This is a genomic window from Klebsiella sp. 2019SCSN059, assembly GCF_021739525.1.
GTDB classification, from domain to species: Bacteria; Pseudomonadota; Gammaproteobacteria; order Enterobacterales; family Enterobacteriaceae; genus Klebsiella; species Klebsiella quasipneumoniae.
The window spans coordinates 56,358-112,024 of sequence record NZ_JAKKOM010000017.1 but is presented as its reverse complement, the minus strand read 5'-3'; the positions used below and the strand labels follow the sequence as shown (position 1 = coordinate 112,024).

The 55,667-nt window shown below is 57.8% G+C and carries 47 protein-coding genes and 4 pseudogenes (1 of these 51 only partly in view); 33 read left to right on the top strand and 18 right to left on the bottom strand.

The window, feature by feature from the left end:
- The 17 genes from tssC to L2I46_RS17810 all read left to right on the top strand — a co-directional run.
- The coding region (gene tssC, locus L2I46_RS17890; protein WP_236948107.1) for a type VI secretion system contractile sheath large subunit at nt 1–612 on the top strand (612 nt) is incomplete at its 5' end.
- Nucleotides 613–621: 9 nt separating this feature from the next.
- A complete protein-coding gene (gene tssK / locus L2I46_RS17885; protein ID WP_236948106.1) occupies nt 622–1,965 on the top strand; it encodes a type VI secretion system baseplate subunit TssK in 1,344 nt (447 codons plus the stop codon).
- Nucleotides 1,962–2,651, top strand: coding sequence for a type VI secretion system protein TssL, short form (gene tssL / locus L2I46_RS17880; protein ID WP_236948105.1), 690 nt, complete (start codon nt 1,962–1,964; stop codon nt 2,649–2,651). Before tssK ends, tssL begins: the two co-directional genes overlap by 4 nt.
- Nucleotides 2,648–4,354: an OmpA family protein gene (locus tag L2I46_RS17875; protein ID WP_236948104.1), complete on the top strand. Its 1,707-nt coding sequence runs from the start codon at nt 2,648–2,650 to the stop codon at nt 4,352–4,354. Before tssL ends, L2I46_RS17875 begins: the two co-directional genes overlap by 4 nt.
- A 4-nt stretch (nt 4,355–4,358) precedes the next feature.
- Complete coding sequence (gene hcp / locus L2I46_RS17870; RefSeq protein WP_023289393.1) at nt 4,359–4,850, top strand: type VI secretion system effector Hcp; 492 nt, start codon at nt 4,359–4,361, stop codon at nt 4,848–4,850.
- A 265-nt stretch (nt 4,851–5,115) separates the two neighbouring features.
- Nucleotides 5,116–7,770 (top strand): type VI secretion system ATPase TssH, encoded by a 2,655-nt coding sequence (gene tssH, locus L2I46_RS17865; RefSeq protein WP_236948103.1) that lies wholly within the window; start codon nt 5,116–5,118, stop codon nt 7,768–7,770.
- Nucleotide 7,771: 1 nt separating this feature from the next.
- Nucleotides 7,772–10,258, top strand: coding sequence for a type VI secretion system Vgr family protein (locus L2I46_RS17860; RefSeq protein ID WP_236948108.1), 2,487 nt, complete (start codon nt 7,772–7,774; stop codon nt 10,256–10,258).
- A 1-nt stretch (nt 10,259) separates the two neighbouring features.
- Nucleotides 10,260–11,309, top strand: a complete 1,050-nt coding sequence (locus L2I46_RS17855) for a T6SS immunity protein Tli3 family protein (protein ID WP_117132347.1) — start codon at nt 10,260–10,262, stop codon at nt 11,307–11,309.
- Nucleotides 11,299–13,233, top strand: coding sequence for a DUF3274 domain-containing protein (locus L2I46_RS17850; RefSeq protein ID WP_236948102.1), 1,935 nt, complete (start codon nt 11,299–11,301; stop codon nt 13,231–13,233). Before L2I46_RS17855 ends, L2I46_RS17850 begins: the two co-directional genes overlap by 11 nt.
- An 89-nt stretch (nt 13,234–13,322) precedes the next feature.
- Entirely contained in the window at nt 13,323–13,586 is a 264-nt protein-coding gene (locus tag L2I46_RS17845; protein ID WP_044522532.1) for a PAAR domain-containing protein, read from the top strand.
- A complete protein-coding gene (locus L2I46_RS17840; RefSeq protein ID WP_236948101.1) occupies nt 13,586–15,025 on the top strand; it encodes a hypothetical protein in 1,440 nt (479 codons plus the stop codon). The genes L2I46_RS17845 and L2I46_RS17840 overlap by 1 nt, the downstream gene beginning before the upstream one ends.
- Nucleotides 15,022–18,417 (top strand): ImcF-related family protein, encoded by a 3,396-nt coding sequence (locus L2I46_RS17835; protein ID WP_236948100.1) that lies wholly within the window; start codon nt 15,022–15,024, stop codon nt 18,415–18,417. The genes L2I46_RS17840 and L2I46_RS17835 overlap by 4 nt, the downstream gene beginning before the upstream one ends.
- Complete coding sequence (gene tssA / locus L2I46_RS17830; RefSeq protein ID WP_236948099.1) at nt 18,414–20,006, top strand: type VI secretion system protein TssA; 1,593 nt, start codon at nt 18,414–18,416, stop codon at nt 20,004–20,006. Before L2I46_RS17835 ends, tssA begins: the two co-directional genes overlap by 4 nt.
- A gap of 79 nt (nt 20,007–20,085) precedes the next feature.
- A complete protein-coding gene (gene tssF, locus L2I46_RS17825; protein ID WP_236948098.1) occupies nt 20,086–21,840 on the top strand; it encodes a type VI secretion system baseplate subunit TssF in 1,755 nt (584 codons plus the stop codon).
- The gene (tssG, locus tag L2I46_RS17820) at nt 21,804–22,889 is read left to right on the top strand and encodes a type VI secretion system baseplate subunit TssG (RefSeq protein ID WP_236948097.1); all 1,086 of its coding nucleotides are present in this window, start codon (nt 21,804–21,806) and stop codon (nt 22,887–22,889) included. The genes tssF and tssG overlap by 37 nt, the downstream gene beginning before the upstream one ends.
- Entirely contained in the window at nt 22,867–23,409 is a 543-nt protein-coding gene (tssJ, locus tag L2I46_RS17815) for a type VI secretion system lipoprotein TssJ (protein WP_085550776.1), read from the top strand. The genes tssG and tssJ overlap by 23 nt, the downstream gene beginning before the upstream one ends.
- 126 nt (nt 23,410–23,535) lie before the next feature.
- Nucleotides 23,536–24,030, top strand: coding sequence for a hypothetical protein (locus L2I46_RS17810; protein WP_236948096.1), 495 nt, complete (start codon nt 23,536–23,538; stop codon nt 24,028–24,030).
- Between the two features lie 4 nt (nt 24,031–24,034).
- Here the strand turns inward: L2I46_RS17810 and L2I46_RS17805 are convergent, their stop codons facing one another.
- Nucleotides 24,035–24,790: an SDR family NAD(P)-dependent oxidoreductase gene (locus L2I46_RS17805; protein WP_192242384.1), complete on the bottom strand. Its 756-nt coding sequence runs from the start codon at nt 24,788–24,790 to the stop codon at nt 24,035–24,037.
- Between the two features lie 158 nt (nt 24,791–24,948).
- Between L2I46_RS17805 and L2I46_RS17800 the strand changes: the two genes are divergently transcribed.
- Nucleotides 24,949–25,827 (top strand): AraC family transcriptional regulator, encoded by an 879-nt coding sequence (locus tag L2I46_RS17800; protein WP_032452601.1) that lies wholly within the window; start codon nt 24,949–24,951, stop codon nt 25,825–25,827.
- A 50-nt stretch (nt 25,828–25,877) separates the two neighbouring features.
- On the opposite strand, the gene L2I46_RS17795 is transcribed toward L2I46_RS17800, so the two are convergent.
- Complete coding sequence (locus L2I46_RS17795) at nt 25,878–26,084, bottom strand: DUF1471 domain-containing protein (protein WP_085550778.1); 207 nt, start codon at nt 26,082–26,084, stop codon at nt 25,878–25,880.
- A 25-nt stretch (nt 26,085–26,109) separates the two neighbouring features.
- Nucleotides 26,110–27,039 (bottom strand): aromatic alcohol reductase, encoded by a 930-nt coding sequence (locus L2I46_RS17790; RefSeq protein ID WP_236948095.1) that lies wholly within the window; start codon nt 27,037–27,039, stop codon nt 26,110–26,112.
- A 138-nt stretch (nt 27,040–27,177) separates the two neighbouring features.
- Here L2I46_RS17790 and L2I46_RS17785 point away from each other — a divergent pair, with 138 nt between their 5' ends.
- Complete coding sequence (locus tag L2I46_RS17785) at nt 27,178–28,083, top strand: LysR family transcriptional regulator (RefSeq protein ID WP_072420316.1); 906 nt, start codon at nt 27,178–27,180, stop codon at nt 28,081–28,083.
- Nucleotides 28,084–28,104: 21 nt separating this feature from the next.
- Here the strand turns inward: L2I46_RS17785 and L2I46_RS17780 are convergent, their stop codons facing one another.
- The gene (locus tag L2I46_RS17780) at nt 28,105–29,028 is read right to left on the bottom strand and encodes a LysR family transcriptional regulator (RefSeq protein ID WP_065805948.1); all 924 of its coding nucleotides are present in this window, start codon (nt 29,026–29,028) and stop codon (nt 28,105–28,107) included.
- 87 nt (nt 29,029–29,115) lie between these two features.
- Here L2I46_RS17780 and L2I46_RS17775 point away from each other — a divergent pair, with 87 nt between their 5' ends.
- The 3 genes from L2I46_RS17775 (at nt 29,116) to L2I46_RS17765 (ending at nt 31,456) form a co-directional block, all read left to right on the top strand.
- Entirely contained in the window at nt 29,116–29,979 is an 864-nt protein-coding gene (locus L2I46_RS17775; RefSeq protein ID WP_072413104.1) for an MBL fold metallo-hydrolase, read from the top strand.
- Nucleotides 29,979–30,890 (top strand): NmrA/HSCARG family protein, encoded by a 912-nt coding sequence (locus L2I46_RS17770; RefSeq protein WP_236948094.1) that lies wholly within the window; start codon nt 29,979–29,981, stop codon nt 30,888–30,890. Before L2I46_RS17775 ends, L2I46_RS17770 begins: the two co-directional genes overlap by 1 nt.
- 206 nt (nt 30,891–31,096) lie before the next feature.
- Nucleotides 31,097–31,456, top strand: a complete 360-nt coding sequence (locus L2I46_RS17765) for a hypothetical protein (RefSeq protein WP_048334946.1) — start codon at nt 31,097–31,099, stop codon at nt 31,454–31,456.
- A 19-nt stretch (nt 31,457–31,475) separates the two neighbouring features.
- On the opposite strand, the gene L2I46_RS17760 is transcribed toward L2I46_RS17765, so the two are convergent.
- On the bottom strand, nt 31,476–32,651 hold the full coding sequence (locus tag L2I46_RS17760) for an aminotransferase class I/II-fold pyridoxal phosphate-dependent enzyme (RefSeq protein WP_065805951.1): 1,176 nt from the start codon (nt 32,649–32,651) through the stop codon (nt 31,476–31,478).
- A gap of 220 nt (nt 32,652–32,871) precedes the next feature.
- On the opposite strand from L2I46_RS17760, the gene L2I46_RS17755 reads away from it, so the two are divergent.
- The 3 genes and pseudogenes from L2I46_RS17755 (at nt 32,872) to L2I46_RS17745 (ending at nt 35,358) form a co-directional block, all read left to right on the top strand.
- Nucleotides 32,872–33,675: a MetQ/NlpA family ABC transporter substrate-binding protein gene (locus L2I46_RS17755; RefSeq protein ID WP_105491385.1), complete on the top strand. Its 804-nt coding sequence runs from the start codon at nt 32,872–32,874 to the stop codon at nt 33,673–33,675.
- An 8-nt stretch (nt 33,676–33,683) separates the two neighbouring features.
- Nucleotides 33,684–34,697: pseudogene (locus L2I46_RS17750) on the top strand (methionine ABC transporter ATP-binding protein).
- The gene (locus L2I46_RS17745) at nt 34,690–35,358 is read left to right on the top strand and encodes a methionine ABC transporter permease (protein WP_044522560.1); all 669 of its coding nucleotides are present in this window, start codon (nt 34,690–34,692) and stop codon (nt 35,356–35,358) included. The pseudogene L2I46_RS17750 and the gene L2I46_RS17745 overlap by 8 nt, the downstream one beginning before the upstream one ends.
- 44 nt (nt 35,359–35,402) lie before the next feature.
- Here L2I46_RS17745 and L2I46_RS17740 read toward each other — a convergent pair whose 3' ends face one another.
- From L2I46_RS17740 to L2I46_RS17730, 3 genes are all read right to left on the bottom strand, one after another.
- On the bottom strand, nt 35,403–36,602 hold the full coding sequence (locus L2I46_RS17740) for an amino acid aminotransferase (RefSeq protein ID WP_032452610.1): 1,200 nt from the start codon (nt 36,600–36,602) through the stop codon (nt 35,403–35,405).
- A gap of 38 nt (nt 36,603–36,640) precedes the next feature.
- Nucleotides 36,641–37,255 carry a YitT family protein gene (locus tag L2I46_RS17735; protein WP_004176405.1) on the bottom strand — a complete coding sequence of 205 codons (615 nt, stop codon included), beginning with the start codon at nt 37,253–37,255 and terminating at the stop codon, nt 36,641–36,643.
- Between the two features lie 251 nt (nt 37,256–37,506).
- Nucleotides 37,507–37,986, bottom strand: coding sequence for an Lrp/AsnC family transcriptional regulator (locus L2I46_RS17730; RefSeq protein ID WP_023289419.1), 480 nt, complete (start codon nt 37,984–37,986; stop codon nt 37,507–37,509).
- Nucleotides 37,987–38,320: 334 nt separating this feature from the next.
- Here L2I46_RS17730 and L2I46_RS17725 point away from each other — a divergent pair, with 334 nt between their 5' ends.
- Nucleotides 38,321–39,700: an amino acid permease gene (locus L2I46_RS17725; RefSeq protein ID WP_105491384.1), complete on the top strand. Its 1,380-nt coding sequence runs from the start codon at nt 38,321–38,323 to the stop codon at nt 39,698–39,700.
- A 273-nt stretch (nt 39,701–39,973) separates the two neighbouring features.
- Here L2I46_RS17725 and L2I46_RS17720 read toward each other — a convergent pair whose 3' ends face one another.
- The 3 genes from L2I46_RS17720 to L2I46_RS17710 form a co-directional block, all read right to left on the bottom strand.
- Nucleotides 39,974–40,168, bottom strand: coding sequence for a hypothetical protein (locus L2I46_RS17720; RefSeq protein ID WP_004203980.1), 195 nt, complete (start codon nt 40,166–40,168; stop codon nt 39,974–39,976).
- A 236-nt stretch (nt 40,169–40,404) separates the two neighbouring features.
- Nucleotides 40,405–41,523 carry an oxidoreductase gene (locus L2I46_RS17715; RefSeq protein ID WP_236948093.1) on the bottom strand — a complete coding sequence of 373 codons (1,119 nt, stop codon included), beginning with the start codon at nt 41,521–41,523 and terminating at the stop codon, nt 40,405–40,407.
- Nucleotides 41,486–42,229: a DeoR/GlpR family DNA-binding transcription regulator gene (locus L2I46_RS17710; RefSeq protein WP_032452613.1), complete on the bottom strand. Its 744-nt coding sequence runs from the start codon at nt 42,227–42,229 to the stop codon at nt 41,486–41,488. Before L2I46_RS17710 ends, L2I46_RS17715 begins: the two co-directional genes overlap by 38 nt.
- A 278-nt stretch (nt 42,230–42,507) precedes the next feature.
- Here L2I46_RS17710 and zntB point away from each other — a divergent pair, with 278 nt between their 5' ends.
- The 3 genes from zntB to dbpA all read left to right on the top strand — a co-directional run bounded on the left by zntB (nt 42,508) and on the right by dbpA (nt 45,391).
- A complete protein-coding gene (zntB, locus tag L2I46_RS17705) occupies nt 42,508–43,491 on the top strand; it encodes a zinc transporter ZntB (protein WP_032436262.1) in 984 nt (327 codons plus the stop codon).
- A gap of 317 nt (nt 43,492–43,808) precedes the next feature.
- Nucleotides 43,809–44,003 (top strand): proline-rich small protein YnaL, encoded by a 195-nt coding sequence (gene ynaL, locus L2I46_RS29545; protein WP_071592553.1) that lies wholly within the window; start codon nt 43,809–43,811, stop codon nt 44,001–44,003.
- A gap of 14 nt (nt 44,004–44,017) precedes the next feature.
- Nucleotides 44,018–45,391: an ATP-dependent RNA helicase DbpA gene (dbpA, locus tag L2I46_RS17700; protein WP_044522571.1), complete on the top strand. Its 1,374-nt coding sequence runs from the start codon at nt 44,018–44,020 to the stop codon at nt 45,389–45,391.
- Nucleotides 45,392–45,436: 45 nt separating this feature from the next.
- Here dbpA and ttcA read toward each other — a convergent pair whose 3' ends face one another.
- Entirely contained in the window at nt 45,437–46,372 is a 936-nt protein-coding gene (ttcA, locus tag L2I46_RS17695; protein WP_236948092.1) for a tRNA 2-thiocytidine(32) synthetase TtcA, read from the bottom strand.
- A 48-nt stretch (nt 46,373–46,420) separates the two neighbouring features.
- Nucleotides 46,421–46,855, bottom strand: a pseudogene (locus L2I46_RS17690) (tyrosine-type recombinase/integrase); the annotation flags it as partial.
- A 446-nt stretch (nt 46,856–47,301) separates the two neighbouring features.
- Here L2I46_RS17690 and L2I46_RS17685 point away from each other — a divergent pair.
- From L2I46_RS17685 to L2I46_RS17680, 3 genes and pseudogenes are all read left to right on the top strand, one after another.
- Entirely contained in the window at nt 47,302–47,622 is a 321-nt protein-coding gene (locus tag L2I46_RS17685; RefSeq protein ID WP_236948091.1) for a TonB family protein, read from the top strand.
- A gap of 172 nt (nt 47,623–47,794) precedes the next feature.
- Nucleotides 47,795–47,911 (top strand): annotated as a pseudogene (locus L2I46_RS29775) (hypothetical protein); the annotation flags it as partial.
- Between the two features lie 206 nt (nt 47,912–48,117).
- Complete coding sequence (locus L2I46_RS17680; RefSeq protein ID WP_077266838.1) at nt 48,118–48,378, top strand: bacteriocin immunity protein; 261 nt, start codon at nt 48,118–48,120, stop codon at nt 48,376–48,378.
- Between the two features lie 291 nt (nt 48,379–48,669).
- On the opposite strand, the pseudogene L2I46_RS17675 reads toward L2I46_RS17680, so the two are convergent.
- The 5 genes and pseudogenes from L2I46_RS17675 to nifJ form a co-directional block, all read right to left on the bottom strand.
- A pseudogene (locus tag L2I46_RS17675) lies at nt 48,670–48,837 on the bottom strand (SOS response-associated peptidase); the annotation flags it as partial.
- A 326-nt stretch (nt 48,838–49,163) separates the two neighbouring features.
- Nucleotides 49,164–49,598, bottom strand: a complete 435-nt coding sequence (gene uspF / locus L2I46_RS17670) for a universal stress protein UspF (protein WP_023289426.1) — start codon at nt 49,596–49,598, stop codon at nt 49,164–49,166.
- Between the two features lie 81 nt (nt 49,599–49,679).
- Entirely contained in the window at nt 49,680–49,892 is a 213-nt protein-coding gene (locus L2I46_RS17665; protein ID WP_023289427.1) for a KTSC domain-containing protein, read from the bottom strand.
- A 144-nt stretch (nt 49,893–50,036) separates the two neighbouring features.
- Nucleotides 50,037–51,161, bottom strand: coding sequence for a porin OmpK37 (gene ompK37, locus L2I46_RS17660; protein ID WP_044522574.1), 1,125 nt, complete (start codon nt 51,159–51,161; stop codon nt 50,037–50,039).
- Between the two features lie 357 nt (nt 51,162–51,518).
- Nucleotides 51,519–55,046, bottom strand: coding sequence for a pyruvate:ferredoxin (flavodoxin) oxidoreductase (gene nifJ / locus L2I46_RS17655; protein ID WP_049015193.1), 3,528 nt, complete (start codon nt 55,044–55,046; stop codon nt 51,519–51,521).
- A gap of 361 nt (nt 55,047–55,407) precedes the next feature.
- Here nifJ and L2I46_RS17650 point away from each other — a divergent pair, with 361 nt between their 5' ends.
- A protein-coding gene (locus L2I46_RS17650) for a putative hemolysin (RefSeq protein WP_236948090.1) crosses the window boundary here: on the top strand, nt 55,408–55,667 show its 5' portion. The gene runs 4 nt beyond the window's last position; the window shows 260 of its 264 coding nt (coding positions 1–260); it begins with the start codon at nt 55,408–55,410; its stop codon lies off the right edge, out of view.

Here is a 55,667-nt window from a genome sequence, read left to right as displayed (position 1 = left end):
AGCTTTGTCAATAACGGCTGGTGCGTGCAGATCCGCGGCCCGCAGGCCGGCGGCGCGGTGAAAGATCTGCCCATCCACCTGTACGATCTGGGCACCGGCAATCAGGTGAAGATCCCTTCCGAGGTGATGATCCCGGAAACGCGGGAGTTTGAATTCGCCAGCCTGGGCTTCATTCCACTGTCGTACTACAAAAATCGCGATTACGCCTGCTTCTTCTCGGCCAACTCCGCGCAAAAACCGGCGCTGTACGATACCGCCGACGCTACCGCCAACAGCCGCATTAACGCGCGTCTGCCTTATATCTTCCTGCTGTCGCGCATCGCGCACTACCTGAAGATGATCCAGCGCGAAAATATCGGCACCACCAAGGACCGGCGCCTGCTGGAGCTGGAGCTGAACACCTGGGTGCGGAGCCTGGTCACTGAAATGACCGATCCGGGCGACGAGCTGCAGGCCTCCCATCCGCTGCGCGATGCCAGCGTGGTGGTGGAAGATATCGAGGACAACCCGGGCTTCTTCCGCGTGAAGCTGTACGCCGTGCCGCACTTCCAGGTCGAGGGGCTGGACGTCAATCTGTCGCTGGTCAGCCAGATGCCGAAGGCGAAGGCGTAGGGTCGGACGATGATGAAAACCGAACGTCCGTTATGGGGCCGGGGCATTATGGTGTCGCCCCAGCATTTTCAACAGCAGGCTGCGTATGCCGCCTGGGCTGCGGAAGCGATTGCCCGGATGGGCCTCAACCACCCCTGGGGAGTGGTTGGGGCGACCTTCGAACCAGAGATGCTCAAACTGGGCCGCCTGCAGGCTCACAGGCTGCAGGTCCGGTTCCAGGATGGCACGATGATTGATACGGACAATGCCGATGCGCTGCCGCCGGCTTTGTCGCTGGAGGGCGAATCTCGCACGGGAGTGGTGATGCTGGCGCTGCCTCTGATGAAGGCCAATGGCGGCAACTGCCTGAAGCCTGATGATGTGGCCGACAGGCCGGTGCGCTTCCGGCAGCGCTGGCGCGATGTCCGCAACCAGTTCGGGGATGATACCCGGCAGATTGCCGTCATGCAGCCGGAGCTGTCCCTCCGTTTCGCCCATCAGGATAACAGCGATTACCTGACCTGTCCGGTGGTACGCCTGCTGCGGGATTCGCAGGGGGCCTGGCTCATCGACGAGACGTTTCTCCCGCCGCTGCTGCAGATTCAGGGCAGCCGCTGGCTGGCGATGCAGCTTGAACTGCTGCTTACTCAGCTCCGGGCTCGTCTGACGCGCCTGATGGCCATGCGTCGCGAGAGCAATGAACGGATGGCTGATTTTGCCGTGGCCGATGTCTCTCTGTTCTGGTTGCTGAACGCGCTGAACAGCGCTGAGCCGGTGCTGGGTTATTTTCTGCGTTACCGGCAAAGCCCGCCGGAACGCCTCTATCCGGAGCTGGCGCGCCTGGCTGGCAGCCTGCTGACCTTTTCGCTGACCCATCAGGCGAATGCCGTCCCGATCTATCAACATGACCAGCTGAACGCGGTTTTTCCGCCGCTGTTTGATTTACTCAGCGACCTGCTGGAGGCGAGCCTGCCGTCGCGGGTGGTAGCGATTGCCCTGGAGCATGATGCCCGGCTGCACTTCTGGCAGGCGCGTCTGCACGATGCCCGGCTGCGGGAAGGGGCGGATTACTATCTGTCGGTTCGTTCGTCGGTACCGGTCGCTCAGCTGCAGGAACAGTTTCCGCGGCAGTGCAAAGTGGGCAGTCCGGATCATGTCAAAGCCATCGTCAACTCCTCGCGGACAGGGGTGCCCCTGACGCCTTTGCGTCATGTGCCGGCGGCGATCCCGCTGCGTCTGGAAAACCAGTATTTCAGCCTCGATGTGTCCCATCCTCTGGCGACGGAAATGCTGCAGAGCGGTACCTGTATGTTCTACGTCCCGGGGATGCTTGGCGAGCCTGAACTTGAACTTTTTGCGGTACTACGAACGTGAATGAACGTCAACGCGGCAACGCCGCGTCCATTGATATCGATGCGCTGCTGCAAAACACCTGGCTGCAGGTTATCAGCCTGCGCCATGGCCCGCAGTTCCGCGATGAGGAGGGGTACACGCTACGGCAGCGGTGTATTGCTGATGTCGAGCGCGTGCAAACTGAGCTGAAGGCGAGCGGGCTTGATGACGTCAGCTGTCAGCATATTCTCACCGCCCAGTGCGCGCTGCTCGATGAAGTCGTGAAAGGGCGCGGCGTGGAGGATGATGCCTGCCTGCAGTGGTATGACATTCCGCTGCAGGGGCATTTTCTCGGCACCATGGACGCCGGCGACACCCTGTGCGAGCGGATGCGCAAGGTTCTGCATGATCCGACGCCCGACCTGGCTGTGGTCACCTGTTTTCAGCGGGTGATGCTGCTGGGTTTTGTTGGCAGCTTTCGCTCTCTCCACGACCCGGAGCGCCTGAAGCTGGTCAACGCGCTCAGTGAACATGTCCCGCCTTTCCGTTGTCCGCAGGGCGCTCCGGTGCTGATAGAGAGCCGCGCCGGACTGGGGATAAGCGGCTGGTTGGCCTCCTGGCCGGTACGTGCAGGGCTGAGCGTGGCGGTGATCGTGGCTCTGTGGTGGGGATTGAACCACTGGCTCGATCATCTGCTGCTGACCCTGCTGCCGGGGGAGGTGAAATGAGCCCCGCCCAGCAGCGCGGGCTGGCGCTGTGGGCAGGCTTGCTGAGCGCGCTGGTGTGCCTGCTATTTTTGCCGGTTCCCCGCTGGGGGGCGTGGCTCATTCTGCTGGTCACGCTGGCCCTGATTATCGCGATCTGGCGTATTGCCCGTCGTGGTGCCGAACGTCACGTCTCGTCAACCCTGCACGAACTTCCGACGATCGCTTATCGCCAGCCGGTAGTCCTCGTTTGCGGCGATCTGCCGTGTGTCTGGCCGCAGCCGTCCCCGGTGCGGGTCGTCAAACAGGGCTGCTGGATCCGGGTGGAAAAAACGGAGGAGCTGCCGCAGGTCGCGCGCCAGATATTGAGCCAGCGACCGGAGTGGGGGCCTCAGCTGTCGGTGCTGCTCTGCGTCTGCCCGCAGCGGCACGCGCAAAGCGACGCGCTGACCAGCGCCCTGCTGGCCCTGCGCTGGCAAATCAGCCAGCTGCGTCAGCAGACGGGGTATGCCGTACCGCTGGCGCTGCAGGGGCAGGTGGGCAGCGCGATGAGCCCCAGTCTGCTCTGGCAGGCGGCGATCCCGGGTGAGGCGGTGAAAGTCTGGCAGCCCTCCTGCGCCCCCTGTTCTGTGTCGACCTGGTTGAGCGTCGGCGGCGCGGCGGCGCTGCAGCAGCAGGTGTTAATGAACAGTCTGATGGGCTGGTTCGCACGGCACGTCCTTGCCGTGTTAACGGAGGAGAATGCAGACCTGCCACCCCTGACCCCAGCGGCCGTACTTTGGGGGATCGGACCCACCCATGCCGGGAGCCTGGCGTCGTCGGCATGGACGAGGTGGTTATCCCGGCATACCGGCCTGACGCGGGTAGCTGGCTGGCAGCCAGGCGAGACCGACACCCCGGATGCGCCATCCTTGCCGGATTTCATCCTGTCGCAGTTACCGGCGGGACGGGGGCTTACGCCATGGGGCAGGGCCGGGCGCGCGGCGCTCGCTATTTTCACTCTTGCGGCTGTCGCCGCGCTGCTCAGCAGTGGCTGGAACAATCGACAACTGCTGCAGAGCGTGGGCGTTGATATTGCCCGTTATGAGCGTATCGCGATGGATGATTATGGGGCAAAAGCCAGCGCCGTCAGGGTGCTGCGTGAAGATGCCGCGCTGCTGGATAGCTGGGCGCGTAACGGCGTCCCGCTGCGCCTGAGTCTTGGCTTATATCGCGGGGAGCGGATTCGCCTGCCGTTGCTGGAGGCTATTCGCCGCTACGTGCCGCCGCCACCGCCCCCCAGGCCGGTGCAGCGCGTCGCGCCGCACGTCATCCGCCTTGACAGCATGTCGCTGTTCGATACCGGGAAATGGGTACTGAAACCCGGTTCGACAAAGCAGCTGGTCCACTCGCTGGTGGACATTAAGGCCAGGCCCGGGTGGCTGATCGTGGTGGCGGGCCACACCGACAGCGTCGGTGATGAAAAAGCCAACCAGCTATTGTCGCTGAAACGCGCGGAATCGGTCCGCGACTGGATGCGCGATACCGGCGACGTGCCGGATAGCTGCTTTGCCGTTCAGGGCTATGGCGAAAGCCGCCCAATTGCAACAAACGACACGCCGGAAGGCCGGGCGCTGAACCGACGTGTCGAAATCAGTCTGGTGCCACAGGTCGACGCCTGCCGGTTACCGGACAAACCCTCTGCGTCATCCCAGGATGATGGCGCTTCACTACACAATGGAGAGTAATTCCATGGCAATTCCTGTTTATCTTTGGCTGAAAGACGACGGCGGCGCGGACATTAAAGGATCTGTCGACGTTCAGGATCGTGAAGGCAGTATCGAAGTGGTGGCCCAGGAGCATAACCTGTACATCCCGACCGATAACAACACCGGCAAACTGACCGGCACGCGGATCCATACGCCTTTCCTGTTCACCAAGGAGATCGACTCCTCCAGCCCCTACCTGTACAAGGCGGTGACCACCGGTCAGACCCTGAAATCCGCCGAGTTCAAGTGGTACCGGATCAACGATGCTGGCCAGGAAGTGGAGTATTTCAACACCACGCTTGAGAACGTCAAGGTGGTGAAAGTGAATCCCCTGATGCACGACATCAAAGACCCTGCGTACGAGAAGCACAACCATCTGGAACAGATCGAGCTGCGCTACGAGAAGATCATCTGGACCTATAAAGACGGCAACATCATTCATTCCGATAGCTGGAACGAACGCGCTACCGCGTAATTGCCCGTCATTCTTCGCGCCGGAGGCGCGTTGGCGGCGTTCGCTCACCCCGGTCGCATCGTTATCTATGCGACCGGGGAGTAAGGAGGGCCATCGCCTGATGCGGACAGCGTTTCTCTGTCCGCCGTTTTTTGCTGAATGCCTGAGATGCGGGTACTCAGCAAAGAAAAACACAATCTGCCTGCCTGACCCTGTGCGCTATGGGTTCCTGTTGGGGAACAGCGACGGGCGGTAGCGTGTCCGGAACCAATAAAGAGAGGATCTCATGGAAAATCCAGCCAGCCTGTTACGCCGTCTTAATCCCTGCTGTGCCCGCGCGATGGAGGGGGCGGCCTCGCTGTGCCAGTCCCGGGCGCACGCTGAGATCCTGCCCGAGCACTGGCTGCTCAAGCTGCTGGAACAGGGGGAAGGCGATCTGACGGTGCTGGCGCGGCGCTACGAATGGGATATGGATGCGCTATGGCAGGATCTGCTTAGCTGGCTGGATAAACAGCCGCGCTCGGTACGTCATCGTCCTCAGCTATCTGGCGCTATCCTGAAGCTGATGCAGGAGGCCTGGCTGATTGCCTCGCTCAGCGGCGAAGCGCAGATCCGCAGTGTTCATCTGTTGATGGCGCTGGTAGCAAAACAGAATCTGATCCAGTGCGATGGCCTGTGGCCGCTGTTAACCCTGGGCCAGAGCCAGCTGGAACGCCTGCGCCCCCTGCTGGATACCCAGTCCGACGAACGTCCGCAAGCGCAGCAGGAGACTGCGCTGGCGCAGCGTCATGGCGGGGACGTGGAGTTTGTGGGGCGTACTGCGGACGGGGTACCGAACGCGGATGGGCCCAACCCGGCGCTGCAGAACGCCCTCGACAAATTTACTCTCGACGTCACTGCCAAAGCCAGAGACGGGCAGATTGACCCGGTGTTCGGACGTGACACGGAAATCCGCCAGATGGTGGATATTCTCTCCCGGCGTCGTAAAAACAACCCGATCCTCGTCGGTGAACCGGGCGTGGGCAAGACCGCCCTTGTGGAAGGCCTGGCGCTGCGCATTGCTGAAGGCAACGTCCCCGACGCGCTGAAGCCGGTGTCGGTGCGCACCCTGGACCTCGGATTGCTGCAGGCCGGCGCCGGGGTAAAAGGCGAGTTCGAGCAGCGGCTGAAAAATATCATTGAGGCGGTGCAGCAGTCGCCTACGCCGGTGCTGCTGTTTATCGACGAGGCGCACACGATTATCGGCGCGGGCAATCAGGCCGGCGGGGCGGATGCCGCCAACCTGTTAAAGCCGGCGCTGGCCCGGGGGGAACTACGGACCATCGCCGCCACCACCTGGCGTGAATACAAGCAGTACTTCGAGCGCGATGCCGCGCTGGAGCGCCGCTTTCAGATGGTCAAGGTGGATGAGCCGGACGACGACACCGCCTGCCTGATGCTGCGCGGCCTGAAGCCCCGGTATGCCCACCACCACGGGGTGCATATCACGGATGACGCGGTGCGTGCCGCCGTGACGCTGTCACGACGCTATCTCACCGGCCGCCAGCTGCCGGACAAGGCGGTGGATTTACTCGACACCGCCTCCGCCCGCCTGCGCATGAGCCTTGATACCGTGCCAGAGCCGCTGACCCGCCTGAAGGCGCAGCTCACCGCGCTGGCGATGGAGAAGCAGGCGCTGCTGGAGGATATCGCGCTGGGCAACAGCGCCCACGGCGAACGGCTGGCGTTCATTGAGCAGGAGGAGAACCGCCTTATCCTGGCGCTGGATACCCTCGAAACCCAATATGGTCAGGAGCTGCAGCTGACGGAGGCGCTGCGGGCATGTCGTCGCGATATCTCCCGCCAGGGGGAAATCAACGACCTGCAAAACGCGCTTACTGCCGCCCAGCACGGCAATCCGCTACTCGGGCTGGACGTCGACGTCCGCACCGTGGCGACGGTGATTGCCGACTGGACCGGCGTGCCGCTCTCCTCGCTAATGAAGGATGAGCAGACGGAGCTGCTGAGCCTGGAACAGAGTCTCGGCAAACGGGTGGTTGGCCAGGAGGCGGCCCTGAGCGCTATTGCCCAGCGCCTGCGCGCCGCGAAAACCGGCCTGACGCCGGAGAACGGTCCGCAGGGGGTGTTCCTGCTGGTCGGGCCGAGCGGCACCGGCAAAACGGAAACGGCGCTCGCCCTCGCCGATGCGCTGTTCGGCGGCGAGAAAGCGCTGATCACCATCAATCTCTCCGAGTACCAGGAACCGCACACCGTCAGCCAGCTGAAGGGTTCTCCGCCGGGCTACGTCGGCTACGGCCAGGGCGGGATCCTGACCGAGGCGGTGCGCAAACGCCCCTACAGCGTGGTGCTGCTCGATGAGGTGGAAAAGGCCCATCGCGATGTGATGAACCTGTTCTACCAGGTCTTCGACCGGGGGGTAATGCGCGACGGCGAGGGGCGTGAAATCGACTTCCGCAACACCGTGATCCTGATGACCGCCAACCTTGGCAGTGACCTGCTAATGCAGCTGCTGGATGAACAGCCTGAAGCCAGCGAATCAGACCTGCACGAGCTGCTGCGCCCGGTGCTGCGCGGTCACTTCCAGCCGGCGCTGCTGGCCCGCTTCCAGACGGTGATTTACCGTCCGCTGCCGGCGGCAGCGCTGCGCGCCATTGTCGGCATGAAGCTCGGGCAGGTGAGTCAGCGTCTGGCTTGCCATTACGGGATGACCACCACCCTCAGCGAGAGCCTGTTCGACGCGCTGACCGAGGCCTGCCTGCTGCCGGACACCGGCGCCCGCAACGTCGACATTCTGCTCAATCAGCAGATCCTGCCGGCGCTGAGTCAGCAGCTATTGAGCCATATGGCGGCGGGGCATAAACCCAACCATGTGACGCTGGGGTATCACGAAGAAGAAGGCATCGTGATGGCGTTTGACGAGGGGGCAATCGCCGATGAGTAGCGTGAAATCGTTGTTGTTCAGCCACAACCACCATCTGCTTTCGGTGAAGGGATGTGAAGCCGGGCTTGATGTGCTGGCGTTTGAGGGCGATGAAGCCCTGAGCCAGCCGTTCCGCTATCGTATCGAATTCACCAGTGCAGACCATTCCATCAGAAAAGAGATGATGCTGATGAAGGCTGCCTCCCTGACGCTGCAGGCGCCGGTGGCTCAGGGCTTCGGCATCAATGTTCAGCAAGCCGTGCGGGTGATCCAGGGCGTGGTGACGGGGTTCGAACGGCTCGGCACCTCCAGGGATGAAACGCACTACGCGCTGACCCTGCAGCCGCGCCTGGCGCTGCTTAACCGCTCGCACCAGAACGCCATTTATCAGGACCAGTCCGTTCCGCAGATTGTGGAAAAAATCCTCCGCGAGCGCCACGGCCTGCGCGGTCAGGATTTTCTGTTCTCGCTGACAAAAACGTATCCGCGCCGCGAGCAGGTGATGCAGTACGGTGAGGATGACCTGCGCTTTATCACCCGGCTGCTGGGTGAGGTGGGGATCTGGTTTCGCTTTACCGCCGACACGCGGCTGCACATCGATGTCGCGGAGTTCTGCGACAGTCAGCAGGGCTATGAAAAGGGGCTGACGTTGCCTTCGGTCCCGCCATCCGGGCAGCAGTCGGCCGGGGTGGACGCGGTGTGGGGGATGGCATGCCGCCACCGCGTCGTGGAGCAGCAGGTCAGTACCCGCGACTACAACTACCGCGAGGCGACGGCGGACATGAGCGCGCAGGTGGATGTCACCCGCGGGGAGACCACTACCTTTGGTGAGGCTTACCACTGGGGAGATAACTACCTGACCGCCGGGAATGTCCATGACCGCCATCCGGCGCCGGAGTCCGGGGCGTTTTACGCCCGGCTTCGTCATGAGCGTTATCTGAACGGCCAGACCCGGATGCAGGCCACCACCAGCTGCCCGACGCTCTGCCCGGGTCAGGTGCTGAAGGTGACCGGCGGAGAGGAGGTGGCCGGAGAGTTTGCTGATGGTGTGCTTATCACGGCGATGCACAGCCACGCCCGGCGCGATGCCGACTTTGCGGTGGAGTTTGCCGGCATACCGGACAGCCCGGACGTCGGCTACCGGCCCGAGCCCGGCGCGCGCCCGGTGATGGCCGGGACGCTGCCGGCCCGCGTGACCAGTACCCGGGAAAACGACACCTACGGGCATATCGACAAACACGGGCGCTACCGGGTGAATATGCTGTTTGACCGGGCGCGCTGGGAAACCGGGTTCGAGAGCCTGTGGGTCCGCCAGTCGCGGCCGTATGCCGGAGACACTTACGGCCTGCACCTGCCGCTGCTGGCGGGGACGGAGGTGGCGATTGGCTTTGAGGACGGTAACCCGGACCGGCCATATATCGCGGGCGTGCTCCACGATTCGGCGCACGGCGATCACGTCTCCATCCGCAATGACAAACGTAACGTCCTGCGCACCCCGGCCAACAACAAAATCCGCCTCGACGATGAGCGCGGGAAAGAGCATATCAAGGTGTCGACCGAGTATGGCGGCAAGAGCCAGCTGAATCTGGGGCACCTGGTGAACAGCGACAGGCAGCCGCGCGGCGAAGGCTTTGAGTTGAGAACCGACAGCTGGGGGGCCATCAGGGCGCAGAAGGGCATTTTTATCAGCGCGGACGGACAGGCGCAGGCCCAGGGGCAGGCGCTGGATATGGAGCCTGCGCTTGTACGGCTTTCAGCAGCATTAGTGGAAATGGAATCTCTTGCTGCCAGCGCACAGCAGGCCCAGGCGCTGGCCGCTGATGTCAGTCGCCAGCAAAAACTTCTGAAGCAAAAAATCGAGGAACTGCATGAGGAAGTGATTCTGGGCAGTGCGCCGAAAGGCATGGCACTGGTGAGCGGCGAAAATATGCAGTTATCAGCCAGTGATAATATGACGCTGACTGCGGGCAGACAGCTGGATGTCGGTGCCCAGAAGGACTTCACCCTGGCGGCCGGTAAGCAACTCAGCCTGTACAGCCGTGAAGGGGCAAAGCTGTTCAGCTCGCAGAACGATATTGATATTCAGGCTCAGAGTGGGAATGTCACCACCTGGTCGACACAGGACACGCATATTTCGAGCGGTAGGAAACTGGTCATTACCGCACAGGATGAACTGACGCTGATATGTGGTGGTGGCTATATCAAAATCAACGGCGGAAATGTTGAGATTGGTGGTCCGGGTAAACTGCTGGTCAAGAATACAGGCATCAGGAAAGCGGGCACGGGCAGTATGCAGGGCGTTATGAAGTCGTTTGAGCCATCAACCTTTGATGAGAGATTTGTCATCAGAAATGCGCTGACAAAAAAACCGATACCTGGCAGGGCGTACAAAATCACTATGCCAGACGGTTCTGTTGTTTCCGGTGTTACAGATGCTTCTGGCGCAACATCACTCAATTCATCTGATGTTATCGATAATATGATTATCAGCTTAGTTAAGGCGAATTAAGATGAGATGGAATCAGTCAGACAAGAAAGTCCTCACAATTATAGCCATTATTGGTGTACTCCTGTATGCCATTTATAAAGGGTTACAGTTCCTGGCAGGAGCCAGTATGGGGGCAAGCTTTGGGGTGGGGCTGGGAGGAATGAGCGGTTCTCAAAAGCTAGAAGAGTCACGAAAAGTTGAAACAGATGCACCGGCTCAAATTATTTATCGCATAGATAAAAATCGATACCTGACCCTGGAAAACTATATATCCTGTGATGAGGGTGGACAGGTTTATTACAATGACTCTCTGCGGGGAATAAAAACCCAGCTGGGATGGGATGACGATTTTTATGATTTCGCATATCGCCGGGGGAATAACTTAGCAGCTTATAGAGGCTCTATTATAAATGGGGCGGATAATGGTTATCTGGCATTTCCCGGCGCATCTACCAGACAATATTGTGGTGGCGGTAATTCCACAACAGGTTGTCCTGTATTTTTCTTCTTTTCAGCCGACTATGGGAAAACATTTATATATAAAATTGTAGCTGAAGAATACAGCACCCCTGAGCGTTTCAATAAGCTTAAGGTAGTAGTAGCTAATGATGGGGTTTACTTAAGGGATGAGTCTCAAATAGAGAATGTATATTCTCACCCTATAGGTCTTCGCGATCTTCGAACAGTAAATAAATTAAGATTTTCAGACGGCAATTTAATCAGTATTTATGATGACTGGCAGAAAAAAGTTCATGAGTTAGTAAAAGAAGAACTGATAAGAAAAAAAATGCCCTATGCAGACGAGTATGGGCCAAAGTTTCGTATATTCGACTATATCAGAACATTAACACCTCCGAAAAATCATGAGGAAAGTAATTTAATGGCAAATGAATTATCAGATATTCGAATCAGGATTGAGGATGAGGTTTATAGTCACAGGGTTGAGTTCCCGAAACTTTCCACGAAAAGTATTGATGCTAAATATCTGTGTGATAAAAGTATTGAAGCTAAAACCATCACGTATACACTTGAATCAAGTGGAAAAAAGAAGGTAGAGAAAAATGAACACTAACCCTGAACCTGTCCGGGAACTTGAATGTAAATTTGATGATAATGGGCATCCTTCCTGGCGTTCATTCCCCTCTCATAAAAATTGCCAAATCAGAGGCGGGTGTGATTTACCTCCACATTTGCCTGGTATTATTATCCTTGTACATGGTGTTAACTCGACAGGAGAATGGTTTTCAATTGCGGAGGAGAAACTTTGCGAAGGGCTAAATAAGAGGCTTGGATTAAACGAGACAGATTATGAATTGGTGGCCAACAAATATCTTTTTGACGAGAAAATAGATTCTGAACCTCTGGTATCCCGAGATTTACCTGAAGTTGATAAAAATAAATCTCCAGTCATTCGCTTTTACTGGGGGTATGCTTCACCTAAAGGTAATGAAGATAAATATGTTATACCGCTAGCCAATAGAAAAGGCGTTGATTACCATCAGTTAAAAAGACAAGGCCTACCTCAGGAAAATATTATGGCGCAGAGCCCATTTTTCTGGGGCGGCGGGCCATTCCAGAACGGCACAAATAATCTGCACTCTTTATGGAGTGAAAAAGGGTTTAAAGAGAGAGTCGCAGGTATCAAAGTCCAGTGGTTTAATGAAGACAAAGATCGCCTGTTAACCAATGCCCCACCGCGAAAATACTATGCCCATGCAGCAAAACGCCTTGCAGACTTGGTTGACAGTATTCGTAATAAATATCCCAAAGATACAGTAACCATTATTTCTCACAGCCAGGGAACCATGGTTGCAATGGCAGCGGTAGCGTTAGCGAAGAATGCACCTGATGCATTATTTGTACTTAACTCACCCTATGCACTGGATCATAACGATCTTAATGGCGCTTCGCTTCCAGCAGAGGAATGCATCTCTCCTGAAGGGAGACAAAGCACCTTATCTGCCATTGTTGATAAGGTGGCTTCCAGAAAAAATCACCTGTCATCACTTGGATATGAAGGACTTTGCGTAGGCCAGACAGCGGATAAAAAGAATTGGCGACCTGATGTCACTCTTGCCAGTGAAAGTGGCAGCAGTCTTGCCGAACGAGATAACCACGGCCGCACCTATATTTACTTTTGTCCTCATGACCGTGTTATGGGGTCACGCCCGCTACGCTCAATTGGCTGGCAGGGATTACCCAACAATTCTCAGGGACAGCCTCATCCTCTGCTGAAAAAGCATCAAGGCCATTTATTTCAGCGAATGCTGGCTCGCAGTACCCCATGTGGCGAAGCCCCAAATCCCGCAACACCTTTTGCAAAATTGCCGGATGGTAAACCGTTCTGGGATGATAAAGGCGACAAGTATCAAAGCAGCAGCTTCACCTATCCGGATCCTCCAGAAGGGCAAACGGTTTTTATTAATGCCGAAAAGGTACCTGAACCTATAGATGCTGCAAAATTAGCTGGTTTTGATGCATCACGCGTTGGAGCTGAACACGATGACAGACAGATAGATGGTTGGGGGGAATTTAATCTGGATAAAAAACGAAAAAACGACAATACCTATGACAACTATATCAACCTATATCCTAATCAGGACATTGTGACTGGATTTAAAAATGTGGGTACTGAATCTGAGCCCCGATTGGTACCTGTGAACCGTAAGGAGACATTTGAAGAAAAGGATCTTCGCATAAGAACTTATGTTTCTCAGCCTACGGATCATAGTACTCTTCCAATGCGTGCTGATTTCATGTCTCAGGTGGTGGCATATGATTTGCCAATAGGATATTGCGATGCAACCTGGGATAAAGAATTTATGGCTGATTTACGGCGAAAAGCGGATTGGACACAAGGTGAGGATCCTTATCTCTTCAGCGGAATACCTGACAATGTGCCTGAGCCTGATATAATTAGTCGTGAAACTATTACTGATAAATTTAATAAGGAGAAATATAAATTACCCATGTACAGGTCTGTCAATAAGGCATAAACAAGTGTTAATAAGCCATTCAGTTTAATAAACATGATGAATATCAAAATAAATATTTAAGGTCTTAATTTTAACCAAAGGAATGGCAAGTGGGTAAATATATCGTTGTTATAGGGGATGCTACTTCACATGGTGGTATAGTAACTTCAGCCTCGTCCAGTTTTGAGATATCGGGAAAAAATGTTGCCCTCCTGAACGATACTGTATCCTGCCCGTATCACGGTACAAATAACATCATTGAGTGTGATTTTTCTGCCTATGAAGAAAACGGCCGTGGAGTTGTTATCCACCATTGTAAAACACAGTGCGGAGCTGTGGTTATTGCCAGTTTACAGGATATGGAGATCGGATAATGGGATGGTCTCTACCGGTTATTCAAAAGAAAAACAGCGCCCAACAGTGGTCGCCTTGGTTATGCCTCTTGATTGTTTTATTAGGTTTTGTTCTGTCGCTAATTATTGCAGTATTGGACTCTCCGGAAAACAGATTTCTTTCTTTTAGTAGCGGTTATTGGCTGCCAATGATACTACAAACTACTATCGGATGTTTTACTGTAGTTACCTTCTACACGTTCTGGTGGGAGGTTCAAGCTTTTGCTGTATGGCGCTGGAATTCCTGGAGACATAATACGAATCTTCTGTGGTTCAGAAGAGCACACAAGCACCACTTTGTAAGCTTCCATTGTATAATACCAGCCAACTCTCAATTGCTCCCTAAAATCGCTGGTGTATCGTCGGAAGGCATTGATGAAGAACCGCCGCTGACACTGCTTCCTGGCGAGCCACTAACGCCGGGTATTTCGCGTTTTGAACAACTATGTCGATTACTGTTTGTCAGTATCCCACAGAGGCTTCTTGATAAGCATTCGGGTAATTTAACGGTGATATTACTTACCTCTTCTAGCGAAAAAGAAGCGGAACAGCGGGCATTCCGACGACTCTGGGATAGCGAAAAACTCTCTGGTTTACCTTATACATTGGTGCTCCCGAAAGAGTTCGCCTTTAAAGACTGGAACCAGTGTGTATCTACTACATGCGGCAACATTCTGGTGCTGGCGATGCATTATCGGCAGCCTAATGAGTCATTACCAGAGTTTGCAAGCATTTTACTGCTTAAACCATCATCTTTAGTTAAGCAAGGTGAATATAATTTTATCCCCAAAATTTTCCATGCAATGCCCCTTCGTGGTAATGCCATGGAGAATGAATTAATTGAGTGGCATGATATGGGGCAACAACCATCAGATCAAAGATATTTAGTCTGGCATAGTGGATTAAACATTACGGCCCAACAAGAATTGGGTAGAGTTTTAAATACACTACCATTACCACTGGTTGATAATATCGGAGCTGGGGGGGTAATTGATTTTGACAAGGAATTTGGTGTTTATAAAAGGCTTGCTGGATGGCTGATGATTGCGTCAGCTTGCGAAATGACACGTTATGGCCCGGCAACTCATTTACTTTTGTGCGAAAATGAGAATGAGGGTTGGGCTGTGACAATAGGAAAGAGTTGTCCGGTGATTTCTCCCCAATTAAGAGAATTTTATTTATCCCCATTTCCTGCTGGAACAGTTATGATGGCGTTGTTGTTTAGCGTTAGTATTTTCGGTTTGATAGCAAATTGCTCACCCTCGATTGCATTTTCATGGTCTGGCATGATGATATTTTCATTTCTTCTTGTAGTATCTTTTTCTTTTATAGCCATTCTTACGCGCAATGTAATTTCAAAACTGCTGTATCCTCGTTTTGTTAAGGCTGTCAGACAGCCCAAAAAGGAAAGGTTGGAATGAGAAAAAATATACGATTGGTAGGTTTCGGTCTCCTGATTTTGGTTATCTTGCTCCTGATTGTTTTATTAATTTCTCAGATAAATAAAACCCCTGCTGATATTGAGGGATATTCCACTTGGTTAAAGATAGTCGCGATTATAGGAATATCTTGCATTTCCTGCATAACAGCTCAGTTCGTCTTATCTGAGAGGCATATTGAAACACCATTTACCCCTGATGATGAGAACTATGTCAACGAGATATATTATGTGACGGCAGAGAACAACAATGAATTAAAAAAATATCTTCAGCACCGCTATAGTTTCTTTTGGCACCGCAAAGTCCGCCTGCTTTTAGTCACCGGCGATGAGTCGGCAATCGAACAACTGGTTCCCGGCCTACAACGGCAGCACTGGCTTGAAGGCAACCGCACCGTACTGATTTACGGCGGCAGCCTTGCATCGGAGCCTGACCGAGAAAAATACGCCGCGCTGCGCAAGCTGCGCCGCGGCCGTCCTCTGGACGGGATTGTGCGGGTGATGCCATCGTCTCTCACCCTGGCGCCGCAGATAAGCGAAAACGACCTGCGCGGGCTGGAAAAAATTAGCGAACTGCTGGGCTATGCCGCCCCGGTCTGGCTGTGGAAACTGTGCGGCAGTGAGTGGTCGCAGGCTGACCGCGCGGTGCAGGCGGTAGGGGTTAGCTTCCCGTTACGCGCTACCGAGGACGATGTCGCCCGTCAGCTTGCGCAGATGCTGCCTATGCTACGGGAGCAGGGGATGCGCCAGATCGCGGAGGAGACCCGCCACGACTTCCTGCTGCGTCTGGGGCAGCAGCTTCTCGACGGGGGGATCGCGCAATGGCGCTGGCAGCTGGCGCCATGGCTGACCGCCTCGCGACAGCGGTTTGCGCTGCGTGGCCTGATGTTTAGCCTGCCGGCGCCTCGTAGCGCAGATCCTTATCAGGAGGCTGATGCCTCGCCTGCGGGCCAGCCTCATCTCCTGACGCTGCCCGCCACCTGGCAGGGAATCGTCGATGACTGCCGCCGTTTACGCGGGCATCACGTGGGAATGGCGTGGGAGCGGGGCCTGGCGTGCGGTTTGATGGCTATCCTCGGCCTGTGGGCGGCGGGACTGCTGCTCTCCTTTACCCTTAATTACAGCCAGATTGTTTCGGTAGCGGGAAAAGCCCGTGACCTGGTGACCCACCCCTCTGTTTCTGACTATCAACTGACGGCCCTCCATGCCCTGCGCAATGAGGCCGGCCGTCTCGTGCACGATGGGCAGAAGGGAGCGCCCTGGTATCGGCGCTTTGGTCTGGACCATCATCAGCAACTATTAGACGCCGTCCTGCCCTGGTACGGCGTGGTAAACAACCGCCTGATACGTGACCCGGCCAATGCCGCGCTGCGGCAGGCGCTCAGCGCGCTGGTCAACTCCGCACCCAATAGCGACCAGCGAGCCCGGCTGGCGAAACCGGGCTATGACCAGCTGAAAGCCTGGCTGATGATGGCTCGTCCGGATAAAGCCGATGGCGCCTTTTTCGCGCAGACCATGAAAACGGTCCAGCCAATGCGAAAGGGGATCTCGACCGGACTGTGGCAAAGTCTGGCGCCGGATCTGTGGGCCTTTTATCTCTCCCTGCTGCCCGGGCGCCCAGAGTGGAAGATCATCCCGGATGCACAACGTGTCAGTCAGAGCCGTCAGGTTCTGTTGCAGCAGATAGGTCGCCGCAATGCCGAAAGCACCTTATATGAGAAAATGCTCAAATCCGTGCGTCGTAATTTTGCCGATGTATCGCTGGAAGACATGACCAGTGGCACCGATGCGCGCCGCCTGTTTACCACCGATGAAGTGGTCCCGGGGATGTTTACCCGCCATGCATGGGAAGGCGGCATTCAGCAGGCCATTGATAAGGCAGCCTGCTCGCGCCGGGAGGAAATCGACTGGGTGCTGAGCGATTCGCGCAAAACGGTGTCGACAGACCTGTCGCCGGAGGCGCTGAAAGCGCGTCTGACCCGACGCTACTTCACCGATTTCGCCGGCAGCTGGCTGAATTTTCTCAACAGTCTGCGACTTAATCCGGCGACCACCATTGCTGATGTTACCGACCAGCTCACGCTGATAAGCGATGTCCGCCAGTCGCCGCTGATTGCCCTGATGAATACCCTTGCCTGGCAGGGGCAGGCGGGGCAACAAAGGGAGGGGCTGTCGGACAGCCTTATTAAATCGGCCAAAGATCTGGTGGGCGGAAAAGACAAGCCGGTCATCGACCAGTCGGCAGCCGGGCCGCAGGGGCCTCTGGATGACACGTTCGGCCCACTGCTCCAGCTAATGGGGAAAAACACGGGCAGCAACGTCATGTCGGCCGACAGCACCCTGAGCCTGCAAACCTATCTGACCCGTATCACCCGCGTGCGCCTGCGTCTGCAGCAGGTTGCGAATGCCTCCGATCCGCAGGAGATGATGCAGACCCTGGCGCAGACCGTCTTCCAGGGGAAAAGCGTCGACCTGACCGACACGCAACAATATGGCAGTCTGATTTCGGCAAGCCTTGGCGAAGAGTGGAGTGGCTTCGGTAACACTCTGTTTGTGCAGCCGCTGACTCAGGCCTGGGAAACCGTGCTTCTGCCGTCGGCGGCCAGTCTGAATGATAAATGGCGCCGATCGGTAGTCGCCAACTGGCACACTGCCTTTGACGGCCGCTTTCCGTTTGCCGCCAGCAAAAGCGACGCCTCTCTGCCGATGCTGGCTGAGTTTGTGCGCAAAGACAGCGGGCGAATCGAACGTTTTCTTACGACGGAGCTGAACGGTGTCCTGCATAAAGAAGGCAGTCAGTGGGTGCCGGATAAGGTCAACAGCCACGGCCTGGTCTTTAATCCGGCCTTCCTGCGCGCCATCAACCAGCTAAGCCAGCTGTCCGACATTCTTTTCACCGATGGCAGCCAGGGCATCAGCTTCGAATTGCAGGCCAGGCCTGTTGCACAGGTCGTGGAGACACAGCTGACGATAGACGGCCAAAAGCTGCGCTATTTCAATCAGATGGCCGACTGGCAGACTTTCCGCTGGCCGGGGGAAACGTATAAACCCGGCGCTCTGCTGACCTGGACCACCGTCAATGCGGGCACGCGTCTGTTTGGTGACTACAGCGGAACCTGGGGTTTTATTCGCTGGCTGGAGCAGGGTAAACGCCAGCAGCTCGAACGCAGCCAGTGGATGATGAGCTTCACCGCTCCGGATGGCCGCACCCTGCAGTGGGTACTGCGCTCCCAGCTTGGGAGCGGCCCGCTGGTGCTTCTGGCGCTGCGCGGATTGACCCTGCCGGATCAGATTTTCACTGTCGATGCGGCTGAGAGCGCACAGGCCCTGACGGCGGGGGTAGGGAATAGTGACATGGATGAGATGGAAAAATGAGTATTTTACAAAATCTGGTTGCCGCCAGTCAGTTGGATGAAAGCGTACTGCGCCAGCAGGCCCGGTCACGCCAGGAAAACTGGCAGTCATGGCTTGCGCCAATCAGTGATAGCCAGCCCACCGGCAGCGATCCGGGCTATGACGATGATTTTCAGCGTATCCGCGAGGAGGTCAATAAGATCTCCGGCGTTGATACCGAACTGATTTGCCAGCTGGCAGAAAAACTGCTGACTCATACCTGCAAGGATCTGCGCGTGATCACCTTTTACGTGTGGGCGCGTCTGCAGCAGGATGGCGAAACCGGTCTGGCCGAGGGCGTTACGCTGCTTGCGGCAATGCTTGAGCGGTTTGGGGATATGCTCCATCCCCAACGTGAACGTAGCTGCAAATCGGCGCTGGAATGGCTCGGCAGTCGCCGGATGTCGGACAGTCTGTCTCTTTATCCGGAAGTCGACATGACCACTATGCAGGTCATTATCGGGGCGTTATTGCTGACGGAAGCCTCTTTTGCCGTATTGGCTGAGGCCTCTCGCCCCGATCTTTCCGGGCTATATCAGCTCCTGGAGAACCGACTGGTGCAAAGCGGCGGCGCCCGCAGCCTGGTGCCGCAGACCAGCCGCGAAGAACACGATCTGCTGCCCCAACATGCAGACACCGCACCGGTAATGCATACCGTCACGTCAGGACGTGATTTGCTCGACCAGGTTAAAGTGCTGGCGAAATATCTGCGTGAGTGTCCCGGCGGATGGCTGGCAGGTCATCATCTGATGAAGAGTGTGCGTTGGGATACTTTAACGGAATTACCGCCGCTGGATGCCTCCGGCCGGACCCGGCTATTGCCTCCAAAGCCGGAGAGTAAATCCCATCTTAAGCGGTTGTATTTACAGAAAAGCTGGTCAGAACTGCTGGAGCATACGGACACGCTGTTGGGGCAAGGCGTCAATCATCTGTGGCTGGACGTGCAGTGGTACGCCTGGCAGGCGCTGCTGAAACTGGATGCTGACACTGTACGGGCCGATATCCTGTGCCGGGATATGAAAGGGCTACTGGCTCGTCTACCGGGGCTGGAAACCCTGGCGTTTAACGATGGTACGCCATTCGCCGATGAAGTGACGCTCAACTGGCTTAACGAACATGTTCTGGATGAGATGGCCGGATGGCAAGGTGAGCCGGTGATGGCGGCGACCAGCACTGATGAGGTGCTGTCGCTGGAGTCAGAAGTGCTCGCCCGCGCGGACGATGAAGGTATTGAGTCGGCGCTGAACTGGTTACAGGCGCAACCGGGCTATACCACCAGCCGCAATCGGTGGCTGATGCGCTTATTGATGGCGCGGGTCAGCGAGCAGTACGGAAAAAATGAAATAGCGCTGCATCTGCTGGCGGAACTCGACAGCCGTGCCCGGGAGATGACGCTCGAACAATGGACGCCGGAGCTTATCTTTGAGATCAAAGCCCGCCGACTCCGGCTGCTAAGAGGCAAGGCCGGGCGCAGTGAGGCAGAAAAAAATCGCTTGCAGCCAGAGATGGAGTCTTTGCTTGCCGGGCTTATCGCTCTGGATCCCGCTCGCGCTGCGGTGCTGTGCGCATAATTGACGCGTCAACCGCACCTCATTACTTGCATCTGCTGTCTTCTGCATATCTGAAAGCTATTACTTCTTCTGGTGACTTATGGACGATTTAACCCTGCGTTATTACGACGCTGAAATGCGCTACCTGCTGGAAGCGGGTGAAGAGTTTGCCCGCGCTCATCCTGAGCAGGCGGCAATGCTCAATCTTGACAAAGCGGGCGCCAGCGACCCCTTTGTCGAGCGTCTGTTTGAAGGTTTTGCCTTCCTGATGGGCCGCATGCGCCAGAAGCTCGATGACGATCTGCCCGAACTCACCGAAGGCGTGGTCAGTCTGCTGTGGCCACATTATTTACGTACCATTCCTTCCCTGTCGGTCGTGGAATTCACCCCCGACTGGCAGGAAATGAAAGAGCCGATGACGATGGCCAAAGGCTTTGAAGTGCTTTCCCGGCCGATCGGTGAAAAGGGCACGCGCTGTCGGTACACCACCACCAAAGCGATCGCTCTGCAGCCGTTGTCCCTGGAGCGCGCTCAGCTGACCACCGATACGGATGGCCGGTCGGTGATCACGCTGCGCTTTAACTGCAGCAGCCTGACGGACTGGCGCCGGATCGATCTCAGCCATATCCCGCTCTACTGCAACGCCGATGCGCCGCTGGCCTGCGCCATGCACGAGGCCTTTACCCTCAAGGTGGCCAGGATGTGGCTGCGCGTACCCGGTGAGGAGGACAGAAAGCCGCTGGACGGGTATTTCAGCGCGCTGGGATTTGGCGAGGATGACGGCCTCTGGCCCGAAGATAGCCGCAGTTTTCGCGGCTACCAGCTGCTGCTGGAGTATTTTACCTTCCGCGAAAAGTTCATGTTCATCGACCTGCGCGGGCTGGAGACGGTGGCTTTCCCGGCCGGGATGGCGTGGTTTGAGATCGACGTCGTGCTGGCGGAACGCTGGGAACATGACTTCCGCTTCAGCGAAAAGCAGCTGCGCCTGCACTGCGTACCGGCGATCAACCTGTTCCCGCTGGAGTCCGATCCGCTGACCATCAATTCCCTGCAGACAGAATACCTGCTGCGCCCACTGCGCGTGCAGGACGGCCACACTGAAATTTACACCGTCGATTCCGTGATCTCCTCGAGCCAACAGGCTTACGCGCCGTTCTCAAGATTTCGTCACAAAGGCGGCATGATGCGTCATGACGCGCCTGATTATTACTATCATACCCGGGTGCGCCGTGGCCCCTCCGGGTTGCATAACACCTGGCTTATCGTCGGCGGGGAAGCCTTTGACAATCATACCGTACCGGAAGATGAAAGCCTGTCGCTCACCCTCACCGGAACCAACGGCCAGCTTCCGCGTCGTGCGCTGCAGAGCACCGTGCTCGATACGGTGATGAAAACCACCTCGGCCAGCGTCGCGGTTCGTAACCTCTGCGCGCCGACGCTCCCGTGCTATCCCCCTGCCCAGGATCGTTTTCACTGGCGGGTGCTGAGCCATTTGGGCAGCAGTTTTCTTTCCCTGATGGACAACGCTGAAGTCCTGCGCGGCACCCTGGCGCTGTATGAATGGACCGACAGCGAGATGAATCGTCGGCGTCTGGAAGCCATCCTCGACGTGAAGCACCGCGCAACAGAGCGCTTTGCACAGGGCCATCTGGTGCGCGGCGTGCAGATTGAAGTCACCCTCGACAGCCACGGCTTTGCCGGACGAGGCGATATATGCCTGTTTGGCGAGATGCTCAGCCGCTTCTTTGCGCTCTACACCGATATCTACTTGTTCAACCGCCTGATTATCATTCTGCAACCAACCGGAGAACGACTGGAATGGGAAGAGAAGCACAGCCGACGCATTCCCGGCTGATGCCGCGTCTGGATGCCGACCTGCCGCGGATCAATTTTTACCGTTTTTGTCAGCTTCTGGAACGACTGCACCCCGATAAACCGCTGATGGGGGCGACCAGCCATCCGGCTGACGATCCGGTACGTTTTTATCCGCACCCGGGGATGGGATTCCCCGCCAGCGAACTCAGAACCGTGGAATACGATGAGGCCAATGACAGCGGGCCGCCGGTCATTCGCACCACCTTTATGGGCTTGTACGGTGTCGATTCGCCGCTCCCGACGGCCTGGCTCGATGATATCGCCCAGCGCAGGGAAGGGCATGAAGCGCTGCAGGGGGTGCTGGATATCTTCAGTCACCGGATTATCACGCAGTATTACCGCCTCTGGCGGAAATACTGCTGGCCCGCCACCTTTGAGCCTGGCGGTACCGACCGCCTGTCACAGTCGCTGCTGGGTCTGGCGGGGCTGGGCATCCCCGGCACGACGCGGCATATCGCCTCGCCAGCGTCGCGCTTTCTGGCGCTGACTGGCGTGCTGCGTCAGCCGGGCAAAACTCAGCAGGGGATCCAGGCGCTGGTCACGCTGCTGGCCCCGAAGACCACCGTCAGGGTGAGCCCTTACTGCCTGCGTCCGGTGGCGGTCAGCCAGCCGCTGGGCTTTTACGGCGATGACGACTTCTTACTGGACGGCAATACCCCGCTGGGTGACGAAGCGATGGACAGCAGTAGCCAGCTCCTCGTCGCCCTTATCACCGATAATCCCGAGGAGGCGCAGGGCTGGAAGCCTGATGGCCCGCTGTTTCGGGACTTTCTCATCCTGCTGCGGGTGTATCTGGGCTGGCGATTCCGGGCCAGAATCACCCTGACCGCGCCGACCCGACTGCTGGCTGTCCCGCCGCTGGGAGACGGACCGTTCTGGCTCGGTATGAACGGCGTGCTGGGCGCTGGAGAGGGTGAGAGTCAGGATGATATCCCACAGACATTTACCACCGAACTGGGCATCTATACCGGCCTGCAGCCTGCCACCTCATCGCAAGGAAACCGACGTGTTACGTATAAGTTTGATTAAAACCGCCTGCCTGCTGTCCCTGCTAGCGCTTTGCCTGAGCGGATGCGGGCTCACCCAGCGCGTCTCGGAGGGAACAAAATCCGCCTTCAACGCCGTTTTTTATAAGCAAATTAATACGCTGCATCTGGATTTTACGGCGCGCGAAGCGCTCAACACTGATGCCAGAGAGAATCACTCGCTCTCCGAACCGGTGATGGTGCGCATCTATCAGCTTAAAGATCGCCGGACCTTTGACCGGCTGGTTTACCAGCAGCTGCTGGAGGAGGGGGATATTCTGCTCGCCGCCGATCTCCTCGCCAGTCGCGACGTAGTGATCAACCCCGGAGGGGACGCCAGTCTCAATATGCCGCTGGAAACGCAGGCGAAGTTCGTGGCGGTTGTCGGCCTGTTCCGCCATCCGGATACAGAAAGAAATACCTGGAAGCAGGTGCTGGCGCGTGAGGAATTGGATCCTGACAAGCCACGTATTTTTACCGCCGAAACTAACCAGCTAAGGCTCAGGCCTGAAGCGGCGAAGTAACGTCGAAAACAAATTTCTGCGGCGGGTCCATCGTGGCGATTGGCCCGTAATCTTCGTTAACCAGCGAACTGGCGGTAACCATCCTCATCCAGCCTCACCGGTTTCATCACAGCACAGGGAGATAACGTGACAGCGAGGGAGCGTTTTTTTAAGAAACTGCAGCACCAGCAAAATCCGCCGCGGACAACCACCTTCGATGGGGCTGCCGCCGCGGATATCGCCATGTTTCGCCAGCAGATGGTGGCACTCGCCGGGCAGGTGAATCAGTGGTTTGACGGAACGGGCATCGAGGTGGTGGTTTCGACCCGCCACCTCCACGATCTGAGCACCCTTGGCTACAGCCTCAATAGCGGCATCTGCCGCTACGATATCCCCACTCTCCGCCTGCAAAACGGCGAGCGCAGCGTCAATATCGTGCCGCAGCAGCTGTGGGATGGCGTGGAAAAGGGGGTCGTGACCCTGAGCCTTGAGACACCTGGCGGGGCGGGCTCCCGGGAGGTGTTTTATCTGAGCCTGGCCCCGGACGGCGGCTGGTTGATCCGTCAGTCGCGCCAGTCCCCGGAGGCGCGACAGATTCTCACCGAAGACCGCTTTTTTATGGCGATCGACAGCCTGGCCTGACTGGTCAGATGGTCTGTCCGCCCGATACCTCGATCCGCTGGGCGGTCACCCAGCGGTTATCGTCACGCAGCAGGCTGGCGATCATCGGCCCAATATCCTCGGGAACGCCCACCCGTCCCAGCGCCGTCATCGCGGCAAACTGCGCGTTAACCCCCGCGTCGTCCCGCACCAGTCCGCCGCCAAAGTCGGTGGCGATAGCGCCGGGGGCGACGGTATTGACGGTGATGCCGCGCCCGCCCAGCTCGCGGGCCATGTATACGCTCAGCATCTCCACAGCCGCTTTGGCCGCGGCGTAGGCGGAGAAGCCAGGATAAGAGACGCGGGTCAGTCCGGAGGAGAAGTTAACGATCCGTCCGCCGTCAGCCAGCAGCGGCAGCAGGGTTTGAACGAGGAAAAACACCCCCTTAACGTGGACGTTAAACAGCCCGTCGAACTGCGCCTCGCGCGTTTCGGCCAGCGGGGCAAATTCGCCGTGTCCCGCGTTATTGATCAGATGGTCGAAGGTGTCCCGTCCCCAGACGCTGCCCAGCGCAGCGCGCAGGCTATCGGCGAAGGCCGGAAAGCTGGCGGTCAGCGCCATATCCAGCGGCAGGGCGATGGCCTTGCGGCCGAGGGCGTGAATGTCGGCCACCACCGCTTCCGCCTGTTCAATATTGCCGCGGCAGGTGACGATGACGTCCCCACCCTGGCGGGCGATATCCAGTGCGGTCTGACGGCCAAGGCCGCGGTTAGCGCCGGTGATAAGTGCAATCTTAGTCATGTTCGATCCTCTCTGGTGTGTGGAGTCCTTACAATAGGGGGTGCCTACCAGACCGGGTTGCCCAATCCTTGTTATTTTTTGCCCATTCCTCTCAATACCCTCTCTTCTGGTGGGAAATAGCGCATACTGAGGCTTTAAAACTTGCCTGAAAGGATCTTATGCGCGACGAACTCTTCGCTCTCTGCCGCCGGTATGCCGATGCTCATGTCGATAGCAGCGGGGTGGCGGTTACCCCGGTTCCCGGCATCACTCTGGTGCGGGCCCTGCACCCCGGCGATCTGCAGGCGGCCATCGCCAGGCCGCTGGTGGCCATGCTGCTGCAGGGGCGCAAAAGCGTGACCACCGGCCTGGCAAGTTTCGACTATGGTCCGGGGGAGGCGATGGTGATCGCCGCGGATGTCCCCACCACCAGCCAGATCACCGAGGCCAGCCAGCGTTTTCCCTATTACGCGCTGGTGCTGGAACTGGATCTGGCTATCCTGCGCGAGCTGCAGGAGGTGGGGCCGTCAGGGGGAGATGAGGCGCCCCGCGTCGGTATCGAACCGATGAATGCCGACGTGACGGACGCCGCTTATCGGCTGGCAAGACTGTTTGATCAACCGGGGGCGCTGGCGGTGTTAGGCGAAGGGCTGCGGCGGGAGCTGCATTACTGGCTGTTGCAGAGTGTTCACGGGGCGGCCATCCGGGCGCTGGGCGTCGCAGACGGCCATTCGGCGCGGATCCGCCGGGCGGTGGCGGTGCTGCGCCGGGATTTTATGCAGCCAGTCAGCGTCGACGCGCTGGCCGACGCCGCCGGGATGAGCGTTTCGGTCTTTCACCGTCATTTCCGCGCCATGACCACCTTGTCGCCGCTGCAGTTTCAGAAGCAGTTGCGCCTGATCCACGCCCGCCGCCTGATGCTGGCGGAAGGGATGAGCATTGCGCAGGCGGCCGGCGAAGTGGGCTATATCAGCGTGTCGCAGTTCACCCGGGAATACGCTCGCCTGTACGGCGCGCCGCCGGGCCGCGACCGTCGACGGGAAAGAATGAGCGCCTGATCTGGCGCGCGGGCTGGCGGCGGCTCCTCCCTGAGCCGGATAGCGGTGGTTCAGTGGTCGAGTGTCGCCGTGATGTGCACTTTATTACCCATTCGCGCCTCAATGATCCGATAGGCGGTTGCGCCCTCGCGGGCGGCCTGCTGGCGAATTTTGCTTTCCGCGTGGTCCAGGGTATCGCCGGTGGCGGTGAGGGTCCTGGCGTTGACCGCCAGCGGCAGCAGGCAACTCAATACGATCAGTGGAATCAGCTTGTTCATCGTCATTCTGTCCTGTGAGAGAAAATCAGCGCGCGGCCTGCAGCCAGCCGGCAATGTCCTGGGTCGGCAGATGGTGGCGGGTATTCCAGGTGTCGCCCATCGGCCACCACACGCCATCCCCCCGGGCGAAGGCGGCGCGATAGCGCAGCATGGCGTTATCCGGGTCTGTCCGCAGCTGGTCCAGCAGGGCGGGCAGGGTGTGAACGGCTTTGCTGAACGTCTGCTGCGTCACGCGCTCCACGGTGTCCGCCAGCTGCCGGTAAGAGGTCGTTTCGCCGGCAACAAACGTCACCTCGTTGACGATCCGCGGCTGATGCAGATAAATCGCGGTGGTCAGGCGGCCAATATCCGCCGGCGAGGTGACGGTCACCTGGGTGTCCCAGCTGCCAAGGGCGTGAAGGGTTCGGGTGGATAAATTCACCACATCGAAGTCTGGCTCGAAGAGAAAGCTGGTAAACATGCCGGTGGAGACAATGACCCACTCCGTGGCCTGCTGCGCGCGCAGCAGGGTCCGGACATCATACTGCTCGTCCCAGACCGGCTGGCCGCTGCCTTTGCCGACCACATCGTAATTGACGCCAAACTGCCAGGGAAAATAGCGAGGCACTCCGGCGGCCAGCACCGCGCGGGTAATTTTCAGCTGCGTCCCCGGACCGGCGACAAAGCCCATGCAGTTAATCACGGTGCTGTACCCGCGAAACGCCCCGGTCAGGGTCTCCAGTGAACTACCGGCGATGTCGACAGCGAGAAAGGCGGCCCCGGCGTCGGCCAGCGCCCGGTGGCTTGCCGAACGCAGCTGGCCGGTTTCATCCCAGGCCGCCGGCGAGACGATCACCGAGACCGCGCCCTGGCGCTGGATCACCGCTGGCACCAGCGCATCCAGTACGGCGGCCCCCAGTTGTCCCGCTCCCAGAACTAATACTTTTTCCTCAAGATTAATATCATCAGTTTTCATTTTAACTCCTTGCTCAGTTAAGCCTTGTATTCACTGGCTACAAGCTCAGTGTAGGGGGGAGGGCATCATTCGATAAGAACAGGATTTCGGGTTAGACTGTTCGTCATAATGGGATAATAACTACCGGGAGAGCACCAAATGGACAGACTGGATGCCATGCAGTTGTATGTTGCGGTTGTGGATGCCCACAGCTTCGCCCGGGCGGCGGAGGCGCTGGGGCAGCCGCGCTCAACGGTGTCTCGGGTAGTGAAGGAGCTGGAAGCCTGGCTTGGGGCGCAGCTTCTTCAGCGCACCACCCGTAAGCTCAGCGTGACGGCGGAGGGGCGTCGGTATTACGAGGAGTGTAAACGGCTGCTGGCCGAAATGACGGCGATGGAAGCCTCCTTTCCCGGCCGCTCGGCGCAGCCCGCCGGGCGGTTCAAGGTGGGGATGCCGCAATCTCTCGCCCGGCACTGCATTTTGCCGAGGATCGGCGAGTTTCTGCAGCAGTATCCCGACCTGGAGCTGATCCTCTGCTCAAGCGACAATGTGGAAGATATCATCCAGGAGGGATTCGACTGCGTAATCCGTACCGGGCAAATCGAAGATTCCACCACCCTGGTGGCGCGCCCTCTGGCCCGCTACCGCTGGATGGTCCTCGCCTCGCCGGCCTGGATAGCGGCCCACGGCCGGCCGCAGAGCATTGACGATCTGCACCAGCACCGGGCGGTGGGATACCTGAACCACCGTACCGGGCGGACCATCGACTGGCTTTTCTCCCTCGATGACGGCGACTGCGCGATCCGCATGCAGGAGACGCTGGTGGTCGACGATACCGATGCCTATATCCAGGCCGGCGTTCAGGGGCTGGGCCTGATCCGCGTCGCCAGCTATCTGGCGCAACCCTGGCTGCAGAGCGGCGCGCTGGTCGCCTGTCTGGAGCAGGCCGCGTCTGATCTTCCCCTGTCGCTGGTCTATCCGCAAAACCGCTATCTGCCGCCGGCGGTGCGCGCGTTTTACGACTGGAGCAGGCGCGTTCTGCAACCCCCGCTCAGCGAGGCCTGATGACGGTGGTATTCGCTACCGCTATGGTCCGCGCATGGCCTGTTTTATCCTCGCTATCAGCCAGTTCAGCGCCGGATCCCGCGCCCGGCGTTTGTGGCGCAGTATACACAGCGTAAATTCCGGGTAGGCCACCGGCGGGGCGTCCGCGCGCAGCGCATACTGCGCCTGCCAGCGTTGCGCCAGCCCCTGGGGGACGGTGGCGAAGAGCGGCAGGGTGGTCAGCAGGAGGGGAAAGGTGGAGAAATTCTGCGTGGCGAAGCGCACGCGCCGCGCGAGTCCCTGACTGGCGAGCTGGCGGTCTATTTCCCCGTGGCCGGTTTCGCGATAGGCCACCATCACATGTTCCCAGGCGACGAAATCGCCCACCGACAACGGCCCGCGGCAGGGGATCTGCTGCGGCGACCACAGGGTGGTCACCCCCATGCTCATCACCGGTTCGCTGACGATCTCCCCGCGGCTCTGCTTGTTGAGGGACACCGCGACATCAATGCGATCCGCCTCCAGCAGCTGGCGTACCTGGAAGGGGTCGGCGGCGAGTGTCTGGAGCGACACCCCGGGCGCCTCCTGCATCAGTCCGGGTAACAGCTGGGGCATCAGCCAGTGTTCGCTCCAGTCGCTGAGGCCGACGCGGAAAAGCTGCTGCGCGCTGGCGGGGGAAAACTCCCCGGCGCCAAACATTGCCGAATGCAGATGCTCCATCAGCGGCTGCAGCTCGGTCATCAGCGCTTGCGCCCGCGGGGTCGGCAGCATGCCTCTGGCGCTGCGCACGAACAGCGGATCGTCAAACATCTCGCGCAGCCGTTTCAGCGCCCCGCTGATGGCCGGTTGGCCAAGATGCAGCGCCTCTGCGGTGCGGGTAACGCTGGCTTCGCGGTACAGCACCATCAAGACCGTCAACAAATTCAGATCGATACGACTAAAATCATTTTCAATGATTTTCTTCATTATGATAATCAATTTGAATGTGGGTTATCCCGGCAGCATAGTGAATATCACCCCGGTAAATCAACCAGCGCAATGCGCGCGGAGGGAGTGATGCAAACTTACCAGACAGGCGACAGCCTGATATTCAAAGTGCCGGAGCGCGAGATTAGCCTGCAGCCGGCGGCGCTCTATCCCGCGGCGTTCCCTGTAACGGAGGCGGACGCCGATAATCAGCCAATCGCGCTGTCAATCCACAGCTGGGTGGTACAGACTCCCCACGATCTGATCGTTATCGATACCGCCACCGGCAATGGTCGGGAGCGCGGCGGCAATCCGCTCTATCATCAACTTAATACGCCCTATCTGGAGAATCTCCGCGCCGCGGGAGTGAACCCGGAGGAGGTGACCCTGGTGTTACTGACCCACCTGCATACCGACCATGTCGGATGGAATACCGTCTGGCGGGACGATCGCTGGGCGCCGCTGTTTCCCAACGCGCGCTACCTGTGTTCGGCAAAAGAGCTCACGCGGGTGAAGAACAGCGAACGCTACCGGGCGCTGTGGCTCGACAGCCTGCTGCCGGTGATCGAGGCTGGCCAGCTGGAGACCGTGGATGTGGCGGCCAGGCCGCTGGTCGGCGGACGGATCGCCTTTATCCCTACCCCCGGCCACAGTCCGGACCATGCCGCGCTGATCCTCTCCTCTGGCGATGACTACGCCTGTTTCTCAGGCGATCTTCTTCATTCCCCGCGCCAGTTTACCCATCCGCACTGGAGCTCGGCGTTCTGCGGCGATCCCCGGCAGGCGGAACGCTCGCGACGCGAGATGATGGCGTGGTGCGCAAGCCATCATGCCCAATGGTTCACCGGGCATTTCGCCGGACCCTCCTGCGGTTGGCTGGAGGAGGACAGGCCAGGGGAGTATCGCTGGCGAGACGCCGGAGAACGATCTGCTGACGAGGGGGAACGGTGATGAATAATGCCCAGAGCGTATTGGTTTTTGGCGCCACCGGCCAGCAGGGCGGCTCGGTGGCGCGGGCGCTGCTGCACCGCGGCTGGCGAGTGCGGGCGCTGGTCAGGGATCCTTTCTCCGCCGGGGCTGTCGCGCTGGCGGCGCGGGGAGCCGAGCTGGTCGTGGGCGCCTTTGAAGACCGGGCGGCAATGCGGGCGGCGATAGCCGGGGTCGACGGCGTCTTCAGCGTGCAGCCCAGCTCGCCGGGCGGGACGGTAACCGATGAGCAGGAGGTGCGCTACGGGATAACCATCGCCGACCTTGCCGTCGAGTGCGGGGTGAAGCATCTGGTGTACAGCTCCGGCAGCGCGGCGGGGGAGACGCCGACCGGCGTAGCGCATTATGACACCAAAGCGGCGATTGAGCGGCATATCCGCCGCCTGCCGCTGGCGGCGACCATCGTGCGGCCCGCCACCTTTATGGAGCTGCTGGTGATGCCCGGTTTTGGCCTTGATGAAGGTCATTTTCACTTTTTTATGCTGCCGGAGGGGAGGATGCAGGTGCTGGCGGTGGAGGATATCGGCCAGCTTGTCGCGGCGATTTTTGCCGCGCCGGCGCGGTTTGCCGGCAAGACGTTCGAGATCGCCAGCGACAGCGTGACCGGTCATCAGCTGGAGGCGTTATTCTCCGCGGCGGCGGGACGGCCGATCCCCTATTCGCGATTTTCCGACGAGGTGCTGGCCGCCAGCCCTTTTCTGCACAAGCTGACCGGGCTGGTGGACGACGGGCGGCTGGCGGGTCACGCCGACCTCGACGCCCTGCGCCAGCTGCACCCGCAGTTGCACACCTTCGCAGGCTGGCTGGCGGGCCCCGGCCGTCCCGCCTTCGAGCGGGCGCTGACCAGCGGGACCCGCTGGGCGTTTAATCTTTAAAGACGACTATATCCTTCCCGCCGGCGTCTCGGTATTTGGCCCGGCGGATGACCTGCGCAGGGAAGGCCTGCAGGTCGTTAAGACAACGCACGAGGATTCTGAGTGTAAATTATTTTGCAGTTTTTGCTGGCAACGATAGGTGAAAGTGAACGTCCAGAATTTTCAGCCGCTTAGAATGGAGGAAACTCTCAGGGATCGCCTGAATAATGACAATTTACCGATGGGCTTCGGCCTGCCTGTTAAGCATGACCTGTGCCGCTACGGCGGCGGAATTTAAAACCATCGAGGCCGATCTGCTGGCCTCCAACCGGCTGTTCTGTATGACCGGCTATGACCATAAGCCGATCGGCGTGGCGTGGGAGAGCGTCAAATCCAGCCGCTATCAGCCGCAGTCGGATGGCGACCGTATTTTCAGCGACACCGTCTCCCGGCGCTTTCTGGAAGAGGAGAATAAGACCGCCTTTTACAATGGCGCCAAATATCGCGTACTGGGTAAACCCGCCAGCGCCTGCTATGACTATTCCGCCGCGCGTATTCAACGCATGGCGGGCTACCTGAAGATGTAACGACTCCGCGAGGCGGGCGCTAAAACAGCGCCAGCCGGGCGAGACGGTCCAGCGCCTTGCTCAGCGCGTCGTCCCCAGCCGTCAGACTGATGCGAATAAACCCTTCACCCCCATCGCCAAAACCAGTGCCTGGCGCCACCAGAATATGCGCCTCCTGCAGCAGCAGGCGGGCAAACTCCTGTGAACGGTACCCGGGCGGCACGCTCAGCCAGAGGAAGAAGGTACCTTGTGCGGCACGAACCGGCCAGCGCAGTGCGGCCAGTCGACGCAGAACCCACTCCCGGCGCTGATGATACACCGCCGTCAGCTGCGCAATCCGTTCTGCCGGCAGGCTGAGCGCGGCGATCGCTGCATCCTGAATGGCGCCAAACACCGTGCTGTAGCTGTGGGTGTGCAGTTTTTTAAACGCCCGGATAATCGAGGCGTTGCCGACCGCGAAGCCGAAGCGCCAGCCGGCCATATTAAAGGTCTTGGAGAAGGTGTAGGTCTCCACTCCCCACGCTTTCGCGCCGGGCTGAGAGAAAAGGCTCAGCGGCGCATCGCTGGCCGCGCTGCCGATGGCCGCATAGGCAAAATCGTGCAGGATCGGCACCTGGTGACGGCGGGCAAACTGCAGGGCGCTGGCGAACAGCGCCGGCGTGGCGAGGGCGCCGGTGGGGTTATGCGGATAGTTAAGCACCACCAGCCCGGCCTGGTCAGCCACCTCCCGGGGGAGGTCGTTAAAATCCGGCAGGAAGTGGTTCTCAGCCCTGAGCGGCAGGCCATAAAACGCCGCCTGGGACTGCAGCGCCGCTGAGCGGTAAATGGGATAGCAGGGATCGGTGGAGATGAGGTATTGTCCGGGACGGAGCAGCGCCCGCGGGATGCCGCCAATACCGATATGCGAGCCCTGAAATACCGCGACTTCGCTGTGCGGATCGAGTTCCACATCATACTGGCGGCGATAAAAATGGGCGATCGCTTCGCGGACCTGCGGCTTGCCCCAGAACGACGGGTAGCCATGGTTTTCACGACGATGAATGGCGCTCTGCAGCGAGTCAATCACTTCCGGCGGCGTGGGCTGATCCGGACTGCCGCTGGAGAGGTCGATCAACGGCAGCGCGTCGGTGTTGACCTCCGCGGCCAGTTTTTCCAGCAGGCTGAACAGATTCTCTTCCAGGGCGTCCACCAGCGGTGAAGCAGCGAAATCAGGCATAATTTTCCCGGTTTACGTTATCAATAATCTGCCATCTTTAAGGGATTTATTGCGCCTGGCTAAATAACAATATATGCAAAGGATTATTGTTTTTAGGATATGTCGGGATGGCAAAAGTTTATGTGGAATAAGCAAAAGGAAATCCGGCGTTCTGGCTTACAACCCGCTTTCGGCTGTGATTTAATCGCTCGATATCGCCAACCTTCCAGGAAAATACCTTATGAACAAGTCAGTTGCGTTCGGAGTGACGCTCGCCCTGTTATCCGCCACCTCCTTTTACGCCACCGCCGATCAAATTATTCGTATCGGCTTTAACCCCGGGCCGTATAAAGAGCAGTTTGAAAAAGGGGTCGCCCCCTATTTATTGAGTAAAGGATATAAAATCGAATATAAAGATTTCAGCGACGGTATTCAGGTCAATGACGCGGTAGCTCGCGGCGATATCGAAGCGAATATTATGCAGCATCCGGTATACCTGAAAGCGATCAATGAGCGACTGGGGACCGATAACGTCGGCATTGTGCAGGTACCCACGCCGCCGATGGGTCTGTACGGCGGCAAGCTGAGGACCCTGGGCACCCCGGCAGCCGGCACGGTGGTGTCGGTGCCAAACCAGCCGTCGAACGAATATCGCGCGGTTCTGGTGCTGGAAAGCCTCGGCTGGGTGAAGATTAAACCGGACAGCGATCCCGCCACCTTTTCGCAGCGTAATATCGTTGCCAACCCCTATAACATCGTGCTTAAGGAGATGGACAATGCCCAGCAGGTTCGCGCGCTGCCGGACGTCGACTATGGCCTGATTCAGGGCAATTTCGCCGTCTCCAGCGGCATGGCGCTTACCTCGGCATTAAAGCTGGAGGCCGCCACCAGCCATTTTATTAACGTTGTGACCGTTGCCGGTAAAAATCAGAAGGCGCAGTTTGCCAAAGATATCATCGACGGCTATCACTCTGCCGATTTCAAAAAATATATTCTCAGCCATCCGCAGTATGATGGTTACCTGCTGCCTGATTATTTAAAATGAATAACGCGATGATAGAATTTCGCCATGTCAGTAAAACCTTTAACAGAAAAGGGCATCCGGTTCTGGCCCTGCAGGATATTAATCTCAGTATCAACCGGGGCGATATTTTCGGCATTATTGGCTACAGCGGCGCAGGGAAAAGCACCTTATTGCGGCTGATTAATCGTCTGGAAACGCCGGGTGAGGGCGAGGTGGTGTTGAACGGTGAGTCGCTCCAGGACTGCAGCGGCCAGCGCCTGCAGGCGATCAAAAAAGATATCGGCATGATCTTTCAGAATTTTAATCTGCTGAATTCGAAAACGGTATTTCATAACATCGCTATCCCGCTTATTTTGCAGGGACGCGACAAGGCCTTTATCCAGGCGCGGGTTGCGGAGCTGCTGGCGTTTGTCGACCTGAGCGACAAAATGCACAGTTACCCGAATGAGCTGTCGGGAGGGCAAAAGCAGCGGGTCGGTATCGCCCGGGCGCTGGCCACTAACCCGTCGGTGCTGCTGTGCGATGAAGCCACCTCGGCGCTCGACCCCCATACCACGGTACAGATCTTATTGCTGCTGCAGGAGATTAATCGCCGCTATGGCATCACCATTGTGCTGATTACGCATGAAATGTCAGTGATCCAGAAAATCTGTCACAAGGTGGCGGTGATGCAGGCCGGGCGCATTGTTGAGCAGGGGACGGTTTTCGATCTCTTTGCCCAGCCGCAGCATCCGGTCACCGCCAGTTTCGTGCAGTCGGTGGTGCACGATCGTCTGCCGCAGCGGGTGGCGTCGCTCCTGCAACGCGACAACGGCGCCCGGGCTTTACGCCTCGAATTTATCGGCGCGACGGCCCGGCAGCCGATCATTAACCGCCTGATCCGCGAGTATGCTGTCGAGGTGAATATCCTGTTTGCCAGCATGTCCGAAGTTCAGGGCCGGATACTGGGATTTATGATTGTGTAACTCCTCGGCGAGCCTGACGAAACCGAACGCGCCATCACCCATCTGGCCGACGCAGGAGTGAAAATCATCCATGTTTGATCTAATTGATACCGCCATTACCGGCGAGCAGTTTCTGCTGGCGCTGCATGATACCCTGATCATGGTCGCCATCTCACTGGGCTTTGGCGCGCTGCTTGGCGTCCCGCTGGGAATTGTGCTGGTGGTTTGCCGTCCTGGCGGCATCGTGGCCAACCCGGTGGTGCATCAGGCGCTGAATCCGCTGATTAACGTGCTGCGCTCGCTGCCGTTTATCATTTTGCTGATTGTGATCCTGCCCTTCACCAGGCTGTTGGTGGGCACGACTATCGGCACCGCGGGGGCCATCGTGCCGCTGATCGTTTTTGTCGCCCCCTATATTGCCCGGCTGGTGGAGAGCTCGCTGCTGGAGGTGGACGAGGGGATCCTTGAGGCCGCAGACGCCATGGGCGCTACCCCTCTGCAGACCGTCTGGCATTTCATGCTGCCGGAGGCGGCGGCGTCGTTGATTCTGGCCCTTACCACCGCGACCATCGGTCTGCTTGGCGCGACCGCCATGGCGGGAACGGTGGGCGGCGGCGGGATCGGCGACCTGGCGATCACCTACGGCTATCAGCGTTTCGACGCCTTTGCTACCCTCACCACCGCCCTGGTGCTGATTGTTATTGTCCAGCTTATTCAGACGCTGGGCACCCGCCTGGCTCGCCGACTGCGTCGCGAATAACTGCTATACCGCGCCGGGGTTGCCCCGGCCAGCGGGAAAGCGGATCAGCGTGCGCAGACCGCGGCGAAGGCGCTGGCTACCCGCGCAATATTGCCGTGGTTGAGCCCGGCCACGCAGACGCGACCGCTGGCAATCAGATAGATGCCATGCTCTTCACGCAGAACGTCTACCTGATCGGCGCTAAAGCCGGTGTAACTGAACATGCCGCGCTGGGTCAGCAGATAGGAAAAATCCACCGCCGGCAGGGCTGCCTGCAGAGCCTTCACCAGCGCGACGCGCATCGCGCTGATGCGGGTGCGCATGGCCTCCACTTCACCCTGCCACAGGGCATTCAGCTCGGGATCGTTGAGCACCTGCGACACCACCTGGGCGCCAAACCCCGGCGGGCTGGAGTAGTTGCGGCGTACGGTAGCTTTCAACTGGCCCAGCACGCGCCCGGCGGCATCGGCGTTGTCACAGACCACCGACAGGCCGCCGACACGCTCGCCGTACAGTGAAAAAATCTTCGAGAACGAGTTGCTGACCAGCGCCGTCAGCCCGGCGCTGGCGATGGCGCGTATGGCATAGGCATCTTCATCCAGCCCGCGGCCAAAACCCTGGTAGGCAATATCGAGGAACGGGATCAGCTCCCGGGCGATCAACACCTCAATCACCCGATCCCACTGCTCGGGGGCGAGATCGGCCCCCGTCGGATTATGACAGCAAGGATGGAGCAGCACGATGCTGCGCGGCGGGAGCTGCTGGAGGGCGGCAAGCATAGCGGGGAAATTGACCCCACGGGTGGCGCTGTCGAACCAGGGATAGGTATGCACCTCGAAACCCGCCCCGGCAAAGATGGCCACATGGTTCTCCCAGGTTGGATCGCTGACCCAGACCGCGGAGTCGGGGAAGTAGCGCTTGAGGAAATCAGCACCCACCTTCAGCGCGCCGGAGCCGCCCAGCGTCTGGATGGTGGCGATGCGTCCGGCACGCAACGCCGGATGGTGTTCGCCAAACAGCAGCGTCTGGACCGCGCGGCGATAGGGAGCCAGTCCCTCCATCGGCAGATAGAGGCTGGCCTTGTGCAACTGGCTCTGCAGCCGGTCAGCGGCCTGACGGACCGCCTCCAGCTGAGGAATGATGGCCTGCTCGTTATAGTACAACCCGATGCTAAGGTTAACTTTGTCTGCCCGGGGATCCTGTTGAAAGGCTTCCATCAGCGACAGGATAGGATCGCCCGCGTAGGCGTCAACGTTCTGGAACACAGTGGTTACTCCTGAAATGACCGTTAAAGGTGAAGCCATTACACCGCGTAGCGTCCCGGGCGGTGGTTCATGGCGATAATCGAATTCAAAATCACGGCGCCGAGGACAGAGACCAGCAGCATCGGCAGGCTAACCACCCACAGCGAGGCAGTGACGATGCAGGCGTCCACCACCATCTGGAATTTACCGGCGCGGATGCCGCTTTTATCCTGCAGATAGAGGGCCAGAATATTGACGCCGCCGAGGCTCGCTTTATGGCGGAACAGCACCACAAAGCCGATACCGACCATGATGTTGCCGAAGAGGGTGGCGTAATAGGGGTTCAGGCGATCGACATGGATAAAGTAGCCGTGCAGGTCGGAGAACAGCGACACCAGTCCGACCGCGCAGAAGGTTTTCAGCGTGAAGGCGGCGCCCATCCGCCGGACGGAGAGCCAGTAGAAGGGCAGGTTAATGGCGAAGAAAACCACGCCGAACGGCAGGTGGGTGGCGTAGTGGATCAGAAAGGCCATGCCTGCCGTCCCGCCGGTCAGGGCGCCGGCCTGGCGAAACAGGATAATGCCAAAGGAGATCATCAGCGTGCCGAACAGCAGCGCCAGGGCATCCTCCAGCCAGGTGTGGGTCAGTTTTTCAGGGGAAAGGACGTTATCCATAAATAAGCACTATCTTTTCGTTAACAAGGATAAGCTCTTGTTTGCAAAAATCGCACCAGAGGAGCGGGCCCGGGCGATTGGTTGCGGAAAAAATAGCCGTGGTTTAGCCTAACCTGTTGTTCTGTCGGAAAGAGAAAATCGCACGGGTCGTGCGCATAATGGTTATGAAATGCGTAAATTGTGCGAATTTACTGCTTATCACGCATTGACTGGCCCCGCATCTGCACCAGCGCAGGGCACTATGCTCCGGTTCAGCGCAGCGAGGGCGTGCCCGGCATCAGCTGGCCGTTCTCCTTCAGGCGGTTGAGCACGACGGCGGTTTTCAGATGAGCCACCCCTTTGTTTTGCGCCAGAATATGGCTGATCAAATGGCTCAGTCCGGGCAGGTCCGGGACCGTTACCCGCAGCAGATAATCGGCGTCGCCGGTGGTTTTCCAGGCGTCCAGAATGGCGTCCACTTCACTGAGCATCTGATGAAAGCTCTCCACGCATTGCGGGGTGTGATTCAGCAGGCGCACCTCAATCAGGCCAAGCATCTCCTGCCCGGCGGCATCCGGCGCCAGACGCGCATGGTAGCCGAGGATAAGCTGCGCCTGTTCAAGGGCGATACGGCGGCGCGAACATTGGGAAGCGGACAGGCCGATAAGCTCGCTAAGCTCCTGATTGGTCAAACGGCCATTGGCCTGCAGCAGGGTAAGAATTTTCAGATCATAGTCGTCGATGTTGTACATAGTGGCCACTAGCGGAACGTAAAAGTGGCTACCAGCCTAACAGTTTTTTGCCTGGCGTGAAGCCTGACCCGACGGCGGCAAACCGGATGCACCAAAACGGGTCAGCTTCATGCATTAAGCCACTTGTTTTCTCATGATCTGTGCGTCATCTGGCCAATTTTCGCGCGTTATGCGCCAGGTCAGCGCCGCGATGACCAGCTTTCAGAACGAACTGGAAAATAATATTTCAATATCATTCAATGGATTAGTTTTGGCCTGACGCTCCGCGACGATCCGCTGGCCTGAAAGTTGCTACCGGCGAAAGTGACTTTTTACAGACAGGGGCAGGTCAGAGATGACAACGCAGCAAGAGCATCAGTTAAAGCGCGGGTTAAAAAACCGCCATATCCAGTTGATCGCCCTCGGGGGGGCGGTCGGCACCGGACTGTTTTTAGGTATCGCGCAAACGATCCGTATGGCAGGCCCCTCGGTCCTGCTGGGGTACGCCATCGCCGGGGTTATCGCCTTCTTTATCATGCGTCAGCTTGGCGAAATGGTGGTAGAGGAGCCGGTGGCGGGGTCGTTCAGCCATTTCGCCAACCGCTACTGGGGGCCCTTCGCCGGGTTTATGTCCGGCTGGAATTACTGGGTGTTGTACGTGCTGGTAAGCATGGCGGAGCTGACGGCGGTGGGGATCTATATTCAGTACTGGTGGCCGGAGGTACCCACCTGGCTGTCGGCGGCAATCTTCTTCGTGGCGATCAACGCCATCAACCTGACGCACGTCAAAGTGTATGGCGAGCTGGAGTTCTGGTTCTCGATTGTCAAAGTGGCCGCCATCATCAGCATGATCGCCTTTGGCTGCTATCTGTTATTTAGCGGTCACGGCGGGCCGGCGGCGACGGTGGCCAACCTGTGGCAGGACGGGGGATTTTTCGCTAACGGTATCACGGGCTTAGTGATGGCCATGGCGGTGATCATGTTCTCCTTCGGCGGGCTTGAGCTGGTGGGGATCACCGCGGCGGAAGCCGACGAACCGCATAAAACCATTCCCAAAGCCACCAACCAGGTGATCTACCGTATTCTGCTTTTTTATGTGGGGTCGCTGGCGGTCTTGCTGTCACTCTACCCGTGGCGGAACGTCGTGGAAGGGGGAAGCCCCTTTGTGCTGATCTTTCACGCCATTGACAGCAATATTGTGGCCAACGCCCTCAATCTGGTGGTGCTCACCGCCGCGCTGTCGGTCTACAATAGCTGCGTCTACTGCAACAGCCGGATGCTGTTCGGCCTGGCTCAGCAGGGCAACGCCCCGCGCGCGCTGCTGCGGGTGAACCACCGCGGGATCCCGTTGACCGCCCTGGCGGTGTCCGCCGTCGCCACGGCGCTTTGCGTGGTGATTAACTATGTGATGCCCGGGAAAGCCTTTGCCCTGCTGATGGCCCTGGTGGTGGCCGCCCTGGTCATCAACTGGGCGATGATCTGCATCACTCATCTTAAGTTCCGCCGCGCCATGCAGCAGGCCGGGAAGGTAACGGCTTTCCAGAGTTTCGCCTATCCCCTGACAAACTGGCTGTGTCTGCTGTTTCTCGCCGGGATCCTCGGGGTGATGTATCTGACCCCGGATATCCGCATCTCCGTCTGCCTGATCCCGGTATGGCTGCTGATCCTTGCCGCAGGCTATCTGCTGCGCAGGAAAAGCGCGCCGGAGCCGGTGGCGGCGCTGGAGGAGCGGTAGTCGCCGACGCCCTGCCTGGCGGTAGGGCGATATTGTTTCGACTAAAAAATCACGGGGAAATAGATAATTACGATAAATGACATCTCACGTTATCGGTCTGAAAATTGACAAAAGCGTGGGCAGACAGCATGGGGTTCTGGCTGGTCGTTATCCTGTTTATCGCCGGTGGGGAAGGAGAGCCGCCAGCGGGAACGAGGGCCGTGGCGGCGGAAGGGGGGAGATCAACGGCAGGCGCGTCGGCCTGGCCTTGGGTATACCGCAACAGGCTGCCTGTTAATCCACGTTAGTAAAATAATCGCGCGCGGCGGTCTCGACGCGCTTCGCGTCCAGCCCGGTCTTCTCAGTGATCTGCTCGATAAACGGTTTAAATTTTTCGTCCATCACGTTCCCTCCTTCCCAGTGGGCGACGTAGAATTTGCACTGATAGCGATAAAAATGGAGAGTGGTATCTCCTAACGTGTAGTACATGAGCTTCTCCTGTCCGGTATTGCGGTCACCGCGTCCACAGCGTCAGCAACCTTGTTCTCATCACGATCGATCTGTCCTCTATCCTCCTCCCAATTGGCTGAAATTTCCAGCGGTGCTTTAGGCAAAAACGCAGGATAAAGAAAGGATAATCTGCTGACAGGCAGTGATTATTTCTGCAGTCGGGGTGGCGATCCGGTTACCTGCAGGCTGCGCAGATAACCGGAGTAACGACAGGCTTAGCGCAGCGCGTTGCGCTCGTCGTCGGTCAGGTCGAGGGTCTGCGCCACGCCGCTTTCTGCAGAACGCGCCGCCGCTTCCAGGACGGCCATCACCGCCAGCGCCTGCACCGGCGGCACCGGATTGGCGATCAGGCCCTTCAACGCGTCGCGGATCTGCATATAGTACTGGCGCTGATCGCCCGGCGGGGTAGGCTGGGTTTGGGTCTGCAGCGAGGCGTCATAGACAACCAGCCCATCCTCATCCTCGCCCCAGCCGGCGCTTCCCGGCACCACACCCGCCAGCAGCTGGCTCTCCTGCTGGTCGGCCCGCGCTTTGACAACGCTGCCTTTATCGCCATGCACCGTGAAGCGCGAGGAGCCCCCCGCGACCAGCATGCTGCAGTGGAGGATCGCTTTATGCGCCGGGTAGTTTAAGACCACATGCGCCCAGTCGTTGATCTCCGCGCCGTCGCGCAGGGTGGCGATGTTGCCCTGTACCGACTGCGGCAGACCAAACAGCTGCAGCGCCTGATCGATCAGGTGCGGCCCCAGATCGAACCATAAGCCGCTGCCGGGGACGTTCTGCTCGCGCCAGCGGACGCGGACTTCCGGGCGGAACCGGTCGAAATGGGACTCAAAATGTTTCACCGTGCCGATGGCGCCCTGCTCAATAACCTGACGGATACCGAGATAGTCGCTGTCCCAACGGCGGTTATGGAAGACGGAAAGCAGCCGCTGTTTCACCTGCGCCAGGGCGATCAGCTCCCGGGCCTCCTGCATATCAAGGGTAAAGGGTTTGTCCACCACCACATGCTTGCCGGCGTTCAGCGCCAGGCGGGCCAGCGGCGCGTGCGTGGCGTTAGGGGAGGCGATAACCACCAGATCGACATCCGGGTGCTGGACCGCCGCTTCCGGGGAAGCGATCACCGTGACGTCCGGCAGGTCGCGTTTGACTTTCTCTTCATCGCGCGAGGCGACGAAGGCCAGGTTCAGGCCCGGCACCGAACGGATAAGCGGCGCGTGGAAAGTCTTACCGACGAAGCCATAGCCAATCAGGGCGATATTTATCGTGTTGTTACTCATCAGGTTCTCCACGTTGTTAAGCGTCAGCAATATGTACAGAGAGGGCAGGATCATCCCCCAGCTCAGGCCAGGGACGATCGAGGAAAAGATGGTGAATGTCGCTGAGACCGGCCACCAGCCAGGGTTCGCAATGGTTGACTTTGGTATGGTCCGCCACCAGCCAGTGTTCCGCGCTGGCGGCGAGCATGGCGCGTTTTACGTCCGCATCGGCCTCCTGGCTGGCGCTCAGGCCCAGTTCGGCATGCAACGCGCAGGCGCCGAGAATCGCGATATCGGCGCGGTAGCGCGCCACCAGCGACAGCGTGGCGCTGCCGGCGAACAGCCGCTGTTCACTGTCCCACTGGCCGCCAAGCAGGATAAGCTGGATATCGGCGCGGTCGCTGAACAGCTGGGCGATATCCAGCGAAGCGGTGATCACGGTCATGGGGCCTTTCAGCTGTGTAGCGACGGCCAGCAGTGTGCTGCCGGCGTCGAGAAACAGCGTCGAGCCGGAGGGGATGCGCGCGGCGACCTGCTGGCCCAGACGCTGTTTCGTTCCGGGGAGCAGGGCGTTTCTTCCCTGGCGCGTCATCGCCGGGACGTTAAGCGCGATGGCGCCGCCGTGGCTTTTCTGCAGTACCCCCTGGTTTTCCAGCTCACTGAGATCCCGGCGTATGGTATCGGCCGACACCTGCAGCGCATCAACCAGTTCGCTGATGCTCAGCTGACCGGTTTCACTCAGCCGGTCAAGGATGTGTTTTTGTCGCGCGAGCTTATGCATGGCGAGGGACTCCGCAAATTGACGCAATAAACGGCATAATACAGCAAAAAGCCGCAAAATAAACCGCAAAAGGTCGCAGTGAACCGCGCAAAACCTGAAGAACTTGATTTCACTACACTTTAACGTTAAATGAGGAAAGCGGGCGCGGCCCGGGGGAAAGCGCTTTTTAATGAAGCGATTAGCCTCTTTCACCGGGCAATAAACAGCGAAAAAGCGCGCTTTCGCGTACCTTATACAGAGCGCGCGCAATGCGACAGGCATGGATTAACGGAGGTTGAGTGGACGCGATTAAAGGCTCGGAGTTGCAGATACCGGACGCGATCTTCGCGTGGGTGCTCGACGGGCAGGGGGGCGTGAAGCCGCTCGCCGATGACGATATTATCGACAAAGAGAAGCCCTGCTGGCTGCATCTCAACTATACCCATAGCGACAGCGCCGACTGGCTGGCGGCCACCCCGTTGCTGCCCAATAACGTGCGCGATGCCCTGGCGGGCGAGAGCACCCGACCGCGGGTGACGCGGATCGGCGACGGGGCGTTGATTACCCTGCGCTGCATCAACGGCAGCACCGATGAACGGCCAGACCAGCTGGTGGCGATGCGTCTGTATATGGATGAGCGGCTGATCGTCTCCACTCGTCAGCGCAAAGTGCTGGCGCTGGACGATGTGCTGGGCGACCTGAAGGAGGGCAATGGGCCGACGGATGGCGGCAGCTGGCTGGTGGAAGTCTGCGACGCGCTGACCGATCATGCCAGTGAGTTTATTGAACAACTGCACGACCGAATTATCGACCTCGAAGACGACCTGCTCGATCAGCAGGTGCCGCCGCGCGGTTTTCTCGCGCTACTGCGTAAGCAGCTGATTGTGATGCGCCGGTATATGGCGCCGCAGCGCGATGTTTACGCCCGGCTGGCCAGCGAACGCCTGCCGTGGATGAGCGACGATCAGCGGCGGCGGATGCAGGATATCGCCGAGCGGCTGGGGCGCGGGCTGGACGAGATCGACAGCTGCATTGCCCGGACGGCGATCATGAGCGATGAGATCGCCCAGATTATGCAGGAGTCGCTGGCGCGGCGGACCTATACGATGTCGTTGATGGCGATGGTGTTTCTGCCCAGCACCTTTTTAACCGGCCTGTTCGGTGTCAACCTCGGGGGGATCCCAGGTAACAGCTGGCATCTGGGCTTTAGCCTCTTCTGCCTGATGTTAGTCGTTGTCATCGGTGGTGTTGCGTGGTGGTTACATCGCAGTAAATGGTTGTAAAGAATCGCCTTTTGGCAGCGACGATGCCGGGAAAACCCGGCAATGTTTGAGCGAAATCAATAAACCCTCTACCCATTCAGGGCAATATCTCTCTCGCAGGTGAATGCAACGTCAAGCGATGGGCGTTGCGCTCCATATTGTCTTACTTCCTTTTTTGAATTACTGCATAGCACAATTGATTCGTACGACGCCGACTTTGTTGAGTCGGCTTTTTTTTTGCGCTCTCCTGACCAGCTTCTACGCTTACTAAGACACCCGACGGTCTTCAGGCCGTTTACGCCTGCGGGTACGCCCGTATCACTTTCCGGGAGGCCACTATGCATTACGCTTCAGGGCTGACAGCCCAGTCCATCCCCATCTCGCCCGAGCCGAACGATCCGGTTCCTTTACCCGATCCGCGACCGCGCCCGCAGCCGCAGCCCGATCCGCCGCCTGATGAAGAGCCGATTAAATTGTCGCATCAGGCGCGGAGATCTGCGAGGATACGCGCCTGCAGATCGTCTGTCCTTTAATACGAGAATACATTGTGACCGCTTTTTCTACCCTGACTGTTTTACCTGCCGCCCAATTAGCCAACCTTAACGAGCTGGGTTATCTGTCGATGACGCCGGTTCAGGCCGCCGCCCTGCCGGCGATCCTCGCGGGGAAAGATGTGCGCGTGCAGGCAAAAACCGGCAGCGGAAAAACGGCCGCCTTCGGGCTGGGCCTGCTGCAGCATATCGATCCGTCGCGCTTTGAGACCCAGTCGCTGGTGCTGTGTCCGACCCGTGAACTGGCCGATCAGGTTGCCGGCGAGCTGCGCCGTCTGGCGCGCTGCCTGCCGAACATCAAGATTTTGATGCTCTGCGGCGGGCAGCCGTTTGGCGCTCAGCGCGATTCACTGCAGCACGCCCCGCATATTATCGTCGCCACCCCGGGCCGTCTGCTCGATCATCTGCAGAAGGGGACGGTCTCTCTCGACGCGCTGCAGACCCTGGTGATGGATGAAGCGGACCGCATGCTCGATATGGGCTTCAGCGACGCCATCGACGAGGTGATCCGCTTCGCGCCGGCTGACCGGCAGACGCTGCTGTTTTCCGCCACCTGGCCTGCGGCGATCGCGGCGATCAGCGGTCGGGTGCAGCGTCATCCGGAAACGATTGAGATTGACAGCGTCGATGCGTTACCGGCTATCGAACAGCAGTTCTTTGAAGTTTCCCGTCACGGCAAGATTGCGCTGCTCCAGCGTCTGCTCAGCCAGCATCAGCCGGCGTCCTGCGTGGTGTTCTGCAATACCAAGCGCGATTGCCAGGCGGTCTGCGATGCGCTCAACGCCGCCGGGCAGAGCGCATTATCGCTGCACGGTGACCTCGAGCAGCGCGACCGCGATCAAACGCTGGTGCGCTTCGCGAACGGCAGCGTCCGGGTTCTGGTGGCGACCGACGTCGCCGCCCGCGGCCTGGACATCAAATCTCTCGCGCTGGTGGTGAACTTCGAGCTGGCCTGGGATCCGGAGGTGCATGTTCACCGCATCGGCCGTACCGCCCGCGCCGGCGAACAAGGCCTGGCTATCAGCTTCTGCGCGCCGGAAGAGGCGCAGCGCGCCACCATTCTGGCCGACATGCTGCAATTATCCCTTAACTGGCTGCCGGCGCCGACGGGCAACGCTATCACGCCGCTGACGGCGGAGATGGCGACGCTGTGCATCGACGGCGGAAAAAAGGCGAAAATGCGCCCGGGGGATGTGCTGGGAGCGTTGACCGGAGATATGGGGTTTGATGGCGCCGATATCGGCAAAATTACCGTCCACCCGGCCCACGTCTATGTGGCGATCCGCCAGAATATGGCGCAGAAAGCGTATAAGCAGTTACAAAACGGCAAGATCAAAGGCAAAGCCTGCCGCGTACGACTGCTGAAGTAAGGGCAGAATAGCGCGTCTCAGGCGGCGGCCTGAGACGCTTTCGGGTTACTTCACTTCCACTACGTTCAGACGCAGCTCATCTAACCGGGCGTCCTCTTCCTCCGGCTGCCAGCCGGCAGGCTGCAGGGGAATCTCTTCACGGTCAAACGCCAGATCGCCGCCGTCCACCACCTCAGAACCGTGGGTGATGCCTTTAAAATCAAAAAGATTAACGTCGCTCAGGTGCGAAGGCACCACGTTCTGCATCGCGCTAAACATGGTTTCAATGCGTCCCGGATAACGCTTATCCCAGTCGCGAAGCATATCGGCGATCACCTGGCGCTGCAGGTTAGGCTGCGACCCGCACAGGTTGCACGGAATAATCGGGAAGCCCTTGGCCTGGGAGAAACGCTCGATGTCCTTTTCGCGGCAGTAGGCCAGCGGGCGGATGACGATGTGTTTGCCGTCATCGCTCATCAGCTTCGGCGGCATCCCTTTCATTTTGCCGCCGTAGAACATATTCAGGAACAGCGTCTGCAGGATGTCGTCGCGATGATGGCCGAGGGCAATCTTGGTGGCGCCGAGTTCGCTGGCGGTACGGTAGAGAATGCCGCGACGCAGGCGAGAGCAGAGCGAGCAGGTGGTTTTCCCTTCCGGGATCTTCTCTTTGACGATGCTGTAGGTATTCTCTTCGACAATCTTGTATTCAACGCCCAGCTGCTCAAGATACGCCGGCAGAATATGCTCCGGGAACCCGGGCTGTTTCTGGTCGAGGTTCACCGCCACCAGCGAGAAGGAGATGGGCGCGCTTTTCTGCAGGTTACGCAGGATCTCCAGCATGGTATAGCTGTCCTTGCCGCCTGACAGACAAACCATAATGCGGTCGCCTTCTTCAATCATATTGAAGTCGGCGATCGCCTCACCGACGTTGCGGCGCAGACGTTTCTGCAGCTTGTCGATGTTGTATTTCTCTTTCTTTGTAAGTTCTTGATTTTCTTGCATTGTTAACATTCTCAAAATCTAAAAGGGGCATATAGGGGGCAAAACGTGTTAAAGCCCAAGCCGGGAATTCAACATAGAAACCTGATCGCCGTTCATTTCTTCTATCCATGTACTATAAACGTCGTACACCATTTGCGCGTTTTCATGCCCCATCTGATTGGCTATAAAAGACGGGTTTGCGCCAGCCGTCAGGAGCCAGCAGGCAAAAGTATGCCGCGTATGGTACGGATTCCTGCGGCGAATGCCAGCGCGTTTTACTGCAGCTTCCCATCTGCTGCCTATACTGCTGTGCGAGTAGCAGGGTTTTTGCTCGCCCTTCCGTCTCCGCGGCATGAAAACAAGTCGCAAATTCTGTTCCTCGCTTGAGCCGTATTCCCTGTGGTGAAACGTGATAGTGGCTACCGGATGTCCAGCTGTCAGTTCATGCTGCGCTTTGAGCGCGTCCAGGGCAGGGCCGAGCAATTGTATCGGCCGGTTTCCTGCTGCTAATGCCATACCGAGGCCTTTTGCTGAGTCGCTGGTGAGAGGTAACTCGCCGGAGATGTGCCGGGCGTGAGAAACCGTAAAAGCACCTGGGAAGCAATAAAATACCCGGCAATCAGTGCCGGGTTTTGGGGCTCACATAAGATTGGAAATCTGGCTGTAAGAGAGGTGTTTACTTTACTTGACCCTAAATGATAAGTCGAAACTCCTCATTTTTTAATGGAATATAGGTGAATGGAAGCGTTATAGGGAAGGAGTAGCCCTGCGGAAGAATGGCGATGCCTCAATCCCCCGCAGAACGCAAAGCGCGCAGCTAACCCGGCTGTGATATATAATCCCCTCCATACCAGCGGGGATGTAGAAGTGGAGCCGCATCCTCCGGCGTTGCATGAAAAAGGCGTATTAGGGATCTATAGACATAAGGAAAACAACAATTGGTATCGGTTATGAAAAAAACATTACTTCTGGTTTGCGCTGTTCTTATATCAAACTTGGCACTTGCTGCAGAAAATAAAGAAGAAGTTGTGCCTGTGCGGATAAGTTGCCCTAATCCTTATTATCCAGTTTCTGCCATGGCTAATCGGATTAGTGGCACTGTAAATTACGCTGCCTCAGTAAATGAAAAAGGGGAAGTAACTTCTGTTGAGACAACTGGTGCTGAGCTCTTTTTTAGAGAAACAAGATCAGCAATGAGAAAATGTAAGTATGAGCCCGGAAAGCCAGGCATTGCGCGTGGAACAATAAGATTTCGTCCATCTCAACCGTAAATACTGCTAGCCTACCTGGATTTTGTGTACTGAGAGATCTAGCAGCCTGATGCTCTTGCAATGGGAGTCGAGCCAAGTGATGTTATGTTGGCAAGCTCTAGAGATTTACCTGGCAAAATCACTGGTTAAGGGGAGCAGGTTAGTCATGGTTGGCTGAAAAAAAACTGGAGACGAGTTAGGCTCTCCTGTTCCCAGTGTGATTGCTGAAAAATTTCGTGGCTGTGAGTTTTCGAACTTTCATTCATTCGGAGATCTTTCAGGAAGGCGGTTTCTGATACCACTGAGCTAACTGAGCGGTTTGAACAAGCTAGCTTAGGGAGTATCAAGTTAGAAAGATGGTCGTTCATTCGTAAAATGAGCATGTCGGGGGGAGGCTTAAACATGAATTAGAACACGCAAAAGCTATTAAAATACCGGTGATGTGTATGGTGTTGAGAACTGGCGAGTTATGATGCACAAAAAGCCATGTCGAAGTTCACTAAGCAATGGTGGTAAATGATGGACAATAAAAAAAGCATTTCTGATTACACCGAATCTGAGTTTTTAGCTTTTGTGGAAAAGATATTTAAACCGGATAATACAACCGAAGATGAAGATGTGCAAAATGTTTTAGAGTTTGAACGTATCACTGAACACCCTAATGGTTCTGATGTAATTTTCTATCCTCCAAAGGGCCGAGAGGATAGTCCGGAAAGGGTTGTTAAGGAAGTGAAAGAATGGCGGGCCAGGAATGGCAAGCCTGGTTTCAAAGAGTAGCTGATCGGTACAGTTGCGTTATCTTACCTATCTTAACGTGATAATAGATGACTTCTGATTGAAACTCGCGCCGGCGGTTTTTTATTACGTTGAATTTATTATCGATGAAAGTAGCTCACAATTTTGATTTTTTATCAACCAGCCCTAAAGATGCCGTCGGAGCCTGAGCAACTTCCTTAACTTATGCGCTTTGAGGGCATTCCCGAAGCAAAAGGCAAGCAGAACACCAAGGTCTGCTTTCAGCATAGTGCGGGTATTATCAGGTTATTGGATTTTAATAGCCTCAATCAATTACGCCCCCTGATTCCTAACGTTGTCCACCGCTCGGAAAACGGGGTGCCATGTGAAATGATCTGCAGGTACCGCACCATCTGCAATTATCTCATTCACCTCTTTTCCTCGAATAGCCTACCTCATCCATTCCCGGGTGGATTCAGGTGCCAGGACCAGCGGCCGGCGGTGTGGGGGGCTGGCTGTATGTAAATACAAAATAAATTCAGTTGGTTGGGGAGCACAACTTATTGATGTTGTACATTTTTGCTGATTTCTTGATTTTGCAGCATGTAATAGTGGCTCAATTCATAGTGTGGCATCAGAAGAGCACGCGTTCTGCCAGCCGCTGGACAACGTGGCGCTGGCGCGTAGCAATTAATGAGGTCTGACAGGCAACCGTGGCGTGTATGGTACGGATTCAGGGGCGGAATGTCAGCATCTTTCCGGCACTTTCCGCTGCGGGCAGGGGCAGAAGTAAAAATAAAAAGCCCGCCGGGCGGCGGGCTGAGGCGTTAGCGAACGACCAGCACCGAGCACTCGGCGTGGCGGACCACCGCGGCGGCGTTGGAGCCCAGCAGATAGGTGGTAATATCCGGCCGGTGCGAAGCGATGATCACCAGGTCGGCGGGTAGCGACCTGGCGAGGGCCAGGATCTTATCCTTTGGCGACCCTTCGGCAACGTGAAAATGTTTCCGATCTTCCGGGATAGAGAACTGCTTCGCGAGCTCTTTAAGCTGCGTTTCCGTCCCTTCGCGCAGCTCATCCATACCAGGCAGTTCGGCGGTATAGGCCATTCCCAGTGAGGCATAATAAGGCAGGGAAGGGATAACGGAGAGGAAATGGACCTCAGCGTCGTCAATCCGCGCTTCCGATTCAACGTGACTGATAATGCGTTCAGTAAATTCTTTATCAGAGATATCGATGGGGACAAGAATCATTCTGCTCATAAAACCTCCTGTTTAAGTATCCCCTCATATTGTACGGCATTATGGCACGTTTTGTATCATGACCGCAGTCACACTTTGACATTAACGTGGCTTGCGTTCGGGGAATTTTCCCTTTATCACGCCGTCATAAAATCGGCCTTTTGACACCACCTGTAAAAAGTCACGAAAAATACGCGGTGGAACCCCGGTATATTGCAACGGCGGCTGGTGATAAAAACAGATTTCCAGCGTGGCGGAGGCGTCATCATAGGCGACAGAGATAATTCGGGAAGATTTTACCGGGTGATGATGCATGATGGACGTCCTCGGGCAGGCACTGACTGAGCACGACTATATCACTAAACGGACGGCTATTTTAAGCTGTGGGATATATTGTTTTGTTTTAGCTGCTGTGAGGCAGAGAGAGAGAAAGCCCGCCGGAACCGGCGGGCTGGCGCATCAGAACTGGTAAACCAGGCCCAGCGCGACGATGTTGTCGGTAGAAATACCGTTGTCTTTGTAGAAGCTGTCGTTGTCATCCAGCAGGTTGATTTTGTAATCAACGTAGGTGGACATATTACGGTTGAAGTAATAGGTGGCGCCGACGTCCATATATTTGACCAGATCTTTATCGGCGTAGCTGCCGGTATTATAGAGATCTTTGCCTTTGGACTGCAGGTAGGAGATAGCCGGACGCAGACCGAAGTCGAACTGATACTGAGCAGTGACTTCGAAGTTTTGCGTCTTGTTGGCCACGCCGTCATTGCCGTACGGGGTCATATTGCGGGTTTCAGAGTACATGGTCGCCAGGTAGATATCGTTGGCGTCGTACTTCAGACCGGCAGTCCAGGCTTCGGCTTTATCGCCGCGGGCGTTGGTCTGGGTCATCTGGTCGTTGGTACGGTCAGAAGAGGTATAGGCCGCAGCCGCGCTGATGCCCATGCCGAAGTTATAGGAGGTGGAAAGACCGAAACCGTCGCCATTGTCAAAGCGAACATCGCTGTCGCTGCTGCGGTTGTTGGTGCCGACGTTGATATCCTGGGCGTTTTGGCCTTCGTTTTTACCCTGATACTGCAGGGCGAAGTTCAGACCATCCACCAGACCGAAGAAATCGCTGTTGCGGTAGGTCGCGACGCCGTTGGCGCGGCCTGCCATAAAGTTATCCGCATAGGTGTAAGAGTCGCCGCCGAACTCCGGCAGCATATCGGTCCAGCCTTCGACGTCGTACAGCACGCCGTAGTTACGACCGTAGTCGAAAGAACCGTAATCGCCCACTTTGATACCGGCGAAGGCCAGACGGGTCCACGCCTGATCGCCGGCGCTTTCGGTATTGTTGGCCTGAACGTTGTATTCCCACTGGCCGTAACCGGTGAGCATATCGTTGATCTGGGTTTCGCCTTTAAAGCCAAAGCGAACGTAAGTTTGGTCGCCGTCTTTTTTCGAGTCGCTGGAGAAATAGTGCAGACCGTCTACCTTGCCATAGACATCTAATTTATTTCCGTCTTTATTATAAATTTCCGCCGCGTGCGCAGCGCCAGCGGCTAATAAAGCCGGAATAACGAGGGCCAGTACTTTTCTTTTCATGAAGAAATTCCTTTAACTGTTTTTATGTTCTAGCTTCCGGGAAGGAAGTGAACTCATGCTAAAGGAGCGGTCTGAGATATGGTAAGACTCAATTGTTACGATATAAGTAAAATCTAAATAAAATACGTCTGAAGTAATGGTGATAATTATGGTGAATATATCTACAAATAATATACAAAATAAAAATTATACATATCCAGATTGATCGCGTATTATTCGGGCGTTATATGCCTTTATTGTCATGCCAAGCATTTTTATTTGCCGTCTCATTCTGCGGAATGATTTTGTTTATCGGTAAAACGACAAGCCCGAACTTTATGTTCGGGCTTTTTTTATGGCTGCGGGAGAAAAATAACCTCAGCTCTCGCTCGGTGATTTCTCCGCTTTGCCCGCCAGCTGGGCGAGGAAGTCGTAGCGCTTCTGCAGGTCGGCGGCAGCGTCTTTCCACAGTTGCTCCGCCACTTCCGGCTGCTGCGCATTCAGGCGACGGAAGCGTTGCTCATTGAGCAGCGTCTCAGCCAGGGCGTCTGACGGTGGGCGGGAGTCCAGCGCCAGCGGGATCTTGCCTTCTTCCGCCCGACGCGGGTCGAAGCGGTAGAGCGGCCAGAAGCCGGTAGCGGTCAGCTGACGCATCTGATCGTGGCTGAGCGCCAGATCGTAGCCATGCTCTTCACAAGGACTGTAGGCGATGATCAGCGACGGCCCCGGATAGGCTTCCGCTTCCTGAATCGCTTTCACCGTCTGGTTCAGCTGCGCGCCCAGCGAAATCTGCGCCACATAGACATGACCGTACATCATCATGCTGACGCCAAGATCTTTGCGCGCCTTGCGTTTACCGTGCTCGCCAAACTTAGTGACCGCCCCCAGCGGGGTGGCTTTTGACGCCTGGCCGCCGGTGTTGGAGTAACACTGGGTATCCAGCACCAGAATGTTGACATTTTCCGTCAGGCTCAGCACATGGTCCAGACCGCCGAAGCCGATATCGTAGGCCCAGCCGTCGCCGCCGATCAGCCAGACGGATTTCTCCACCAGCGCGTCGGCATCGGTCAGCAGCTCTTCAGCGCCTTGCACGCCGGCCAGCGCCTGACGCAGGGCTGCCACCTGTTCGCGGCGCGCTTCCGGCGTCGCCTCGGCATGCAGCGCCGCGTTCAGCTCTGTCGGCAGCTGGTCGGCGAATTCGCTCAGCAGGCGCATCACGCGCTGGCGATGCTGGTCGACGGTTAAGCGGAAGCCGAGCCCGAATTCAGCGTTATCCTCAAACAGCGAGTTGGCCCACGCCGGGCCGCGGCCGTTGGCGTCGGTCGTGTACGGGGTCGAGGGCAGGTTGCCGCCGTAAATGGATGAGCAGCCGGTGGCATTGGCAATCAGCATCCGGTCGCCATACAGCTGGGTCAGCAGTTTGATATACGGCGTTTCGCCACAGCCGGAGCAGGCGCCGGAGTATTCAAACAGCGGGCTGATCAGCTGCGAAGTGCGGATATCAATACGCTCCAGTTTGCTGCGGTCGATTTCCGGCAGGTTGAGGAAGTAATCGTAATTCACTTTCTCCTCTTCAACATGCTCCAGGCGCGACATCATATTGATGGCCTTGATCTCCGGGTTCTGGCGATCTTTTGCCGGGCACACTTCCACGCACAGGTTGCAGCCGGTGCAGTCTTCCGGGGCGACCTGCAGAACGTATTTCTGCCCGCGCATATCGCGGGATTTAACGTCCAGCGAGTGCAGACTGGCAGGGGCGTTCTCCATGTCCTCCGGCGCGACCACTTTGGCGCGGATTGCCGAGTGCGGGCAGGCGGCAACGCAGTGGTTACACTGGGTGCAAAGCGCTTCCTTCCAGATCGGGATCTCTTCGGCGATGTTGCGTTTCTCCCAGCGGGTGGTGCCCATGGGCCAGGTGCCGTCCGGCGGTAGGGCGGAGACCGGCAGCGCATCGCCGAGGCCGGCCAGCATGGCGGCGGTGACCGTTTTGACGAAATCCGGCGCGGCGTCGGAGACCACCGGCGGGCGGTTCGGACTGCTGGCATTCACCGGCTGCAGCGGCACTTCCGCCAGGGACTCGCGGGCCAGGGCCAGCGCCTGCCAGTTACGTTCCACCAGCTCCTGACCTTTGCTGCTGTAGCTTTTGGCGATGGCCGCCTGCAGTTCCGCCAGCGCGCTGTCGCCAGGCAGGATGTGAGTCAGATGGAAGAAGGCCATCTGCATCACGGTATTAATGCGCGCCCCGAGGCTACATTCGCGGGCGATCTTCGCCGCGTTGACCACGTAAAAACGCGCTTTTTTCTGATTCAGGGTAGCCTGCACTTCCTGCGGCAGGCGGGACCAGACTTCATCGGCGCTGTACGGCGTGTTGAGCAGGAAAATGCCGCCGGGCTTCAGCCGCTCGGCCATCTGGTATTTATCGATAAACTGCAGCTGGTGGCAGCCAACGAAATCGGCCTGCGAAATCAGATACGAAGAACGAATCGGCTTTTCGCTGACCCGCAGATGGGAGACGGTCAGGCCGCCCGCCTTCTTCGAGTCATAGACAAAGTACCCCTGGGAGAACCACGGGGTGGAGTTGCCGATGATTTTGATATTGTTTTTGGTGGCCGACACGCTGCCGTCGCTGCCGAGGCCGTAGAACAGCGCTTCGAGCTTGGCCTCTGCCGGCAGGGTATTTTCGCCCAGCGGTAGCGACAGGTTGGTCACGTCGTCATAGATGCCGACGGTAAAGCGCGGCTTCGGCTGGGCGGCCTGCAGCTCATGGAATATCGCCAGCACGCATTCCGGACCGAACTCCTTGGAAGAGAGACCGTAGCGGCCGCCGATGGTCCGCGGCAGCGTCTCGCGCTCGCCGCGGTTAAAGGCTTCCGCCAGGGCGGTCATCACGTCGAGATACAGCGGCTCCGCGTGCGCGCCAGGTTCTTTGGTGCGATCCAGCACCGCCACCGCCCGGGCGCTCTCCGGCAGCGCTGCCAGCAGGTGGGCGGCGGAGAACGGACGATAGAGGCGGACCTTCAGCACGCCGACTTTCTCGCCGCGGCTCAGCAACTCATCGACCACCTCTTCGCAGGTGCCGATGGCCGAGCCCATAATGACGATGACGCGTTCCGCCTGCGGATGGCCGTAAAACTCAAACGGTTTGTACTGGCGGCCGGTGGCGGCGGCGAAGTCATCCATCGCTTTCTCGACATGATCATAAACCGCGTCGTACCACGGGTTGGTGGCCTCCCGCGACTGGAAGTAGGTGTCAGGGTTGGCCGAGGTCCCGCGGATCACCGGGTGTTCCGGATTGAGCGCGCGCTGGCGATGCTCAGCGATTTTTTCCTGCGGCAGCAGGGCGCGAATCGTGTCATCCGCCAGCGGGGCGATTTTGTTGATTTCGTGCGAGGTGCGGAAACCATCAAAGAAATGAATAAACGGCACCCGGCTTTGCAGAGTGGCGATATGCGAGATCAGCGCGAAATCCTGCGCTTCCTGAACGCTGCTGGCGCACAGCATGGCGCACCCGGTCTGGCGGACCGCCATCACATCGGAATGGTCGCCGAAGATCGACAGCGCGTGGGTGGCGACGGTGCGGGCGGCGACGTGCAGGACAAACGGCATCAGCTGGCCGGCCAGTTTGTACAGCGTGGGGATCATCAGCAGCAGGCCCTGCGATGAGGTAAAGGAGGTGGAGAGGGCGCCGGTCTGCAGCGCGCCATGTACGGCGCCAATGGCGCCTGCCTCCGACTGCATTTCGACCACGCGGGGCACATCGCCCCAGACGTTTTTCAGCCCATTGCCGGCCCAGGCGTCGGCCTGTTCCGCCATCGTTGAACTGGGCGTGATCGGGTAGATGGCGATAACTTCACTGGTGCGAAACGCGACGGAAGCGACCGCGCCATTACCATCAATAGTAATCATAGGAAGACACCCTTACATTGCGCAAAAGAATGGACGCGTAAAACCGCGACGCGCCCTGTAATTATATAAGAGGTAGTTTAGCAAACCGTTGATGCCGCCATTTTTGCATTTGTGTCCTCAATGCGGCGGCCACCCGTGACCAGATCAATATTTTGCGCGGTTCGCGGAGAAAGTGGCTTTCCAGGGCGTGAAGGCCAGCGATTGTCCGGTGGCGAACCCGGGGGAGATCAACCTTTAGGCAGAAATTTGCTAGAAAATGTTAATGAGACGCATAAATACGTACTTCCCCTCTCGACGCCGCGCGCCACGCTGCCTATTATTCTTGGGTTTGCTTTTTAAGACGTTTCCGAGGGGAGAGAAAATGCGAGCTGCGATATTAGTGGGATGTGCGGCGCTGTTGCTGTCGGCGTGCAGTAGTGAACCCGTTCAGCAGGCCACGGCGGCGCACGTCACGCCAGGAATGCGGGCGGCGATGAGCGACGCCGGTCAGGACAACTGCGCCATGATAGGCGGCTCGTTATCGGTAGCTCGTCAGCTCGATGGTTCGGCGATTGGCATGTGCGCGTTGCCGAACGGTAAACGCTGCAGCGAGCAGGCGCTGGCGGGCGGAAGCTGCGGCTA

Excerpts from the sequence above, each read along its gene's own strand:
- hcp (WP_023289393.1), top strand. The coding sequence starts at position 4,359 with ATGGCAATTCCTGTTTATCTTTGGCTGAAAGACGACGGCGGCGCGGAC.
- L2I46_RS17720 (WP_004203980.1), bottom strand. The coding sequence starts at position 40,168 with ATGTACTACACGTTAGGAGATACCACTCTCCATTTTTATCGCTATCAG.
- L2I46_RS17855 (WP_117132347.1), top strand. The coding sequence starts at position 10,260 with ATGAGATGGAATCAGTCAGACAAGAAAGTCCTCACAATTATAGCCATT.
- L2I46_RS17785 (WP_072420316.1), top strand. The coding sequence starts at position 27,178 with ATGGACAGACTGGATGCCATGCAGTTGTATGTTGCGGTTGTGGATGCC.
- L2I46_RS17765 (WP_048334946.1), top strand. The coding sequence starts at position 31,097 with ATGACAATTTACCGATGGGCTTCGGCCTGCCTGTTAAGCATGACCTGT.
- uspF (WP_023289426.1), bottom strand. The coding sequence starts at position 49,598 with ATGAGCAGAATGATTCTTGTCCCCATCGATATCTCTGATAAAGAATTT.
- L2I46_RS17760 (WP_065805951.1), bottom strand. The coding sequence starts at position 32,651 with ATGCCTGATTTCGCTGCTTCACCGCTGGTGGACGCCCTGGAAGAGAAT.
- L2I46_RS17795 (WP_085550778.1), bottom strand. The coding sequence starts at position 26,084 with ATGAACAAGCTGATTCCACTGATCGTATTGAGTTGCCTGCTGCCGCTG.
- nifJ (WP_049015193.1), bottom strand. The coding sequence starts at position 55,046 with ATGATTACTATTGATGGTAATGGCGCGGTCGCTTCCGTCGCGTTTCGC.
- L2I46_RS17715 (WP_236948093.1), bottom strand. The coding sequence starts at position 41,523 with ATGATCCTGCCCTCTCTGTACATATTGCTGACGCTTAACAACGTGGAG.
- L2I46_RS17850 (WP_236948102.1), top strand. The coding sequence starts at position 11,299 with ATGAACACTAACCCTGAACCTGTCCGGGAACTTGAATGTAAATTTGAT.
- L2I46_RS17805 (WP_192242384.1), bottom strand. The coding sequence starts at position 24,790 with ATGACTAAGATTGCACTTATCACCGGCGCTAACCGCGGCCTTGGCCGT.
- L2I46_RS17725 (WP_105491384.1), top strand. The coding sequence starts at position 38,321 with ATGACAACGCAGCAAGAGCATCAGTTAAAGCGCGGGTTAAAAAACCGC.
- tssH (WP_236948103.1), top strand. The coding sequence starts at position 5,116 with ATGGAAAATCCAGCCAGCCTGTTACGCCGTCTTAATCCCTGCTGTGCC.
- L2I46_RS17745 (WP_044522560.1), top strand. The coding sequence starts at position 34,690 with ATGTTTGATCTAATTGATACCGCCATTACCGGCGAGCAGTTTCTGCTG.
- L2I46_RS17710 (WP_032452613.1), bottom strand. The coding sequence starts at position 42,229 with ATGCATAAGCTCGCGCGACAAAAACACATCCTTGACCGGCTGAGTGAA.
- ttcA (WP_236948092.1), bottom strand. The coding sequence starts at position 46,372 with ATGCAAGAAAATCAAGAACTTACAAAGAAAGAGAAATACAACATCGAC.
- L2I46_RS17665 (WP_023289427.1), bottom strand. The coding sequence starts at position 49,892 with ATGCATCATCACCCGGTAAAATCTTCCCGAATTATCTCTGTCGCCTAT.
- L2I46_RS17835 (WP_236948100.1), top strand. The coding sequence starts at position 15,022 with ATGAGAAAAAATATACGATTGGTAGGTTTCGGTCTCCTGATTTTGGTT.
- L2I46_RS17840 (WP_236948101.1), top strand. The coding sequence starts at position 13,586 with ATGGGATGGTCTCTACCGGTTATTCAAAAGAAAAACAGCGCCCAACAG.
- tssG (WP_236948097.1), top strand. The coding sequence starts at position 21,804 with ATGGGAAGAGAAGCACAGCCGACGCATTCCCGGCTGATGCCGCGTCTG.
- tssF (WP_236948098.1), top strand. The coding sequence starts at position 20,086 with ATGGACGATTTAACCCTGCGTTATTACGACGCTGAAATGCGCTACCTG.
- ynaL (WP_071592553.1), top strand. The coding sequence starts at position 43,809 with ATGCATTACGCTTCAGGGCTGACAGCCCAGTCCATCCCCATCTCGCCC.
- L2I46_RS17780 (WP_065805948.1), bottom strand. The coding sequence starts at position 29,028 with ATGAAGAAAATCATTGAAAATGATTTTAGTCGTATCGATCTGAATTTG.
- L2I46_RS17755 (WP_105491385.1), top strand. The coding sequence starts at position 32,872 with ATGAACAAGTCAGTTGCGTTCGGAGTGACGCTCGCCCTGTTATCCGCC.
- tssA (WP_236948099.1), top strand. The coding sequence starts at position 18,414 with ATGAGTATTTTACAAAATCTGGTTGCCGCCAGTCAGTTGGATGAAAGC.
- L2I46_RS17790 (WP_236948095.1), bottom strand. The coding sequence starts at position 27,039 with ATGAAAACTGATGATATTAATCTTGAGGAAAAAGTATTAGTTCTGGGA.
- L2I46_RS17680 (WP_077266838.1), top strand. The coding sequence starts at position 48,118 with ATGATGGACAATAAAAAAAGCATTTCTGATTACACCGAATCTGAGTTT.
- L2I46_RS17800 (WP_032452601.1), top strand. The coding sequence starts at position 24,949 with ATGCGCGACGAACTCTTCGCTCTCTGCCGCCGGTATGCCGATGCTCAT.
- L2I46_RS17770 (WP_236948094.1), top strand. The coding sequence starts at position 29,979 with ATGAATAATGCCCAGAGCGTATTGGTTTTTGGCGCCACCGGCCAGCAG.
- L2I46_RS17875 (WP_236948104.1), top strand. The coding sequence starts at position 2,648 with ATGAGCCCCGCCCAGCAGCGCGGGCTGGCGCTGTGGGCAGGCTTGCTG.
- tssK (WP_236948106.1), top strand. The coding sequence starts at position 622 with ATGATGAAAACCGAACGTCCGTTATGGGGCCGGGGCATTATGGTGTCG.
- L2I46_RS17730 (WP_023289419.1), bottom strand. The coding sequence starts at position 37,986 with ATGTACAACATCGACGACTATGATCTGAAAATTCTTACCCTGCTGCAG.
- L2I46_RS17735 (WP_004176405.1), bottom strand. The coding sequence starts at position 37,255 with ATGGATAACGTCCTTTCCCCTGAAAAACTGACCCACACCTGGCTGGAG.
- L2I46_RS17685 (WP_236948091.1), top strand. The coding sequence starts at position 47,302 with ATGAAAAAAACATTACTTCTGGTTTGCGCTGTTCTTATATCAAACTTG.
- ompK37 (WP_044522574.1), bottom strand. The coding sequence starts at position 51,161 with ATGAAAAGAAAAGTACTGGCCCTCGTTATTCCGGCTTTATTAGCCGCT.